This window comes from Vibrio neptunius (genome assembly GCF_000967495.1).
GTDB lineage: Bacteria > Pseudomonadota > Gammaproteobacteria > Enterobacterales > Vibrionaceae > Vibrio > Vibrio neptunius.
On sequence record NZ_JXXU01000018.1, the window covers coordinates 57,672 to 115,342 of the forward strand.

Genomic DNA, 57,671 nt, shown 5'->3' on the forward strand with positions numbered 1-57,671 from the left:
TTGTAATAGCCGCAGTACTACTATGGATTATTTATTATTGCTTTAGAGTCAAAAATAATGAAAAAATCATAGGCTCATATCATGCCTCTTATATTGCCTATTCTCTGTGTATTATTTCGTGGATAGGCTGTAATTTTTACTTTCATACCGGACTTCTTCCTTATCTAGGTCATGATATGGGGGTTTTCATGGCTAAACTGGCGAATCTCGCCTCTTTTTTTGCATTCGCCTTTGCTTACTATCTATCATGCCAACTTGTCGCAGATAAGAAAAAGTCCAAAGTACCACTGTGGCAAAAAACCACTTTCATGATTGCTTCTGCATATGCCATATATATTAATGTTCAATCAGGACTAACCGTAAAAAACATACAAATCGAGGGGCCAAGTCAGTTTGTCTTAATTTTTGGACCTCATACCTTTTACTTTTTTATTATTCTAGTGCTCTTTGTGTTACTTACGCTAGTAAACCTGATGGCAATGAGAAGCAATATAGGCAGAATCGCGCAGGCCAAAAACAACTACATGATTGCTGGTATTTTAATCTTTATGATATCTACCGTAATCATACACCTTGGTGTTACCTATTTCTTTGGCGATTTTTCTCTAACGTGGCTACCTCCAGTTTTGTCTATTAGTGAAACTCTACTCTTTGGCTATGCCTTATTAACAACCCGCTTCTACAGCTTTAAATATCTGGTATACACAACAACAAGTGCGCTTTTAGTCAGCGGAATTTTCGCCGTTTTTTTAAGCTATGTTTTCGCCCCATTAGTGCACAAAGATGCCTTATTTTTGATCCCAGCGATTGCATTTATTGGTACGACTTGGCATTTACTTTACAAGCACATCAGTCGCTATGTCTCTCTGCTTATCTATGGAAACAAGAATACTCTAGTACAGCAAATTCTCGCATTAGAGGAAGACTTCAAGTTATCCATTGACGATGCGATGGAACGTTTGAGTTGTTTACTCAATATTCCTAACGATAAGTTACGATTGGTCACCAGTGATGATGCTGATTCCAGCTACAAAGGTTTTCTATCTTCCAATGACTCAATATTGTTGTTAGATGAACTGTCTGAAATCAATGAAAATAGACGTGATTTAAAGAGCCCGGTAAAAGCACTATGTGATGAGATGACTTCCAATAATATCGCTTTGGTTATGCCCCTTTCCGATCAGTGTCAATCGATAACGCACTTGCTCATTTCATCGCACAAAATCAACAAACAGCTTTTCTCCAGTGAAGAGATTTCAGCCCTAAAAATACTTTTAAGTCGCATACAAAGCTCGATTGAAGCCGATCAAAAAATTAACCAAAACCGGGTACTCGCTCATTCTATCGCTCATGAGATGCGTAATCCTCTCGCACAAGTGCAATTGAAGTTAGAGGCACTAAAACAGCGTATTTATAACAATGGACCAATAGAACAGACCCAGATTGATATAGAGGATAGCTTACAAGCGATACTCCGAGGTCGACAGTTGATCGACCTGATTCTTCGAGAGGTCAACAGCTCTGTCACAGAACATGATTTAACAACATTTACTTCTATTCACACAGCGGTTAAGTATGCCGTAGATCAATACGGCTTTGAAAATAGTGTGCTCATGGAAAGAATCCAACTCCCTGAACACACTGATTTTGTAATTAAAGTGAACGAAACACTCTTCAACTTCGTTATCTTTAATCTAATCCGCAACGCGGTTTACTATTTTGAAGAATACCCAAATAGCTGCATTGAGATGAGCACCCATACAGAGTTGTATGGAAATGTACTTGTTTTTCGGGATACAGGACCAGGAATCGATGAGTCGGTTGCAGATAAGATCTTCGATGATTTCTTCTCTTACCAAAAGAGTGGCGGAAGTGGCCTCGGTCTGGGTTATTGTCAGCGCGTCATGCGCTCATTTGGAGGCAAAATCGAGTGTCGATCAAAGCTAGGAGAATTTACAGAATTTCATTTGTATTTTCCTATCGCACCAAATGCTCCTGCTTTAGACACATTCGATATACCTGACTTGGCAAACAACCCTAAAACTCAACGCAATTCCCAACAGTCACACGAGGCAAACGTTGATGTTCACAACGATGGACCGACCGTACTTATCGTTGATGATCAAAAAGTCCAACGCTCCCTTGCACAAATGTACTTGAATCAGCTTGGAATCAATAGCATACAAGCAAATAACGGTAAAAATGCTATTGACGTATTTAAAACGACCCAAGTCGATCTTGTTTTAATGGACATTCAGATGCCTGTGATGAACGGTTTTGATGCAAGTCGGAAAATCAAACAACTTTCGCCCGAGACTCCAATTATCGCATTGTCTGGCGAAACAGGAGACATAGAACTGGAGAAGATTTACCACCTAATGGATGGTCGCTTGGATAAGCCTACAACGCTACCCGCTCTGAGACATGTTTTGGCGGACCGATTCGAAGCCATAACTTAACCTTACGGACCCCCGTTTAACAACAAGTTATGCTCCACCTGACGATGACTTAACGCACACCACAAGCTAAGGTCAACACTCAGTACCGCAATATTGATTCAGGTATCAGCGCTAGTGGATAACAGTAGAAGCCTTTTTACCAAGTAGCTATTATCATACGAGCAAAGGCGATGATGTTTTCACCGCTCAATCTCACTGTTCATGGGACGATAATCATAGCAAGTCATAATCAATCTATAAGACGAACAATCAATGAACCAGGCGCTCGCACGGATTCGACATTGTGACTAATGACTGTCGCTCTTATTGGAGAGTAATAGATCTGAATTTCATCACCAAAACTGTTGTACTGAGTTGCCAAAATCTGCCCCTGCTCGACTAACTCCATCAACTCAACATGGCACACAACAAACCCTCCCTGCTCCGCCCGAACACTGGTAATTCGCTCTCCCTCAAGACAAGGGAAGTCCGCAATGGCAAGGTCGCCGTCAATCAGCGCGTAATCTTTGAAAATGTTGAGGACACCATTAGTGGCACGCTGAATCATCTCCAAGTCCGTGTATCGACCTATCCCTACTTCAATGGTGATGGATGGAATATCAGCTCGGTTATACACTGTTTCTAAAATGCCAGGATCTCCAGGGTCATTGAGAATCACATCAGAGTTGATAAGCCTTGCCATACGAATCGAATCATCCAAGCGATAATCAGCGAAAACATATAAGGGATAAGCAGAGCCACTAGTCTGAGAATGAAGATCGATAGCCAAATCCGCATTGGGTTTCAGCAAGTTCTCCCAAAGACTATTGGCATAGCGGCTAGCATCATCACCATTTGGGTTACCAGGGAACACACGGTTAAGGTTGGCGGAAGAGCTATCGGGGGCTGCAGAATGAAAGTCTCGACTATGCCTTGCTATGCCAGAAAGATTAACAGTAGGCACTATGGTAATACAGCCGCAAATAGATTTACCTTCCAACTCACGTGCCAATTTTTGTGCTGTTAGAATTCCATTTTGCTCGTCACCATGAACACCTGCGGTAATCATGATACGTTTCCCCGGCTTATCACCTTTAAACACACGTACGGGCAATGTCTGCGGATGGCCAATAGCATCTGTGGCAACCGCAAACCAGAACTTGTGCTCCCCAGGTTCCAATGCATTCACGTCCAACGCTTGTATTGTTGGATACATAGGGACAATGCATTCATTTAGTGGCTTAGTCATTAATTCCTCTCCCTCAAACAGCAACGACCATTTTTTGCAGTAGGCGAATGATTTCACCACGTTCTTCAGGTTCAAGCATGCTAAGCAACTTTTGATTAATCGCAATAGGGATAGGGACCAAGGTATCCTTTAACGCTCTTCCCTCATTGGTCAAATAAATACGAAAAGCGCGACGACTGTTGGGGTCAGGGTGACGCTCAACCAAACCTAAACTTTCCAACTTATCAAGAGTGCGAGTTGTCGTTGAATTTTCCACTTTAGATTTCTGAGCGATATCGCGTTGAGTCACGCCTTCTTCTTCCCACAAACACATAAGAGTCGGCCAAAGGGCAAGTGTTAACCCATGCTTCTTGAGTTCCGTATCCAAGGTTTTCGCAGCATCATTCGCCACTACATTGATCAGCCAACCAAAGCTGCTTTGTCTATCAAACGTCTCACTCATTGATGAGTTCTCTCAACCAGTAAATTTATAAAGAAAAGGCAATAATTGTCATGGTAACTGATGTCGCTATAACTAGCACTAGCAAAGCTTAAAGTTGAGAAACAAACACATGACCGTAAGACGGGAGCACGTCCTTCTGAACACCACAGTATCGTCGATAAGAGGCATAACTGGGTTCAACTGCTGTTGAAAATCAGTCCATAGGATGTGATTAGCTTAAGTCGGTAGTAAAAAGCGGACCCCATAGTCCGCTTTGCTTTAAGATTCCTTTGTCGAGGTAACTACCACACTAAATAGAATCAGAGCCCCGCCTAAGATTTGTATCGTACTGAGCGATTCTTGCAACCAAACCATGGCGAATATGGCGCCGAACAGAGGTTCACTGCCCATCAGCAAGGAAACGCGCGTCGGAGACGTGCGGCGCACTGCGTAGTTCTGAACATAAAATGCAAACAAGGTACAGAACAAGACGAGGTAGGTGACTGTCAGCCAAAACTCAAATGAAGCAGGAATAACAAATTCAGATGCGGGTAAATACGTCATTGCACAGACAATAGCCACCGATGCCACCACCAAAGATTGAAGTGACGTTAACGTTGATGTGGTGATCGCCTTACCTTCCGTAAACCGCTTGGTCATAGTGACCATCAATGCACGCAGGAAAGCCGCCGTGAGAATAAAGTAATCGCCACTGTTTAGAGAAAACTCTACCGTCTCTTTGCTAGTGAGTAACAAAACACCAACCACACTACAAACCGTTAAACCCCATAAGGTGTTGCTGATCTTCTTCTTATTAATAAACAGCTCGGCGAAAGCGGTCAGAATGACAGATAGACTTATCAAAAACGCAGCGTTAGATGCTGAGGTTTGGGAAACCCCAAACACTTCACAGAAAAAAATCGCCGATAGAATCAAACCGGTGGGAATCGCTATCTTCCAGTCTTTATTCAATCCTCGGCGAAAGTCTCGAATCACCACAGGTAGCATACACAAAAAGGTGATCGAAAATCGTATCGAGATAAACAACAAAACACTCGTATGGACCAAAGCACTTTTAGTCAGGCCGTAACTCGTTCCCCAAAATACCGCTACGAGTAAAAGTAGCAACTCTGTGAGGGGAAACCTCACACTTCCTTTTTTTAACGAATCAGCAGCCGTTGTCATCTCAATCCTCCATCCGTGTGAATGCTATTACGAGTACGTCCCTATAGGCGCACTTTTCCAAATCAACGGGTGTAATCGGCGAGACTTCATGCATCGTCTGCTTATCATTCGCCAACACTAAATCAAAAGTTTTATCCAACATCAGCTCTTCGCGCAAACATCGGCTCGCGTCGGTAATTTTGGTCACTCCCCCCATAACGTTTACTCGATTGATCATCAGAGAAGCAATGAAGGTCACACCGTCACGATGAAGCCCTTCAGGTGTCGGCTGCCCTTGTTGCGAACCATTAGTGACAATTCGATACGGGTGTAGACGAATGTTCCAGTTAGCGGATGTATTTAACGCGGCATCATAGATATCACCCAACATCAGCAGCAGTCTCTCCAACAATACGGAAGTCACAAACTTATCGCTGAGCGGTGCAAAATGACGCTCAATATCACCGTTCAATGAATTGATAAAGGCTGGTTGAACATAAGGCTCATGAGGAAGCATGCTAATCTCGCGTTGAGCCGCCAGTTTCGTAAACTGACCATAGCGCCGATAACGATAGGTCCCTCCGTCTGCCATATAGTTGTCGCGTTCCAATGTGCTCCAGCATTGCTTAAAACGCACGACCTCATCAACATTGGTCTCTAGCAACACTGTCATTTGCCGGCCAGTTACAAAAACATAATCATCATTTTTCAATGTATTAGCTATGCCAGAGAGAATCTCTGTTGTCTCACCCTGAGTAAAATTCATCGGTCGCGGTTCCTATGCTAACTGACGACTTGACCTAGATTGATCGGTAAGCTCAATGGCACGTTGAGCTCTCTGGCGAGCTACATCAATCTCCCATTCATCTCTATTACGAAGATACTTTGGCTCATCGGCCACAATGCTAGAGGGCATGAAATGCCCTCTAGACAATTGAAAAGAGACACTGCCAGAAACGAACTCGGCAGTGTGAGCGATGAACGCATAGCTTGCACATTGCAACAGGCTTCCCCATCGGCCCTCTACGGCCTCCTGAGTCCACATATCGTTATGCAATGCCTTCGCTTTGAGAACATCTGTAGGTAAAGTTGCCGTTTCCAGTAACTTATAAGCCTTTATCAGAACTAAGGCAGCGGGCGCTTCTCGCACCTCTAGTACCTTTTCATCCTGATCGAGATGGTCGAACCCTACAAAACGACCAATCTCATACGCGCCAACGTAGTTGTTAATGAAGGCAATTAACTCGAGTAAATTAATCGGTTTATCGTTTAGTGTAACGGGATAGCCCTTTCTGAAACCGATTTTAATTTGATCATTGTCTAATTGTTTCTCTGGTTGCCACTTTGACCAGGTAAACAAAGAATCTGAAACCACAAAACTTTCCGGATCGTCCAAAACGCCAGATTCAAACTCTCGACACCACAAGTTGGAATCACCGCTAATATTTCTGGACTTGAATCCAACTAAACCGGAATGAAACAGGGCCTGCGCTTTATCTTCACGAGACAGTGCCGAGTATTCATATGGCGAACCGTAATAACCGCCAAAACCCGATTTTTCAATCGCACCGTTTAAACGACGCAGGCTATTTTGCGATTGATTTGCAGTGTGGATAATAGCGTCACAATTCAGTAGGTCCGCTAACTCGACTGCTTTTTTCACAATGATAGGTCGCGAAAGAGAAGAGCTGACTGGATAGTCATTCAAATACATAGCTTGAGCCTGAATCGCTGAGACTAAGCTATGTTCAACAAATTCCTGTCTTGCATCGATGATCTTGAGGTCAAAACCATAGTGATCCGTGATTAATTTTAACTTAGAGTGTTCTATCCCATCACCCAAATCAACGGCAACCGCCGTGACCTTCACATCACAATTCTTTAGCAGATCCAGCACATAAGAGCTGTCTAGCCCACCACTAAATAAGGTCAAGATATGATTAGCTACCTTTGCAACGGTCTTAACATCGCCGATGCTTCTTATTTTTTTCACACATCCGTCCTTGAATCATTCTGCGATACTGTCAATTGACTTAATTAGTATCCATAAGTAACTTTGACGAAACAATATAGCCAAAATGCAAAGGATAATTGCACTGTGGACACAAATAAACTAATCCCTCTCTTATCTGAGATGGCAATTTTCGTCAATGTGGTCGAGTCTGGAAGCTTTTCTGGAACTGCTAAGAAGCTAGGGGTGTCACCTTCTTCGGTGAGTCGTTCCATCACCCGCTTGGAAAATGCGTTACAAGAAAAGCTGCTTGAGAGAACCACTAGACAGATGCGCCTAAGTACAACCGGACAAGAGGTCTACAGTTTATGTAGCGACATGATGAACTCGGCGAAAATGGCCATCTCTGCGGCTCAGGTAGATAAAACCGACATTTCAGGTTCTTTGCGTGTGGCCGCACCCAAAGCACTCTCTCGGCAAGTTTTAATGCCGATGCTTCTCGACTTCATTGACCATTTCCCCAATATTTCTTTACAACTCAAAGTGGCTGATCACTATATTGATCCTATTGGTGATGAGGTAGACGTCATAATTCACATAACCGATAACCCTACTGAGGGCTTGATTGCTAGGCAACTCGGTCAGTGTCGTTTAGTTATGTGCGCCAGCCCTGCTTACTTACAAAGCAATGGTACACCAACTCACCCCGAAGACATTGATCAGCACAATTGTTTATGTTTAGGAGAAAATCCGAAGGATAGAGTGTGGGAATTTACCAACAACAAAAAAAAACTATCGATGAGCGTCACTGGATCATTCGCCGTAAATCACAGTGAAATTAGACGCGAAGCCGTTTTGCGTGGTGTCGGGATCTCAGTGTTTCCTGAATTTGCGATTCAATCTTACATAGACTCTGGGCAAGTGATAGAAGTGTTGCCTGATTGGCACGTAGGAGGGAACTATCAAGGTAAGATCATCGCTCAATATGCGCAATCTAAGTATATTCCAAGCCAAATCAAAACTTTTATCGAGTATCTACAAGACCGTTTTAATCAGTAACCCAAGCAAAAGCCCAAGACAAGTTCTGGTTTTGTTCTGTAGCCTACAAGCATGAGCGCTCGTTATTATTCGATGCATAGACCAGAATATCTCCGAGTTGACAGTCAAGTTGAATTTAATGTGGGTGTTAAATGGAACATAGATTAGCTAAGGGATAGCGACAGGTTGGCTCCTCTGTTAGTACAGAAGAGCCGAAGAGTTTGCTTACGTGAATGACACCTTTTACAGATCGGACACCATCGCCTTGGACAAAGCTTCCGCAACCTTAATCCCATCAATACCAGCAGAAAGGATACCCCCTGCGTACCCAGCACCTTCACCCGCGGGGTAGAAACCTTTTAGGTTAATGCTCTGGAAATCTTTGCCGCGCTTGATACACACCGGTGACGAGGTACGAGTTTCGACCCCAGTGAGCAAACCATCCTCAGATGCAAAGCCTTTAATCTTCTTATCAAACGCTGGAATGGCTTCTCGAATCGCCTCGATTGCAAACTCCGGTAGCGCTTTAGAAATATCTGTCAGATGGATACCTGGCGTAAATGATGGTTGAACGTCACCGAGCTCACTTGGATCGCGACCTTTCAGGAAATCACCAATTTTCTGTGCTGGTGCATCATAGTTCTCACCACCTAGAACATAAGCACCTGACTCTAGCTCACGCTGGAAACGGATACCAGCAAGGGGATCACCAGGGTAATCACGCTCAGGATCAATACCTACCACGATGGCACTGTTTGCGTTGCGTTCCGAGCGTGAATACTGGCTCATACCATTAGTCACAACGCGACCCTCTTCTGACGTTGCGGCAACCACTGTGCCACCCGGGCACATACAGAAGCTGTATACAGTGCGGCCATTCTTACAATGGTGAACTAACTTATAGTCCGCAGCACCTAAAATTGGATTACCTGCGTTAGGGCCAAAACGTGCTTCATCAATCGTCGATTGCTTATGCTCAACACGGAAGCCCACAGAAAACGGCTTAGCTTCCATATAAACGCCACGGTCGTGCAGCATTTCAAAGGTGTCACGCGCACTGTGTCCAACCGCTAACACAACATAGCGAGATTGAATCTCTTCACCGTTCGATAACGTTAGACCTGTAATTTGGTCTCCATCCATGTGGATGTCATCAACACGGGTGCTAAAGCGAATTTCACCACCCAACTCGATGATTCTCGCACGCATTTTCTCAATCATGGTCACCAGTTTAAAGGTACCAATATGTGGTTTACTGACGTATAGAATTTCTTCTGGAGCGCCCGCTTCCACGAACTCAGTAATCACCTTTCTTCCGTAGAAGTTGGGATCTTTAACCTGACTGTAGAGTTTGCCGTCGGAAAACGTACCTGCGCCACCCTCACCGAACTGTACATTTGATTCTGTGTTTAGAGTACGTTTGCGCCAAAAACCAAATGTATCCTTGGTACGCTCACGAACTTCTTTACCTCGCTCGACCACAATCGGCTTAAAGCCACTTTGCGCTAAAATCAACGCAGCAAACAAGCCACAAGGGCCGAAGCCGATAACCACCGGACGTTCAGTGATGTTCTCTGGTGCCGTAGCAACAAACTTGTACTCCATGTCTGGTGTCTGTTTAACATGCGGATCATCAACAAATTTCGCTAACAGTTGCTCCTCGTTTTCAACGACAACGTCAAGCGTGTAAATCAACAGAATATTTGTCTTTTTACGAGCATCGTAACCACGTCGGAATAAATTGAAAGAGATCACTTGGTCTTCAGAAATACCGAGTTTTTGGGTAATGGCGGCAATCAGTGCCTCTTCCTCGTGGTCGAGAGGGAGTTTAATTTCAGTTAAACGTATCATGTTGATGTCTCGTAATATCAGGTGTCTTAGCCAGAATCGCTCAGCGACCAGCTCACAATGGCGCGCATTTTACGAGAATTTGAATTGTCTGTCATACTAAATCAGACCGCATCAGTAACAATAACTATGCTGGATATTGAATTTTCGCTTGGGATGAGTATTATCCCCATTCCTCAACTTTTGACTAACTTAAGAGCGGATCATCATGGCGTTCGTCGTAACCGATAACTGCATTCAATGTAAATATACTGACTGTGTCGCAGTATGCCCTGCAGATGCCTTCCACGAAGGGCCAAACTTCATGGTGATCAATCCTATTGAGTGTATTGACTGCGGCTTATGTGTTGATGAATGTGACGCGAATGCTATTTTTCAGGAAGACGAAGTGCCTGAGGACCAAACGCTTTACGTTGAGTTAAATGCCGAACTCGCCGAACTATGGCCCGTGCAAACCGAAGTTAAGCCAGCAATGGATGAAGCTGAGAAGTGGAATGGTGTACCAGACAAGTTAGGTATGTTAGAGAAGTAAAGCTCTCTACCTTCAGATATAAAAAAGCGCAGTAAATCACTGCGCTTTTTTGCATTCAAGACTTTTTATTCATCATGCTGGCGACGTAAGTTATCTAAAATGATCCCCGTCGCCATTGCCACGTTGAGTGACTCTGCACCACCAAAAGCGGGAATGGTTATCTTGTCTGTAACAAACTGAGCCGCTTGCTCACGTATACCATGAGATTCGCTGCCCATCAGAAGAATACCCTCAGAGTTAAACTTCGTTTTGTGGATGCTTTCGCCTTCCAAAAAGGCGCCATATACAGGAATGCTGGCCTGCTCTAAGTAACTTGGCAGATCCAGTTGGCTGACGGTGACACGGCCAAAACTGCCCATAGTGGCACTGATGGTTTTCGGGTTGTACGGGTCGGCGCAATCTTTACTCGCCACAATGTGTTTAATGCCATACCAGTCGGCAACACGAATGATGGTGCCGAGATTACCGGGGTCTGACACGCCATCTAAAGCAATCATCAAACCTTGAGCTTGAGGTACCGTGACCGAAGGAATTTCTACCACCGCAATTGCTGCATTATTACTAATCAGTGTACTGGCTTTAGTGAGATCATCTAATGACGCTTCGATGCATTCAAAATCATCTAATTGATCTTGGTTAGCAGCCAAAAAATCGCCGGTAGCAAAAATCTGTTTCACTTGCAACTCACTGTTCACCAATTCAAGTACGTTCTTTTCGCCTTGGACCAAAAACAGACCGTGCGCTTTGCGCTGTTTCTTTTGGCCTAAAGCACGTAGTAATTTGAGTTGGTTTTTCGAAATCATAATGTATCCAAGGTGAAAACGGGATGTCCCAGATAAAAGCGCGGCAATTATAGAGTAAAGCACCCCAGAGCTAAAGAGTCTCATCCCCATAATCCGGCATCATAAAAAAGTGAAGGCTAAACCTTCGCTTTTCTGTCTAGCTCCAGCGCAGTATTCGTACTTCATTGCCCTCTTCAGGCTTGGCAGGAATATTAAGCGACAAAATGAAGGAAACCACTGCCATTGCCGCACCAATGTAGAATACTGCTGACGGTGACACTAACCAGATAAGGCCAAACGATACCGGGATAAATACCGCTGCAATATGATTAATGGTGAATGACACACCCGCTGTCGAAGCCATGTCAGCAGGATCGGCAATTTTTTGTAGATAGGTTTTAATTGCTAACGCTAAAGCAAAGAATAAATGGTCAATAACGTACAAGGCTGCAGCCCACTCCGCACTTTGCACTAAGCCGTAGCCAATAAAGACAACGATCAAACCTGTGTATTCAAACAACAGTGCTTTACGTTCACCCACTTTACCGATGAACTTGCCAATTCTTTTTGCAAACAAGAAGTTAAACAGGTAGTTGATCAGAAATAGCATGGTGATATCTGCCGCCGAGTAACCAAACTTCTCCACCATCAGGAAGCCTGCGAAAACAGTAAAGATTTGTCGGCGTGCACCACTCATAAACGTCAGCGCGTAGTACAACCAATAACGCTTACGCAGCACCAGCTTCTTATTCTGCTGGACTTGGGTTTGGAACTGAGGAAAGGCAAACGCCATCCAAATCACCAGTAGAAAACCAATGCCGCCAAACGTCAGATAGACCCACTGAAAATCCATGTTAAGCATCTCTAGACAGACCCAAAGCGCACCATAAGTGATTAGCGATGCCAAAGCGCCCACAGAAATAAACTTACCTAACATCTCTGGTGCTTCGTCTTTGGAAAGCCATTGTAGAGACAGCGACTGCTTGAGCGTTTCGAAGTAGTGGAAACCTGTCGACATCAACAAAGTCGTCAATAACAAGCCAAACAGTGAAGGGAAAAAGCCAGTAATAGCGGTACCCAGAGTGAGTGCCCCAAGCGCGAGTAGCATGAACTTCTGTTCGCGAATGAACATCAGAACAAATACGGCGGTGAACGCTAAGAAACCCGGAATTTCACGGACACTTTGAAGAAGACCAATATCAGCACCATCAAAGTTCGCTTTTTCAATAACAAAGTTGTTAAGCAGCGCCATCCAACTAGAAAAAGCGATGGGCACCACAATAGAAATGATGATCAAAAAATTCTGAGGCGTTTTCCAGCCAGCCGACGTGTTCATTTATTATTCCTTTTTATGGGCTCTGAAACACCATAAGTCTTCGACAACAAATAAACAAACTTATTTACAATTTATACGTCTTCGGCACCGCTCACGCTTCAAACGTTTCATATCTAAATTTAGGCCTATTAAAATAAGTTAAAACAATGCTTTATCTTTTTTTATTTGCTCGTTATGGTTGAGTCATGTTTAACCAGTCGAGAAGGTAATAATATGGAAATACTAATTCGCCCTACTCTAGTGAGCGATGCAGCCGCAATGTGTGAAATTTATTCACAACCCAAAGCGCTACGTGAAACTCTACAGCTCCCTCAACCATCAGTAACCATGTGGGCACAACGACTGGAAAACATACCGACAGGGATTTATAGCTTTGTTGCTGAAGTGGATGGAAAGGTGGTCGGAAACATAGGCTTCGAGCACTCCCAGCGCCCGCGAACCGCTCACTGTGGTACTTTTGGACTCGGTGTACATGATGACTATCATGGTATGGGGATCGCTAGTAGGTTGATTGAAACTGTGCTTGATTTAGCAGACAACTGGTTGCAAATAAAGCGCGTTCACCTAGAGGTCAATACGGATAACGAAGCAGCGATCGCGTGCTATAAGAAATTTGGCTTTGAAATCGAAGGTGAGGCAAAGAATGCAACGTTCAGAGAGGGCAAGTACCAAAGTACCTATTACATGGCGAGAATGAAGCATGAGTCATTCAGTTAAATCATGCAAAAGGCTTACCTCACGGGTAAGCCTTTAATAACTCAAGAGCACGATGTGTTAACGCTTCAGTATAAGCGTTTATTTTCCAATGATTCGGGCTCCAGCCTTTTAAGAAACGATGAAAATCCGCCCATGCAATCGCAAAAAGCGGCCGCCAGCTTTGCTCGACATCGTTGGCATCAATGTTAGGGTGTAATTTGTTGAGTGCCAGTTTAAGGTGGGAAAAATAGGTATCCAGAATCCAGCTTTCCATTTCATCGCACTGTTCCGGCTCAACCGCACTACTCATAAAGAGAGCGACGTCTTTCATCGCACAGCCTCGCCCTACATACTGAAAGTCTACTGCAGCAGCTTCACCAGCAGGCGTGAAACAGAAATTCGCCAGCTTGGCATCACCATGGATCAACGTCTGGTACGGAGCTTGGCGAAGGACTTGGTCCATGCGGGCCGCGGCTTGCTTTAATACGTGATCGTCCAACACTTCCAGTTCATCTGGCCTAGTATCCAAGTGCCAATAGCTGCCGACCTCCCACAAACCTGCTCCCCTTTCTCCGATATGCGATGCATGAAACCAAGCAAGCCACTTTAATACCGACTCCATCTGCATCGGCTGTGCACACTGATGCGTTTCGGTAAAACCCAATTGATGTAAATCTTCCATCACTAAAAGGAGTTCTGTGTCTTGCTGCTCAACAAGAATGGGCTTAGGTTGGGGACATTGACAATGGGCTGCTTGCGCAAAGTTCTGATACCAATGCAGCTCAACCTGATAGGATTTCAGTTTACGCTGATGGGAGAGAGCAGTATTCCAACCTCTAGGGTGATGGGAAGGTTGAGGCAACTGAATATGCTTTATCACAATGCTCGTTTGATCAAGATGTACTCTGACCAGCTCTCCATAACCGCCCCACAAAGGTTGTAAAACCTCTACTCGGTGCAATGTACCGAGCCCTAATCTTAGGCATAAACTCTGATAAATAGGGTGTTGTATCATGAGGGGTCAGCAAGCAGGTGAGACCACTCAGGGTGCCGTGACAAATAATGCACAACATAAGAGCACTCTGGCCTAATTGTCACTCCTTGACGCTCAATCTCAGGCAATATGGTTTCCATCATTACCTTGCCATAGCCTTTACCTTTAAGCTCTTCAGGTACCTTTGTAGAAGTGATGACATAGACATCATCTTGCACATTAAACCTCAAAATACCCTCATAATCCGCTTCTAAATGAACGCGAAAAAGAGAGCTAGCGCTATCAAATGTTAACTTATGTGACATATTGACCTCTAAAAGCGATACATGCATCGCAATTATTTGCTATGTTGATATTTAAAACCATAACGATATATAAGAAGTTTAACAGTTTGAGAAACAACACTCACTTCTTGATCTTGAAGAGAAAATAAAACCTGCAGTAAAAATAAGAATAGGCAGGATAAATGGAGGCTAGATGAATACTCAAGCAGTTGCCAACCAAGACAAATCTTCACCCGTTGCAGCAAAAGAAAGGAGTGTGTCAACCCTTACTAGCACTGATGCTCTGGCCATGCTTGAACATGGCGGTGAGCTTACCATGGGAATTACCACACCAGTTGGAACCACATTCCGGTGTAAATCTACCTTTATAGGTACTCACTCTGTAAACCTTGTTCTAGCCGAATTACCTAAAATTTCTGATGACGATTTGGACTTCTTTTTCCAATCGGGTTTTTGGACGGCAGTACGTGCTATCTCCCATCGGGGCGAAGGCGCTATTGTTCACTTTAGGAGCCAGATTGAGCATGTGCTTGCTGAACCTATCCCTATGGTGGCATTAACTATCCCTCATACCATGCAGGTCACCCAGTTACGTAAAGAACCTCGTTATGACGTCAATCTTGACGCTCGTGTTAATGCCTCAACGCATAAGCTCGACTGTCAGATCCGTGACCTATCGAAAAGTGGTTGCCGTTTTATCACAGCACCGCTAAGTCGCGCGTTTCAGGTTGGCGATGAGATTGCTTTAGAAATCAAATCCAGTACGGGCAAATCGAATAAGTTCGAGCCTTTGTTCGGTAAGATATGTAATCTGCAAAGCTCTATGCATTACGCTCGCTACGGTGTCCAATTTGATGAAGCTGGAACGACCAATGCCAAACATTTATTAGCAAACCTAAAATTCGATGGTTCGAAACTGACGCTGCGTTAGATCCTAATCAATACAAAAAAGGCTTGGGGATGAGTTCCATCGACCAAGCCTTTTTTCCTTATAGCAAGCCTTAGGTACGATACTGCTTAAGAATGTCAGCGAGAGATAGCGACGCTTTAGTCAGATTTGCCACCCCTTGAGAAGACTGTTCTGCCACACTGCGTATGGTATTCGATTGAGTGCGGATATCACTCAGTTCAGACGCAATGTCATTGGCCACCGCACTCTGCTCTTCCGCTGAGGTAGAGATCTGAATACTCATGTCCATAATACCGCGCGCCGATTCGGAAATTGATTGAACATCATTGCCAATATCTTCAATCAAGTCACTACTTGTGCGAGCTTGCTCAACAGTCTGTTCGGTAATCGAGGCAATGTTTTGACTTTCAGCCTGCAACTTTTCAATCATTGACTGAATTTCAACGGTCGCCGCTTGAGTACGGCTAGCTAGGGTACGTACCTCATCGGCTACCACTGCAAATCCGCGGCCTTGCTCACCCGCTCGCGCCGCTTCAATCGCGGCATTGAGTGCCAATAGATTCGTTTGCTCTGAAATGGCATTGATCGTCGTGATCACCTCATTTATTTGCGTTGTGTTGTCATTCAAAGTGGCAACGGAACTCGAAGCCTGCTCAATGTAGCTCGACAGTTTGTCTATTTCGCTGATCGCAGACTGAACACGCTTGTGACTGCCATCAATATGCTGCGAGTCCTGCTCAGTTTGCCCCGTTGCTTGCTGTGAAATGTTGGACACCTCTTTCGCGGAAGCGGTCATTTGTTCCATCGCTGTGGCCACAGAATCTAAGGAGCCGTATTGGTTGCTGATCTGAGACTCACTCAACTTCATCTCCTGTTCGAATGAAGCCGAGGTTTCACTTAATGTGTTGGCATTTACCTTAACGTTGTTGACTAAGTCGGTTAACGTATCCATTGCTTTATCAAGGGCACAGCCAATAGTACCAAACTCATCTCGTCCCGGATGAAAACCCAAACGCGAAGTCAGATCACCTTCACCAATCTTTTGAGTCGTGGTGTAAAGCACCCACAACGCGCCGCCAATAAACGTCGCAACCCAGTAGCAAAATACCGCAAAAGGAATCACCCAAACAAAACTAAAGAAGAAACTGGATAGGGCTTGAGATCGTGCTTGCTGATCATGAGACTTATTGTTTAAGGTCAGTTGGTAGACATTGCCATCCTTACCAATTTGCGACACAGTCACAATGCCGTTATTGTAAACAGGCTTACTTACGCTTGACACCTTGCCAATATTGGCTTGGCTAGCTATTGATGCTTCTGTACCCGTACTCAGCATCCCATCAAGTTGATGACTCGCGGCATAAATCGCTGTTTTCTCAATTTGTTCGATTGTAGAGTAATAATTTCCACCAGCGATGCTGCCAACAGCAACAAGGAAAATCGCCAAAATTACCCACATCTTGTCATTGATAGACATTTTAATAAAAAGCTTATCTATCGTTCTGAATTCTACTTCTTTCATGCAACCCCTGCCTCTCCTAACCGAGAACTCCCTATGCGGAATATTAGTTATGTAAAAATATCGGCCTATAAGAGTTATTTATGAGACACGAATCAAGTAACGATGAAATGTGATACTAATGAAATGTCATTTATGGGATCTAAACCTTACTTATATAACACAAGGTTCTGCAATAACTCGTTACATCCGCAACATTTAAGCAACTGATTGATTAGCGATGATTGAGAAATTGCTACGAAAGATTTAGATTATTTCTACACCATCAACAAGGAAAAGTGATGAAGATAAAAGTCAACGAATTAGACCACCCTGATGTTACCCATTTACTCCAAGAACACTTGGCGGATATGAACGCGACCTCTCCACCAGAAAGTGTTCACGCTCTGGATACATCCGCCTTAAAAGCGCCTGACGTCACTTTTTGGACTGGCTGGAAAGCTGGGCAGCTCTTGGGTTGTATCGCCATTAAACAGCTTTCTGAGTCACATGCTGAGTTGAAATCAATGAGGACAACACCTAGCGTTCGAAACCAAGGCGTTGCCTCGGCTTTGCTTCAGTACGCCATTGAGCAAGCAAAACTAAGTGGCTATCAGCGGATTAGTCTAGAGACAGGATCGATGTCTTTCTTTAAACCAGCGAGAGAACTGTACAAGAAATTTGACTTTGAATACTGCTTACCTTTTGCTGACTACCAGCCGGACCCAAACAGTCATTTTATGACTCTCGATCTGAACGAGTATACCCCTAAATCTGCTCAGCAACTCGTGATTTCTTCAGCATCCGAGTAGGAGAGAACCCAGTGACTAACATAGTACCGGACAGCACAAGTATGGTTCCAGCAAAAGTATTAATGCCTATTGGCTCATCAAGGATCAAGGCTCCCCATATAATGCCAAACACTGGGATCAGAAATGTTACCGACAGTGCAGACGCGGCGCCCTCATCAGCAACTAACCGGAAGTAGAGCAAATAAGCCACGCCTGTACAGATGACACCGAGTGCACCCACAGCGAGCATTTCACGGGGGCTTGGTTCACCTTGCATCGGAACAAATGGAAGCAAAGGTAATATCCACAGAACAGCCGCCCACATGTTTCCATGCGCATTTTCAAATGAAGCCACTTTAGGGGCTGTCTTGGTATAGTTGGTCGCGATGCCATAGCTGCAAGCAGCCATAATACTAGCGCCAATGGGCAGTGCTGCACTCACACCGATGTTCACCGCGTCCCAACCAACAAGCACCACTACACCACTGACACCAACCAGCATACCAAAAATCGCTTTGCCACTGAGAGTGGATTTATGCCAGAAAACTCCTATCAACGCCCCCCAAATCGCCGCTGTTGAGTTCAGAACGGACAAGGTCGAAGCATTGAGTGTTTGAGCCGCATAAGCAAACAATAAGAAAGGTAGTGCCGTATTAAACAAGCCGATGATCATAAAATGTGAGAAGTGATTTCGGAACGCTAATTTCTTGCGCAGATAAAGAGAGACTAAAAACAAGCTGATCGCGGCAAAACCCACTCTGAACTCAATCAAATACGCTGGCCCAAACGTATTGGCAGCCATCTTCATAAACAGAAAAGAGCCTCCCCAAATTGCAGCGAGACAGATTAGGCGCAGAAAACTAACGGTAGACATGGTTTATCCCTCTTATTTTTTGCGCCTAATGTGAATCAATAGTTAAGCAGAATCAATCATTAAATGTGTTACATTTCCGAAAATGACCACTTTATCAATTCAAGCATTGCCTATGTGGGTTTCAGGATTGGCAACATGATTTGAAAGCCTGCTTGTGAGGTAAGCCTGAGCGTATTTGATTGGACTCATCACCTTACAACAAAAATAACGGCCTCACTCTCATCATTACAGGTCAGTGGGCAGAGAAGGTGACGCAATAAAAACAAAGCCCCTATTTTAATTGAGGGGCTCATCTTATGCTTTATCGATATTGGATTGAGAAAAGTCAAGTTTCTCTTTGATGTCGGGCTGAACTTCACTGACATCATCTGAGGAAGTAAGCGGCTCTTGTAATAAATCTAATTCGATCTCCTCTGTGACCTGATTGCCAAGTACCTCTTTCTCCTCAAGGGGGATGTTACGCTTATACAACTTGTTTAGAGCTTTGATCACAGAATGTTTACTGACTTTTTTATCCTTGATCTTCTTTAAGATCGGTTTAGATAAGGATTGCAAACCCACAACCGTATCAACACCAATATTCAATGCTACCTGATCACGTAGTACCCTAGCAGGTTCATGTCCGCAATGGCCGGCCAGAAACAGCCAGATATAAGCAATCGCATTGCCGTTGGGCCTGTGGTTCATCCAGGCCTCCCCAGCATTATACATAGCATCGCTATGCCCTTTTTCCGCGGCGCGTTCTAGCCAGTAGCACCCTTTGGCATGATCAGCAGCAACACCAATGCCGTGAATGTAGTTAAGCCCGAGTTTCATGCGCCCTTCATTGCTTCGGAGCGCAGCTGCCTTGTGATAATACTCGGTAGAAAGACGTGGTTTAGGGTCAGGGTTATGTGATGATGCATACCAGTCACCCAAAAATATCAGGGCGTCGATATAATTCTGTTCAGCTGCCTGTTTTAATATCTGTATCGCTTTGCCAATATTTTCGTCCGTGCCGCGACCATAGAAGAACGCCATCGCCATTTCAAATTTATGAGGGACACTGCCTTCCATGGCAGAAATGCATATCTGCCAAAATTTAGCTTCTTCTTTCAGCACTAAGTCCTGGTTCATCTTGTTGCTGATACGTACAACACCGTACATGCCAGTAACACTGTCCAGCCGAGCCGCTTTGTCGTACCAATACAGTGCTTCTTTCAATCTTGAACGTTCAGCTTCTTTTGCCAAAAACAATATGGTCGGGATGTGGCCGCTTTCGGCCTTATGAATCCGATCTTCATGTTCTTGCTTGCGATTTTTTTCCATTGCTTTCCGGTAAGCGATCTCACGCTCTTTGCGCTCTTGCTCCAGCCTTTTCTTTCGCAACTGAAGTGCAAGCATCCAAATGAACATGCCAAGCAATAACAAACCGGTTGCCCCAATGGCGATACCTATAACATTCATCTATATCTTATTTTCACCTTCGACTGGCGTTTTGTCGTATGAAATTCTTGTCGGCCAGCCACAACAAAAGTTGAGAATTTATACCGTCTTTACCTAATTGTACCTCACTCCAATGATTCGTTGATGAATAAAATACAAATCCTGCCACAGGAGTACACATTTACATGCTTAATTTTTAACTTAAATTTATATAACAGCACTTAGAAAATTGTAGGAAAAAATAGGCTCAACATTGACTAAAACGAAAAGAAAAGTGAAAAAAGATCAAAAACAATAGCTGTGCCAACAAACTTATTTTATAATGCAAATAATGTTTAAAGCATCATATTTCCAATACTAGGGGCAACCAATGAGACTAATCCCGTTACACAAAGCCGCACAGGTCGGCAAATGGGCGGCGGCACATATAGCCAAACGCATTAACAATTTTCAGCCAAGCGCTGATCGGCCATTTGTACTCGGTTTACCTACTGGTGGTACGCCGCTCGCGACATATAAAGCGCTTATCGAACTTTACAAAGCTGGGGAAGTCAGTTTTAAACATGTTGTGACGTTTAACATGGATGAATACATTGGTATTCCAGCAGATCACCCTGAGTCGTATCGCTCTTTCATGTACGAAAATTTCTTCAACCATGTTGATTTACAACAAGAAAATATCAACCTGCTTGATGGCAATACAACAGATCATGAAGCCGAATGTCAACGCTACGAAGATAAAATCAAATCTTACGGCCGTATTAACTTATTTATGGGCGGCGTAGGTAACGATGGGCACATTGCATTTAACGAGCCTGCCTCTTCTTTATCTTCTCGCACTCGAATCAAAACGCTAACAGAAGATACGCGCATCGCAAACTCACGCTTTTTTGATGGTGATATCAATCAAGTGCCGAAGTATGCTCTGACTATTGGTGTAGGTACATTACTTGACGCTGAAGAAATCATGATCCTCGTTACAGGGCACAATAAAGCCTTAGCGCTAGAGGCCGCTGTAGAGGGCAGTGTTAATCATCTATGGACGGTTTCAGCCCTTCAACTGCACCCTAAATCTGTGATCGTATGCGACGAGCCTTCGACTCAAGAATTGAAAGTAAAGACAGTCAAATACTTCACTGAGCTTGAAGCAGAAAACATCAAAGGTTTCTGACCCCATTTCCCCGATCTCAAGACATCCATCGAACCGATAATAAATCCGATGCATAATGCGTCGGATTATTCGTTTTCCATGCCTCGCAATTATTTTTAGTTTACTCAATAAAAGGATTAGCCATCTAGACAGTTAGCTTTCCAAGCATCTCGCCAGCAGGTATAATTCGCGCCTTCTGCTCGCAAACGTACAAAACTCAACCACCACAATCGCTTGCGACTGTTGTTTAAAGATTTAGGGCAAAAGGGTTACTTATGAATCTCTCAGCTAAAACTGTCGTAGTGATTGCTATCGGCGCTGCACTATACGGTATTGGAGGCTTACCTATGTTTGGTATCCCAGTATTTGCAAACACCACACTAAAGCCCGCGATGGCAGTCCTGGCTCTATTTTCCGTTCTGTTCGGGCCTCTGGTTGGTTTCTTAGTTGGATTGATTGGCCATTGGGTTACAGACCTATTTGCTGGCTGGGGTGTATGGCTAACTTGGGTATTGGGCTCTGGCATTGTCGGTATGGTGATTGGCTTCTTCCCTCGCCTGACCCAAAATCGAATTTCAAAGGGCGAATTCAGCCTCAAAGATTTCTCTTTGTTCATCATTCTCGCGCTCATCGGTAACATTGCTGGTTACGGATGTTCCGCATTTCTCGATACAGTTCTCTACGCTGAACCTTTCACTAAAGTCTTTACCCAACTGACAATTATTGCTGCGGGTAACACTGTCCTGATTGCTGTGGTAGGCTATTTCATTCTTAAGTCTGTCGCTAAACGAAACAAACAAAGCCGCAATCTGACAGAGGCTTAATAGACAGTGACCATCGAATTTTCTGATTTCTCTTTTAAGTACGAGTCACTGGACAGACCGACGCTAAAACATATTAATCTAAGGATAGAGAAAGGAGAGAAAATCGTCATTATTGGCCCAAGTGGTAGTGGGAAATCTACACTAGGCCAATGTCTCAATGGCCTTATTCCCCATTCCATTTCTGGTGAGATTTCCGGCTCTTTTACCTTGCATGGTCAGGACGCTTCAAAATGGGAACTACACCAGTTTACCGAGCAGATAGGCACTGTTCTACAAGATACTGACAGCCAGTTTGTTGGCCTGAGTGTCGGTGAAGACATCGCCTTTGCTCTCGAGAACCAGTTGATGTCGAATATCGACATGTACCCAGTCGTTAAATCAACGGCTCGAATGGTCGAACTTGAAGATATGCTTACCCGTTCTCCTCATGATTTATCGGGTGGGCAGAAGCAGCGTGTTTCTCTAGCGGGCATTCTCGTCGATGACGTCGACACACTACTGTTCGATGAGCCTCTTGCAGCGTTGGACCCTAAGACAGGCCGTAAAACGATTGAGATCATAGACCTGCTCCATAAAGAGAGCGGCAAAACAACCATAATTATCGAACATAGGCTAGAAGACGTTCTCCATCGCCCTGTCGACCGAATCATCCTGATGGAGGAAGGCCGAATCGTCGCAGATATGACGCCAGATGCTCTACTCGCATCATCACTTCTGGAAAAATACGGAATCCGCGAGCCTTTATATTTGTCTGCACTTAAAGCAGCTAACGTTGTTCTCAGTGATGAGGACAAGCCGTCCACATTAGGTGGAATTAATCTTGAGCAACATGCCAAGCAATTCTCTCATTGGCAATGCAATCCAGCAGTAGCATCAGCACAATCAACAGCACCCTTGCTTTCCATTGATAATTTGACTTATTCCTATGATGGTGAAAAGAACGCGCTTGATGGTGTAAGTTTCGATATTCATCAGGGCGAGTTTATGTCGATTCTTGGTAAAAACGGCTCAGGTAAGTCGACGATCACCAAGCTAATCATGGGTGTCATCGAGCCTGATGCTGGCAGTATAAAAATGCGTGGCCAAGATTTATCAACGCTGTCCATATTTGAGCGAAGCCAGAACATTGGCGTGGTCATGCAGAACCCAAATCACATGATTTCACACCATATGATTTTTGATGAAATCGCATTCGGGCTTCACAACCAAGGTCTGAATGAAAACGAGATTGAGCAAAAAGTACTTCATGTACTTGAACTGTGCGGGCTAAGCAAATATCGCCACTGGCCGATTTCGGCTCTGAGCTATGGGCAGAAAAAGCGAGTCACAATAGCTTCTATCCTAGTTCTTGAGCCGGAGTTGCTCATTCTTGATGAGCCGACGGCTGGCCAAGATTATCGCAACTACACATCAATGCTCGATTTTATCCAAACACTTAACAAGAAACTAGGTATCACCGTTGTGATAATTTCTCACGACATGCACTTAGTCTTAGAGCATACTCAGCGCTCGATTGTAATAGCGGATAACCGTTTGATTGCAGATGCTCCAATGACCGATGTATTTTCTCAACCTGAATTGCTCAACCAAGCTAACCTGACGACAACCAGTTTGTACGATATGGCTGAGAGGCTTGACGTTGCAGACAAGAACCAGTTTATGCAGTACTTCATCAAACTGGAGAAGCAAGTCGCATGAATACCACAAAAATGAAGTTTGGTATCAACTATATCGATACTCAGTCGCCACTACATCGGTTAAACGGTATTACCAAGTTCATCCTGTTCATCGCTTGGATCACAGTGGTGCTAACGACATTTGATCTGCGTCTGATTAGTTCATTGATTTTTGCTGGTTTATGGCTGCTGAAAAGTACCAGAGTCCCTTTTGGTACTTATAAGCCACTGTTAATTGGTACAGGCAGTGTGCTGTTACTCAATGCACTGTTTATGTTCCTGCTTGCCCCTCAACAAGGTAGCCAATTGCTCGGGAGCTATACTGTGCTTCTGACTTTTCCCGGCAACTACGCGCTAACGCAAGAGACTCTATTTTACTTAGTCACCGTCACACTTAAGTATTTCAGCATGTTCCCGATTGCGCTGGCATTTGTCTTCTCGACTCACCCAACGGAATTTGCTGCTAGCCTAAACCGTATCGGTGTACCTTATAAGATAGCGTATGCCGTGAGTCTGACGTTGCGCTACCTCCCCGAAGTCAAGAAAGATTTCATCAATATTATGCACGCCCAACAAGCACGAGGGTTGGATATCTCCAAAACAGCGCCGTTGTTTAGCCGAATGAAAAACGTCGCCAATATCCTTGGGCCACTGATCTTTTCCAGCTTAGAACGAGCAGATGAAATCTCTAACGCTATGACACTGCGCGGATTTGGCCGACACAAACGCCGCAATTGGTATAGCCAGAAACCTCTGTCCCGTGCAGATAGATACTGTCTCATTGGCATCTTCATCATTGTAACTCTAGCCATAGCCAAAAGAGCACTAGAGCCTCAATTGTTCTGGTACCCATTCTAAATTTCCCTCTAAACCGGGCACTAGCCCGGTTTTTATCATCGACTCTCTTTACGTTCTTTTACTCGCTCACTACTCTCCTTTACACATCTGACGATAAAATTCATCATGTAAATCATTGAGCAAGGATACGTCATGAATATAAATCACATGGTCATCACCCTGATGGCCTACAGCATCTCTTGGACTAGTTCAGCCAGCCTGACCTACCCTATTGTTGATACAGGCCAAACAGAATGTTTTGACATCAAACAAGCGTCTTCGACCTGCCCCACCTCTTCTGCCGACACTTTCGGTCAGGACGCACAATACGTTGGTAACTATCCCACATACCAAGCCAACATCGACGGCACCGTCACGGATAAGGTGACTGGGCTAATTTGGTCATCAACCACTGATATCAACAACGATGGTAAGATCGACGCCAACGATAAGCTCAGTTATCAAGAAGCGATTGAGTATGTAGACAAGTTACGTCTTGCTGGTTACGACGATTGGCGTTTACCTAGTATCAAGGAACTATACTCTTTGATTTTATTCGATGGCCAAGATCCCAGCGGTTTCAGACAATCAGGGACTGTTCATCTTATACCCTTCATAGATCACCAATACTTTGCAATGAACTCAGGTGATACTGAGTCAGGTGAGCGCTTAATCGACAGCCAGTTTGTATCTAGTACCAAGTACGTTTCCACCACGATGCGAGGTGATGAGACGGTGTTTGGTGTCAATTTTATTGATGGCCGAATTAAAGGCTATGGGATTGAAAGCCCACGTGGTGGCCAAAAGACCTTCTACGTTTTGGCGGTACGTGGCAATAAAATGTATGGACAAAATCAATTCTCTGCCAATACAAACGGAACGATAGAAGACACAGCAACTGGACTGTTATGGCAACAAAGTGATAGTAGAAAAAATATCAAATTCCCAGAAGCTTTGAGCTACTGTCAAAACTTATCACTCGCAGGTCGAAGTGATTGGCGCTTGCCGAACATCAAAGAGCTGCAGTCCATTGTCGATTATTCTCGTTCTCCCAATACATCCAATTCTGGAGCAATAGACCCGATTTTCGAAGCCACTATGATTAGCAATGAGGCAGGACAAGCAGACTACGCCAACTATTGGAGCAGTACTACTCACCAAAATTTGCGTAATGGTGCCAACGCCGCCTATATCGCATTTGGCCGTTCAATGGGATACATGAATAATCAGTGGATAGATGTTCATGGTGCGGGTTCTCAACGAAGCGATCCTAAGTCTGGCAGCACCAACATGTATCCAACAGGTCATGGCCCTCAGGGTGATGCGGTGCGTGTAGAGAACATGGTTAGGTGTGTATCAGGAGGTAACGTTGAGTTTGTACACAGCCCTACCCAGAGTCAGCGTAGTGCTAAGGCCTTCATTAACAAAGAACAAAGTACAAGCTCAATGAAGGCGAAACACATGAATACAATGCCAACTACCACGGGGCGATTACCCCCTAGGATGGACCGCAATGGTGATGGCAAACTTTCTCGAAATGAGGTTAAGGGTAAACTCGCCCAAGATTTCAGCCGATTAGATAGCAATAATGATGGCTATCTCACTCCAGACGAGATTCCGCCTAAACGATAGTAAAGGTGGGCTTCTGTTGTGCAGAAGCCCATTCAGTCATAATGTAAATTTTTGACTCAGCTGACAGAAGTTTAGCCCCTCAATTAGGCTAGCAACGGGCTCGAGGCTACTTTTCTCAAACTGAACACCAAATTTACAGTAACGGCTAGTTGTTTTTACATTCCTAACTGTTGCTTCAAGCACTTGAGGCTCTACCACTTTATCGCTTTCCGTTTCCTGTATGCTTAACGAGATAAGATCACCAACTTTGTGGTTGGTTAGGTTGCGATCCACTACGATCAAGCAACCATTGCTCGATATATCGCGAATCTGACATTTAAAATGATGGGATTGTGGCGCCAGTATTCCCTCCAACGCCAACTCCAATCGAGCATTCTCTCTCAACCCCGCTGCAACCTGAGTCGCGGCAGGCAAAGTGATAAGAAACAAACTGTTTCCCCCAGCCTCAATCACGTACTCCAGCTTACTCTTGAAGTAAATTCTAGCGCCTTCACCTGCCTCAGCAATGACACACGCTTTAATTGCATAGCCTCGCTGAAAAAAAACAGCCACTTCTTTCGGAGAAACTTTTGGCATCTCTATCAACATAAGATTGTTGGAGTGAAGACCAATATACTTGGTTTTGCCTTTGAGATTTTTGCCTGTAGGAGTCGTGATCAGGAATGCAACTTCACTCAAAGGCTTAACGTCACTGAAGGCGTCTTCACCATATTTGATGTTATCGGAGGGTAACTTGGGGGCTTCTTTCGTCTGGGTAGCATCAGCGGAAGATAGTTCAATCACTTCAGCTTTCTCACTTTGCGTCGCTTGTATCATTATTCTATCACATCCATATAAACCAACTCACATATACAGTTTATAAGCAATCACTCAATATCGGCAACAAAAGTTCGCACAGTCATGACACCCATTTATATTACGCTTAAAAAAGAGTCGATTAGAAGAACAATCACGATTATACTAATCAGTAGTTTACTAAGCTGACCAAAAAATCGAACAGATAACGTTAGGAGGATACGATGATTGTAGCAAGAACCCACCCGGCAGAATTAGTGAAGAATAAATAACCGCAGGTTACACACTTCCCTTCTCTTTGCCCGGTGTAATCATACCGGGGTCTCATGACCCTAGCTGACAATTTTTTGCAGAGACCTTTCTGCGTGTCTGGGGTACAAAATGTATAACAATCCCAAACAGCCGTTGAACTTAGCTCAACTCGGCTGGAATAACTCGTTTCAACAACAACTGACACTTGAAGAACTTGAACACAGTTGCATTGCACGCGTAGTAGAGCACCATAGAAGTGGATACAAGCTGCTCAGCGAAGATAGTGAAATGACTTTAGCCATACATAAATCACTGCCTATGATGACTGTCGGTGACTGGCTTTTGTTAGACAAACAAGGTGGCTTCGAGCGTTTATTGGACCGCCAATCTTTGTTTGCTCGTAAAGCTGCTGGCAGCAAAATCGCCGAGCAGCTTATTGCTGCAAACGTGTCCACTTTGTTTATCGTTTGTGCACTCAACGATGACTTCAATCTAAGCCGTATTGAGCGCTATCTGGCCACTTCAAACGAAGCCGAGGTCGAGCCTGTCATCGTGTTAACAAAAGCTGATCTTGTCACTGATGCAGAAGAGAAGCGCCAACAAGTGCAGCAACTCGATCCTTTGCTTATGGTAGAAATGCTCAATGCTTTAGATGGAGAGCAGTATACATCGCTAAGCAGTTGGTGTAAGTCAGGATCCACTGTCGCTTTCATGGGCTCTTCTGGTGTCGGAAAGTCAACGTTAGTCAATGGCTTACTCGGCGAGCCTGTTCAATTAACAGGAAGCATTCGAGAAAGTGATAGTAAAGGACGACACACCACCACTGGCCGTTCAATGCACTTCCTGCCAAGTGGCGGTGTCTTAATTGATACACCTGGAATGAGAGAGTTGCAATTGTTTGACTGTGCTGACGGTGTCTCTGAAACCTTCGCAGATATCGAAACGTTGGCAGCGCAATGTCGATTTTCTGATTGCTGCCACCATAGCGAACCTGGGTGCGCTGTCACTGGTGCGATTGAAACAGGTCAACTAGACCATCGCCGACTGAAAAACTATCAAAAGTTACTGCGGGAGCAAGAAAGGAATGGAGCAACCATCTCTGAACGCCGAACCTCCCATAAGCAGCAAACCAAAATGTATCGGAACGTTCAAGCGGCCCGACGTAACCGCAAACAGAGTTTGTAAAATTAAAAAGGGGCTCTCAGCCCCTTTTTTAGTACAATTCACACAACATTGATAACATTATATTCACACATTAACATTTTCAATAAATTTTCATGCTGAAAATCAATTAATTCTAGACACAATATTTCAACACGCTAGTATTGTCGACCTCAGTTCCAATAACTGAAATTACTAAAATTTTATAAAATAATTCATTGCAGGGATAACTATGCAACACAACTCTATCTTTGCCCGCTTTGCACGTGGAAATCTGGTATTACAGATCCTAGCCGGTATCGTTCTCGGTGTAGGTTTAGCGACTGTGTCACCAGAACATGCGCAAAGTGTTGGTTTACTTGGAAGCTTATTTGTCGGAGCACTAAAAGCTGTCGCCCCCATTCTTGTTTTTATTCTGGTTGCAGCATCTATTGCCAATCAGAAAAAAAACCAACACACTTACATGCGTCCAATCGTGGTTCTGTATCTTTTCGGTACTTTTACCGCAGCATTGACCGCAGTCGCACTTAGCTTCATGTTCCCAACGACACTTACGCTAGTTTCTGGTGCAGAAGGAGCAACACCACCACAAGGTATCGCAGAAGTCATGAACACATTGCTGTTCAAGATCGTTGATAACCCTGTAAGTGCACTAATGAACGCCAACTATATTGGTATTCTGGCATGGGCCATTGGCCTTGGTCTTGCTCTTCATCATGCTTCCGGTACAACCAAAGCGGTATTTGAAGATCTCAGCCATGGTGTTTCTCAGATCGTTCGTTTCATTATTCGCCTAGCACCATTTGGTATCTTTGGCTTAGTCTCTTCAACATTGGCGACAACGGGTTTCGACGCACTGGCAGGTTATGCTCAACTCCTAGTTGTTCTGCTTAGCTCGATGCTGATCATTGCTCTAGTCGTGAACCCGATCATTGTTCTAGTCAAAACTGGCGAAAACCCTTATCCACTCGTATTTCAATGTATACGTGAAAGTGGTGTAACCGCCTTCTTTACTCGTTCAAGTGCAGCAAACATCCCAGTGAATATGGCACTTTGTGAGAAGCTTAAACTTGATGAAGATACGTACTCAGTATCAATCCCACTGGGGGCAACCATCAATATGGCGGGGGCAGCGATAACTATCACGACACTGACTCTTGCAGCAGTACATACTATGGGTATCGAAATCGACATCATGACAGCCCTACTTCTAAGTATCGTTGCAGCCGTCTCTGCATGCGGCGCTTCTGGTGTTGCTGGTGGCTCATTGCTACTTATCCCATTAGCTTGTGGCCTGTTTGGCATTCCAAATGAAATTGCAATGCAGGTTGTCGCGGTTGGCTTCATTATCGGTGTGGTTCAAGATTCAGCAGAAACGGCTCTCAACAGCTCGACTGATGTGGTGTTTACGGCCGCTGTATGTAAAGCGAAGCAAAAGCAAAAAGCTTAAGCCTCCAGCCTGAACACCCAATAATATCTTCAGCCCGGCGACATGCCGGGCTTTTTGTTTGCGATTAAATCGTCGCTATCTTCCGCTTATTCTGCCTAGCTATACTCAGATTATGTGTCTTACTATCAGAGGCTTAATCCCATTTTATCGACTCATCGAGTAAATTAATTTCCATGGCTAATATCTGAACATATAATTACTAATATAATACTTACTAATTAACTGTTGTATCGAAGGAAGGTCTATGAGAGGTGTTATTGTCGCCTTTGTGCTTCTGTTTAGCACGCCCTTGTTCAGTGCTGAGTTAGTCGTTGGCATCGATAACCATCAACCTAAAACTTTGGTTTATGCTCAATTGGTTTCCCAATATCCCCCAACCTCCTTCACAACCCAACTTCCATGGCAACCAGAAGCCAATGAGTTTACTGGGGTGAGGGTCTCTGACATGCTCGAACAGCTCGGCATTCAAGACACAACCTCAGTTTCATTTATCGCTCTCAATGACTACTCGGCGAGTGTAACGATAGAAAACATTGTGAAGTACGAGCCTATAATCGCGTACAAAATGAATGGCAAGAAAATGAAAGTGCGAAATAAAGGTCCATATTGGTTGGTCTTTAACTTAGACAAGTTCCCTGAGATTGACAACACAACTTTTCATTCTCAAATGGTGTGGCAAATTGGCAAAATAATGATTCACAGAAGTCCTGATGAGAAATCCAACTAGCGTTCGTAGTTTTAACCAGATCCTATCCAGAGCTAAAGTGTTGCTTATCTTTCTCTCTGCGATACTGATCGTCGCGAATTTATACTTTCTATCAGCCACGCGTGACTTGGCTCATTCATACAGTGAACAGCAAAACAATGCGACCTGGTTTCTCTTTCAACTGACAAAAGAGTTTTCTGAACTCAGAACCATCACTGCGCTTGCTGAAAAAGACGACAAACTTTTAGACCGCACAATACTGAAATATGAGTTGACTTGGAGTCGCTTCGAGCTGCTGATAAATAGCCGCGAAGCAGATACCTATATTGCGCTTCCCGGTGCTAAGAGCTTCTTTAGAACCTTGTTTGAGCAATTTAAGAGTTTAGAGGGCAAGGTAGAACAGTTGCCCGACAACAGAAAGCTCGCACTCAGCCTCGCGGAGGACTTCGAATACCAGTACATGTCGATGATCAACTATGTGAATACAAATTTTCGTATTAAGAGCCCGCTATACCAATCTCAAATGAAACAAGCTCAAGCTATTACACATGCGCAATTTGTGCTGATGATGTTACTGTTTGCCTGTGTCGGTGTCGTCAGCTATATCATCCATAAAGAAGCGTTGTTTCATAAACAAGTCTCGCTAACAGACTCTCTAACAGGCATTCCAAACCGTTTAGCCTTTATGCGTCAACTCACCGATTACATTGAACAAACCTCTCACTTCTCATTGATTTTGCTCGACCTAAATAGTTTCAAAAAAATCAATGATTCACATGGCCATCAAGCGGGTGACCTAGCGCTGAGGATAGTATCGGCGCGTTTAGTCGCATTGATGAGTCGTCACAACCTGTCTGTATTTCGGATCGGTGGTGATGAATTCGCCGTTCTTACCAACTCAGATGATGAAGCAATCATTCAACAACTGTCAGATTCGATTAATCGCTGTTTTGATGAAAGTATCACCATACAAGAGCAAACGGTATATCTTTCCGCCAGCTTAGGCAGTGCAGCATACCCTCAAGATTCAACCAGCCTTAACCAATTGATTTCCATCGCTGATCAGAATATGTACCAAAAGAAGTTCTCCACCAAAAGTCGAGATAAAAAGTTTACAGCTTAAGAAAATGCTAGCCATAGCCTCAACATTGAAACATAAAAAAGCCCCTCATTAGGAGGGGCAAAGTACCATCGCTTATTGTTATAGTGATAATGCCAATAAAACAGTAGAGTGATTAACCAAAATCACCATTTACGTATCCCTTGGTACGGTCATCTTTGGGTTCGCTAAAAATAACCTGAGTAGCATCATGTTCAACGAGCTCACCCATTAAGAAGAAAGCCGTGCGGTCAGAGATACGGCGTGCTTGCTGCATAGAGTGAGTCACAATAACGATCGTGTAATTTTTCTTCAGCTCTTCCATCAGCTCTTCAATCTTATGGGTTGCGATTGGGTCAAGGGCAGACGTTGGTTCATCCATCAAGATGACATCTGGTTCCATGGCAATAGTGCGAGCAATACACAAACGCTGCTGCTGACCACCCGAAAGACCAAACGCATGTGACTTCAAGCGATCTTTTACTTCATCCCAAAGTGCTGCGCTGCGCAGTGAGCGCTCAACGACTTCATCAATGTGTTTCTTGTCTTTAATACCCTGAGCTCGCAGGCCATATGCGACATTTTCATAGATGCTCATCGGGAATGGATTAGGCTTTTGGAACACCATGCCCACTTTAATCCGTAGATCAGCGACATCTATATTTCCATAAATGTCCGTGCCGTCCATATCCAACTTACCTGTAATCTTTACCCCTTCAATTAGATCATTCATACGGTTAAGGCAACGCAATAGCGTAGATTTCCCACAGCCTGACGGTCCAATAAGTGCCGTTACCTGACGTACGGGAATCGGCAAATTAATCGCTTTCAGTGCTTGATTTTCGCCATAAAACAGATCTAGGTTTTCAATATCAAATTTGTTCATTGTCTCTATCTCTTCAATCTTAAATTCGTGTCTGTGCTTGTTGCAGTTAAAGTCGCAGATTAATAATTCGCAGTGTTGAAACGGCTTGCGATTAGCTTGGTGATCATGTTGATCAAGAGAACAACGACAATCAGCACGGTAGCTGTACCATAAGCTTGATTCCACTCTTCAATAGTGAAAAGCTCTGTAGTTAGCTTATATAGGTGAACGGTTAGCGTTCGACCTGAATCAAGTAAAGAATCAGGTATACGAGCCACCATACCCGCAGTCAGAAAGACAGGGGCAGATTCACCTATTACACGACCAATACTAAGAATGACCGAGGTTAAGATACCTGGCATTGCACTAGGCAAAATCAAACGCCAGATGGTGTAAATTTTTGAAGCGCCCAAACCATATGAGCCCTCACGATACGTTTGTGGCACTGCCATCAGTGCTTCTTCCGTAGTCCGGATTATCACTGGGAGAATGAGAATACTTAGTGTCAATGCCCCCGAAAGAATCGAGAAACCCAAACCTAAGATTGCCACGAAGAAAGTCATACCAAACAGACCGAAAATAATTGATGGGATACCCGCCAATGACTCAGTACAGAATCGGATAACTTTGACAAGTTTACTGCCCACTTTCGCGTACTCGGTAAGATAAATTGCCGTCATAATACCCAGTGGAGCTGCCACAGCAATTGACGCGATTACCATGTAAATAGTCGCTACAATCATTGGGAAGATGCCATGCTCTTCGCCAGTACGAGTGTAGTTGTCAGTAATAAAGTCCCAGTCAACATGCTGCAAACCATTCGATAGGATGTACCAGATAATCCAGAACAAAAAACCTACCGTCAATGCCGCTGCTGCCCAAATAAAGCCACTAAAGATATTGTCTTTAAACTGGCGTGCTTTCTTTAATTTTGCGCGATCCATAGTCATCACCTTCGAGCCAGTTTACTTCGCTTTTTCACGGTTGAGATAGAGCAGTGCTGCGTTCAGCATCATGATAAACACGAGTAGAACTACACCTGTAGCATAGAGTGCATTAGCGTGCACACCGCTTGCGTAAGACATTTCAATAGCGATATTTGCGGTGAGCGTCCGAGCAGAGTCGAGAATGCCCTGAGGCATGGCTGGCGCATTACCCATCACCATGATAATTGCCATCGTTTCTCCAAGAGCTCGGCCAATACCCAGAATCACCCCTGTCATGATGCCCGAGCGTGCCGCCGGAACAAGCAGTTTAAAGATAGTGAAGATTTTTGATGCGCCCAGAGCTAGTGAGCCCTCTTTGTATGTGCGCGGTACCGCACGAATTGAGGTTTCTGAAACGGTAATAACCGTCGGAAGAATCATCACGCCCAGCACGATGATACCAGCCAAAATGGTGTTACCTGCTGGTACTTCAAACACGTCCTGAATCAACGGAACGATGATGACCAGGCCAAAGAAGCCATAAACCACTGATGGGATACCTGCTAACAACTCTACAGCTGGTCGAATAATGTCAGCCAAACGCTTGGGGGCCACTTCAGCAATGAAGATAGCGGTAAGCACGCCAACTGGAACCCCAACGATGACTGCTCCAAACGTCGAGACGACAGAAGCAACAATCATAGTTGCTACACCGTAAAGTGCAGGTGGCAGCCAGTCTTGGCCTAAGACAATTCCAGAAACCCCTACTTCCTGAAATGCAGGGATAGATTCTTTAACGATAAAATAGGCGATGACCGCCAGAGATACAATGCCAATAACAGCACTGGTAAGGAATAAGCCATGGAAAATTCGTTCTTTCCAGTCAACACGCTTGCTTGCACGTAAACTCGGCTTAGAAACTTGAGTCGCTTCAGTATTCATAAGCTCGTCACTATTTGTTGCGATGGTCATAGAGTTCTTACCTTTCTCACGAACTGCGTTCGCTTGAAGTCAAGAAAAGGCTCAGCCCAAGGTGGGCTGAGCAATTAAAGAGTATTACTAATGATTAGTTAACTGAAATGTAGCCTTTGCTGTCTACAAGAGATTGCGCTTCATTAGACACCATCCAATCTAGGAATTTCTGAGTTTCAGCAGATGGCTTGCCGTCTTTGTAAAGAACAAGGAATGGACGAGCAACTTTATAAGAACCGTTCTTCACATTGTCTACGTTTGCCTTAACACCATCGATAGGAAGTGCATGAACAGAATTGTCTACTGTGCCAAGAGAGATATAACCAATCGCGTATGGGTTAGATGCCACCATAGTTTTCAGTGCACCGTTACCATTGGCAACTTGAGCACGTTGAGAGATAGCGGAGACTTTCTTACCAGAAATTTTCTTCTTCAGTTTCATGATGTCTTCAAATGCACCGCGAGTTCCAGATGCCGTATCACGAGTGATAGCAACGATTGGCTTATCTGCACCGCCGACGTCTTTCCAGTTAGTGATCTCGCCTTTGTAAATCGATGTCACTTGTTCAGCCGTCAGTGCTTGTAGGTCATTTTTAGGGTTAACGACGACTGCAATACCGTCTAATGCAATCGTAAGCTCTTTTAGAGCTGGTTCTTTTTCAGAATCTTTCAGGTTACGAGAAGACATACCTAAGTCAGCTGATCCGTTTTTGGCCGCTTTTACGCCAGCAGAAGAACCAGGCCCTTGAACTTCGATAAATACGCTCGAGTTGTTCTTCATGTATGTTTCAGAGAAAACTTCCATCAGTGGAGTTACGCTGCTAGAGCCCACTGCAGAGATAGTTTCTTTGGCAGAAACTGAAGTTACTGTCATTGCGCCTAGAAGTGCGATTGCACCGATAATTGTCTTTTTCATCACAATTTCCTTAGTGGGCATTATTGCCGTTGTGTTTCACTTGAACGATGCTCACTTTAGGACTCGAATATGACATTTGTGTTTCACTTCGTTGAAGCCTGTATGACAGATAAGATTTAATGAGCATGTTTTATCGGAAGTGATTGATAGGTCGAACAATAATGAAACAAGGCGGCGTAGCTTAACGATCAGACTACAGATTTAGAGTTATAACTCTATGAATTAAAAAGAAAATTGATTCCTAACTTGACTAACGATAATTTCATAAAATAATCAAATTCCAGATTGAATTATATTTGAGAAAAACTAGAATCGTCCCTCCTAATTATAAAAACGACAATATACAACTCACCAACATCAATAAAAGAGGACAATCGATGCGCCAATTGCTCAGCGGGCTTTCTATTAAGCTCCAAGTAGTGGTTCCTGTCATATTCACATTGCTACTACTAGTGGCCGGGATAGGTTACAGCACAACCAACCTAAAAGAAGCCTTTAAGCAAGTCACCGTCTCTACGGAGAATCTCATCAATAATAAGGATGAACTGACACAAATCATCGATAACACTTATGGCATGCGCATCAAAGCTATCTATAGTTTATTTCGTGCAGAAGATGTCAAACAGCTGGCGACACATTTGCAAAGCAAGCAACAAGAAAACCGTCAATTACTGCGCTCTCTGAGTAAAGTAGAAGGTTTGGAGCAAGAAGTTGCAGATATGAACGCCGCAATCGATCATTACGTAAACTACTCTATTAACGTAATGATTCCTTTACTCAATATGCGTCACGGCGACAGCAACCCACCGCTAGGGTTTGAGACCCAATATGAGAGAGCAGCAAGCGACTACCGCACCGCAGGCAACCAGATGGTTAAGGCCATTGATAACCTATCTAAGAAGCTCAACACACTGGCATTGGATGAAGTGAACGCTAACGAGACCATCCACTCTAATGTGATGAATAGTGGCATCGTCGGGCTTTTATTAGTTCTGGCCGCAGCGTTGGCCATTAGCTGGATGCTAGCAGGTATCATAGTGACACCGATTAAAAAGTTGCAGCAAGCTATGAAGGAGCTCGCTCAAGGCAACTTATTGGTTTCCGTCGAAGAAGAAGGCAACAACGAAATCTCGGCCTTATCTCGTGATTTCAATAGCACAATAGGACAATTACAGAATACGGTCGACTCACTGGTCCGAATCAGTGTTGATGTCGCATCCGCTTCCACTGAATTAGCCGCGGTGATGACGCAATCAAGTATCAACTCCGATCAGGAAAAGAATGAGGTAGAACAAGTTGCGTCAGCCATCAATCAGATGGAAAGCACCGCGATGGAAGTCACTCAGAATGCCAACAATGCTGATGCGGCTTCCAATAATGCAGATAAGCTAGCTCGTGACAGTTTGGAGACATTTGAACAAAACACGCGCGCCAGTAAAAAGATGGCTCAACACCTTTCTCAAGCCGCTGAGGTGGTCAACTCCTTAAAAGAGCAGTCAGAGCAAATTGGTAAGGTCATTGAAGTAATAGAAAGCATCTCAGAGCAAACTAACTTACTCGCACTGAATGCGGCTATTGAAGCCGCTCGCGCAGGGGAAAGTGGACGTGGATTTGCAGTTGTTGCTGATGAAGTACGTATGTTGGCAGCTCGAACACAAGAATCGACCAAGGAAATTCAGATCATCATTGAAGATTTGCAGAATCAGTCTAGCGTTGCCAACGATAGCATGAACTCAAGCCTAGATATGATTGCTCAGAATCAGACACAAGCGAACAAAGTGAGCGAGGCGCTCGGGCACATCAGTGCATCCATTTCTGAATTGACGAGTATTAATGCTCAAGTCGCCGTCGCTTCTGAGGAACAAGGCCAAGTCACATCCGACGTCAACAACAATCTAAGCAACATCTATGAACTGGTGAGTCAAAACGTCACTGGGATTACACAAGCCGCTGCCGCCAGTCACGAGCTGTCTACGTTAGCTGAGAAACAAAAACAGCAGCTAGACTTCTTCAAAGTGTAGATAAACAAAACGTCAACCAAAAGGTTGACGTTTTTTTTTCAATCGATAACGCTAGAGCAGAAAAAGGTCAGTATTCGCTGAGCTTATTCCAATAACACAGTGATTAAGGCTGTTGCTTAGTTGGAGCCAATGCAATTTCACGAATACAGACGTTTTGAGGTTGATTGTAAGCAAACTCTACCGCACGAGCGACATCATCAGCAGCCAATACGCCGCCCATATCAACTTTCCAGTCGTCGTAACCATCTTTGATTTCCTGAGAAGTAGTGTGAGAAAGCAATTCTGTCTCTACCGCCCCCGGTGCAATCGTCGTCACACGAACATTTGATGCAGCCACTTCTTCACGTACGTTTTCAGAGATTGCGTGAACGGCAAATTTAGTACCGCAGTAAGCAGCATGATTCGGGAAGGTTTTCTTACCTGCGATCGAGCTGACATTGATAATAGTGCCGCTGTTGCGCTCCATCATAGGTGCCAGTACCGATTGCATACCATTCAGTAGACCAAGTACGTTGACATCAAACATACGTTTCCATTCAACTGTGTCTTGTGTATCAATCTGGCCTAACAACATCACACCAGCGTTGTTTACTAAACCATCTACCGGGCCAAATTGCGCCTCTGCTTTGGCAATCGCTGCTTCAAATGACGCTTTGTCTGTGACATCTACTTTTTCGCATAGCGTGTTTGGCAGATCTAGGGCTTCAAGACGTTCTACGCGACGAGCAAGCAGAAGCAGAGGATGACCTTCATTGCTTAGACGACGAGCAATGGCTTCACCAATACCAGAACTTGCACCTGTTATTACGATTAGTTTTTTCATCTTTATTTCCTCTGTAGTTGTTCAGTAGCAGCTCTTTTTCGCTGCGATGGAGGTATATTACGTCAATCGTTTTTGTTGATATATATCACTCTAGTTGAAACACTGTTGCTGTAGTGCAACAATAATCAAAACTCAACTTGATTGGATATCCATTGTGCTCAACCAGATTAATCTCGCGGACATCCGCTCTTTCGTTCTCATCGCACAATTGGGGAACTTTACCAAAGCTGCAGAAGCGCTGGGTGTGTCGCGCTCGCACGTATCACGTCAGATAAGCAGTCTTGAAAACCAAATAGGCGTAACACTACTGATCCGAACCACACGCACACTCAAACTCACTGAAGCAGGGAAAGCCTTTTACCAGCAATGTGAGAAAGCGTTGCATAATATTGATCAGGCGTTATTGGCTGCCGTGGATGACGTAGAAAAAGTACAAGGCGAAATAAAGATTAATTGCGTGGGCGGCTATCTCGGCGAAGAACTGATCGCTCAAATTGCAACGGAGTTTATGCGTGTCTACTCCGATGTCAGTATCCATCTAGACTTCAGTAGCCATCGAGTAGATTTGATTGAAGATGACTTCGATATTGCCTTTCGTATGGGTAAGCTTGAAGACTCAGGGTTCGTTGCCCGAAAGTTGCTAGATATCCAAATGGGGACTCTGGCCAGCCCTGACTACCTAAAACGATATGGTCAGCCTAATCACCCTAAAGAGCTCACTCAGCATCATTGCTTAACGGGTTCGGTCAAAAGGTGGAACTTTGAAAGTAAAGCGGATGCGCAACACTACGATGTCTTCGTCAATGGGCACATGCAATGCAAAAATGGCCGTGTGTTGGTGAAAGGCGCACTCAACGGCAACGGCATCATACGTGTGCCGATGATTTACTGTGAACAAGAGTTAGCGAGCGGAAAGCTAGTCGAAGTATTTGACCATTGGGGCATTCCAAGCGTCGATTTTTCGGCCATCTATCATAGAGATCGTTTTCAGCCTAAGCGGCTACGCGAATTCATCAGTTTTGTGAAGCACTACTTTGATGCTCGCTTAGCGGATAAAGAGTCGGCTTAACACTTTTTCAGTCAAATTCCTGAATCGCAACACCAAGCGGCTTCTTGGCAGCCAAGCCGGAGAAGCTAACACCGTTTTTGCTTTAGTGAAAGTCTGAAAACCTTCGAAGCCATGATAATGACCAATACCCGACTCCCCTATTCCACCAAAGGGAGCATCTTCAGCCGCCACATGTAACAAAGTATCGTTAATGGCGACCCCACCGCTGTGGGTCTGCTCGATAATTTGTCGCTGAAGCGTGCGATCCGTCGACATCAGATACAATGCCAGTGGTCTAGGTTTGGCATTAATGTAATTGAGTGCTTCATTCAAATGACGATAGCCAATCACGGGAAGCAGCGGCCCGAATATCTCTTCCTGCATCACCTGCATGTTTTCTGTCACACCCGTTATTAAATGAGGCAGCATTTGACGCCCCTCCAAGGTGACATCCTCTATGCTGTATATGCTCGCACCTCTGCCTTGTGCATCCTCTAACATGTTGTAAAGGCGGTCGTACTGCCGTTCATTAATAATGTGAGTGACCGTTGGCGCTTTGTTGCCTTCGATGTACAGTGATTTATAGCGTTTGAGGTACAGATTGATGAATAACAGCTCTTTTCCTTGAGGCAGCAGAACGTAGTCTGGCGCAACACAAATTTGCCCGGCATTGACTGACTTGCCAAGTAACACCGCGTCAACGGCGGCGCGAAGATCAATATCATTGTCTATCAGGACAGGCGACTTACCACCTAGCTCCAACGTTACTGGGGTAAGGTTTTTCGCAGCAGCTTGAGCAACTAGCTTCCCTACTGGCGTCGATCCCGTAAAGATAAGATGATCAAATGGCAGCTGAGAAAAATAGCTGGCGATATCCGCTTCGCCCTCAATGGGGTAAATGTGTCTGTCCAAGCAAGATAAGATCTGGCTCAGTACCTGGTTGGTGTGATGAGTATGTTCGCTCAGCTTGACCATCACTCGGTTTCCCGCTGCAATCGCCGTCACGATAGGCGCAATGCTCAGCACTATTGGAAAATTCCAAGGCACGATCACTCCGACCACGCCAAGTGGTTGATACTCGACCGAGATTGACGAAGGAGAGAGCAACAGCCCCGCTTTACGTCGACTTGGTTTCATCCATTTCTTCAGGTGCTTGATCGTGTAATTGATATGAGAAACCGCAGGTAAGAGGTCGCAAATCATGCTATCAAAACGGCTACGAGAACCATAATCCTTTTGCAGAGCTTCAACCAACTCTTGTTTATGTTCAAGTAAAGCTTGTTTGAGGATCTTGAGCCTTTTCATCCGCACGTTGTAGCCAGAAAATGGCTCACTCATATAAAAAGCTCTGACTTCAGCGTAAAGATGAAGTAACTCTTGCTGAGTCTTGATGTGTTCTTTTTGCCAACGATTAAGATCTACGACGCCTTCCATGTGCCATTATCACCTGACTGGTTACTCTTTGCCCATAAGTATAGTAGCCAGATTCGACACCAATGTCTTGGCTAGCACATCCATAACGCGCATAAGAAAAAGGCGACATTAATGCCGCCTTGTGTTAATTACTGCAATTGGGTCATCACAGATTGAAAATGCTCAAGCCCTGTGGCCCCGACAATTCTCTGCTGAGCAATTTCAGCACCTTTGCTATCAAAGAAAAATATCGCCGGTGGACCAAACACATTGCGCTCTGCCAGCCACGCCATCTGCTCAGGATTACTCGCTGTGACATCAAACTTGATCGTATTCCAGTCAGCAAACTTATTCTGTACAGATTGATCGCCAAACACTTCTTTCTCAATGACCTTACACGAGACACACCAGTCCGCATAAAGGTCGACTAGTACTGGTTTACCCTGCTGCTTCGCCAATGCTAATTGTTGATCCAAGACTTCAACAGAGCTGATTTTCTCAAATGGCAAAACTTCGGCTGGCTTGTCTGAACTAGTCTGTACAACATTAAGTGGCTTAAGAGGATCATTTGACCCTGTCAACATGCCGACAAATAAGATCAATCCGTAGAACAGAGACATAAATGCGGCCAGTTTACGGGTCCTCGCCCAACCGGGTTGCGCTGAATCCAGCGCACCAAAATGAATACCACTTCCAATGGCAAGTACCGCCCACAAGAGCATCATCAACCAACTAGGAATGAAACGGCCTAACAACACAATCGCAACCGCCAGCAATAACACACCAAACAATTGCTTCACGGCAATCATCCAAGGGCCGCTTTTAGGGAGCAGCTTACCACCACTCATGCCAATCAGAATCAGTGGTACACCCATACCCAATGCCATCACAAAAAGAGTAACGCCGCCCAAAACCCAATCTTGCGTGGTGGAAACATAGAGTAATGCCCCCGCCAATGGCGCACTCACGCAGGGTGACACGACGAGGGCCGACACTGCGCCCATCACGAACACACTTGCTACTTTGCCGCCGCCCAATTTGTCTGAGCTTGCATTCAGTTTCTGTTGAATGGATGCGGGTAACTGCAGTTCATAAAAGCCAAACATCGCTAAAGCAAGCAAGACAAACACCAGCGAAAATATCGATAGCAACCAAGGCTGCTGCATCGCCGCTTGCAGGTTAACGCCTTTGGCCAGCGTCGTGACCAATACCCCTGTTAGCGCATAACTGGAAGCCATTCCCAACACATAGGAAGTCGATAGAGTTAGACCTTTTCGACCTGTCATTTTGGCGTCGCCACCAATGATGCTCGACAAAATAGGCACCATAGGCAGCACGCAGGGTGTTAGTGACAACCCTAAGCCAAGTAGGAAAAAGATGAGGAGAGCCTGAGTTTTGGACGCACTCCCTAATAGCTCAGACAAGCCCGCTGTGTCTTCTGCCAAACCCCCCACTTTATCCCAAATTGAGGAGTTGCTGTCATTCAGTGTATTGGCGGGCAAGTCGAGTTTGATCGTCTGAGGTAAGTAGCACAGACCTTTTTCTGAACAACCTTGATAACGAACGTTGAGTTGACCTTCGCCACCATAAGGCACCAGCACGGTTACTGGCTTATCGAAAACGACGACTTCACCAAAGTACTTATCTTGTTTCTGTTTGCCCGGTGAAGAAAATTGAGGCTCAGTTAACTCGATGCCGCTATCTGCTGAAAACTTAAATCGACCTTTATAGAGATAATATTCAGGCTGAGTTGCGAAATGGATCTGCACGCCTTGCTCACTGACCGACCACTGGTAAGGAAATGCTTCTTCCACAGGCAAAAAGTCAGGATCCTGTGCAGACGCAAAGGCAGAGATAAAGAGTAAAAAAGGCCAGATGAAAATTCTGATCACGCTACAAACTCCGTGTCTTGATGAATAGCTAATTGATCGTCGATAAACACGACGCCAACTTGCTCTGGGACGGGTAAAGTCGGTTCTAGAGTCAATGCGGTACTGAGTGCCCCTGCTTCCAGCGTCGTTGGCGCTAAGACGCTGACCGAAAGCACTTGGGGATGTGTGCCACGTTGCGACAATATATGTGAACTTTCCTCATCACCAAATTGGAAGCTTCGCTCGTAATGAGCTGACGTCGTCAATGCGGCATTCGCCAATGGCACTGAGAAAAATGGCTCGTGCTTATTCTTCGGATTAAGTACCGCCACATTAAAAGGGGATCCATCTGGTTTCGCACCGAGAGCTCGAATGTCTCCCCCAAAATTCACCAGCGCTGAGGAAACACCAAATTTCTCTGCGAGCATCACCGCCTGATCGACCGCAAACTCTTTAATCACACCGCCCAAATCAAATTGAGTCTCGGCATGAGGGATAGAGAGTGTTTTGTCAGATAGCGACCAAGCATCAACGCCCATAAACGGCTTAGCACTTTCATAAGCCGTGGTTCTGTCCCATTGAGGCGTGCTTTCCATCATTGACTTTAGCGTACCTACTGTTGGGTCAAAAACACCTTTCGTGCCCTCAACCAAACGCTTCAAAACTTCAAATACAGCGTAGCTTTCATCATCCAAAACCACAGATGATGACTGACGTCGGTTCACTTGCCGATTAAGCCACGAGTGGCCATCATAAAAGTTAAACTTCTTCTCTAATCTCAGAGTGTTAGACTCAATCAAAGCCGCCACATCAGCGGCTTTCTCTGAGTGATACAGCAGAACTTCACAAGGAACCGTCATCGCCTTAAATCGGTGAACAAAAGGCAAATTAAAACTCATAGGTTGCCCCTACTGCCCACCACTGCGCTTCAAAGCCATTGGATTGCTCGTAGTAAGCACCAAGCAGATTGAAACGCAACTTCTTGTGCACTTTAACGCTTGCACCTAATTCATAGGCATTGGCCGTAAAATCACCAAGACGTAAATCAGAGGTTGCATAACCTGACGATGCAAACGTAGGATCGTTGCCATTCGGATCACGGTAGAAGTCAGCTGCACTTTGGGTATACCAAAAATAACCCGGCGCTAAAGTTAACCAGTTATTGACTGTCCAAGAAAGTTTACCTCCAAGCTGATGAGAGGCCACTCCCCAGTCATCCTGAAACCATTTGTAGCGAGGACGAACTACTAGAGTTTCCGACATGGACCAGAACGCCTGAATATTCACGCCACCTGACAAACGAGTATCCGGGCGTGAATCCTGACCAAGAAAGACTTCGTCAGTACCAATCGAACCATCGCCATCAATATCCACCTCACGCAATACCGTCAGATAGTGATTGCTCAGATAGCCAGAGCGATAACCTGCATAGCCGGTGAAGACCATGTAATAATTTGGCGTGAAGGTTTGTGAGAGGCCTGCCTCAACATTCCCCGTAAAGATGTCTTCCCAAGATTGCGGATTGGTCGAGGTTTGATACTTGCCAAACGTCATCGTTTCGTCAAACAGGGTGGAGAAACCTAGGCTGTATGAGCGGTTCTTCTGTGAATCAGCGTAAATCAGCCCCTTACCATTTAAACCAATACTGCGATAATCCTCTTCTTTGGAAAAGTTGGCGCCGAAGGTCCACTCGTTTCGTAGCTCATCTCGATAGGTGGCACTGCCATTGATTGATTTACGAGTATCTTCCAACTCATATTTCTGAATTTTGTAACCACTGCTGTGGGGATCGTAGCCAGCACGAATGACCTGATCCGTCATATTTTGCGCTTGCTGAGTTTTTGTCGCCCGATTGACCGCATCCGCAGTGCTGCCAACGGGGGTGGTTGGCCCCCAGGACGGTGACGCGCCCGACACAGTGTCGTAACCTAATTCAAGATTTATAGTCCAATCAAGACCAAAACTCTTTTCTATGGAAACCACGCTATCGCCAGCTTCCACTTTGTCGTCGTACTCTTCGTAATTTAGATAATGAACAGAGATATGATCTTCTGCCAGCGCACTATTCGCCACTGCCGCTGCACTGAGCAACGTTAAAGGTAGTTTTTTCATTGTAATTAATTTTTAATATTTAGTTGCAACCACAGCCGCCGCCACCGACGCCACTGCCACCCACTGAACCTTGCTTGTATGAGAAGACTTTCTCTGAAAATAAGTCGAACTCAGGCACCGGCCCTCCGGGTTTCATCTCTTTCTTAGCTAAGGTGCCTTTTTCCCACGGTTTAACTGGCTCAATGCCTAGAGCCTCATCGACAAAAGCGAGGGCCGACTTTTCATTTACGACGGCTTTCGGTTTCTCCAACGTTAAATCCTTAACTTGGGGTTTGACTAATTCAACGTTGCGACGAGCACCAATTTCTGAACTGCCACTGGTGTAAACCTGTCCAGAAATCACCTCTTCTTCAATGCTGGAACCACTGACCGAGGTTTCCGGAGCTTGAGAAGGCTTTTTCCCTAGCTGACTTAAATCCACTTTTGGGGCTGCAACGCTCAACGCAGGAAAGCAGAGGGCAACGATGAGAACAACTGGCTTCATAGTTGAACTCCCATATCTGCCAGATCCGCCAGAATAACCGTCCGAATATCATTGATGGCACCAAACCGAACTTTCAGCACTTGCCCCTGATAGATGTAGTAGAGCGCCGGCATACCGATCGGCTTAAACTCGGCGATCAACTGTTGCTTGGGATCGTTAATGACAGGGAAGGTCAAACCCAGCGATTTTTGAAACTCAAGGCCCACTTCGACCTCTTCATCAACATCTACGCCGACAACCGTCACGCCTGTCCCTTCTAGCTCACTGTAGAGCTGATTAACCAAAGGCAACTCATGGCGACATGAAACACACCACTCTGCAAAGAAATCCACTATCGTTAGCTGGCTTTGATCCAGCTTAAGTCCTGTTGATGCTGAATCTGTGATGGTGTCCCCTTCTTTAAACGCAGATGCAGAGAAAGAAGTGCATAAAGCGAATAACACAACCAATTGTTTAATCATTATTTTCTCCCTAATTTTGTGGTTTTATTTCTGTCCGAAGTTAAGCGTGGTGTCATACTGAACTTCCAATATCTTTGAAAAGTACTCATCGAGTTTCTCGGTGTTGGTTGCAGAGAAAACCTGCCCCTTGATACCTTCTGTGTTTGCGGCGTTGATGCAGCTCTGAAACTGAGCTAAGCGGCTTTCTTGTACATTGAAACCAATAAAATTGAGCTCAATAGCAAATTCATTGGCTAAACGGTCACAAAGGCCAGCTTCAATCAGGTCATCCAGTACATAGCCACTGTCGACTCCGTCGGTCATCAGAATCAGCTTTTGCTTAGGTGTGAGCGAATAAGGGTTGTATCCCCATTCTTGGCGCCATCTTGGAATCAGCTGACGAGCCCCCCAAATGACGCCTTGATACGAGCGTGTACCACCTGTCGTAGTCAGAGCATTGATGGCTGTTTTTACTTCGTTCATATCATCGGTAAGCGAGACCAGCGTGGCTGAAGCACTGCAATCCGCGAGAAACTCACCCGGCTTACGATGACTCACCGCTTTCTCGGAATGGATCCTATCTAGGTTTTGAACCGTTTCATTCACCAATACTGAGCCACCCGCTTGTTTGGTTAGCCCATCGATACAGAACACGCCTTTCTCTTCCAGCCAAGCGGTGTTGCGAGCGGAGACACCATCAGAAAAAGGCACAATAGAAATACTGATTGCTCGCCTTCCATCGATTTGCACATTGTCTCGCTCAATACGCTCAATTGCTCGGATGAGAATACGCTTCAACGTTTCGATTGAGCCCGTCATGGAACTGGAAATATCCAACACTAGGGTCATTTCGGTGGGAGTCACACTGGATGACTGATTAACATTCGCCTGCGCAACGGAATTTGACTGCGCAGAATACGAAGCCTGAGCAAACTTCAATGATGAGAAAAGCCCCGTTAACGAATACCCCATATTGATCTCACAATCAGAAGTACTGAATATTTCGCTTTTCACCAGTTTTATATTGGGCTGGTAATAGTCTAAATACGCCTGATTAACGCCCGGATCTGAGTAATCAGAAAAGGCGCACGCCAAAGAGGCCGCGTCCACGGCTTGCATTGCACGACTGCTTAGCTGGACCTGAAAACCAATCATGATGGTCGCGGCAGACAACACCACCAAAGGAATCAGCAGGGCGAGAAAGGCTAAGGAGACGGAACCTGTTTGTGGCTTAAGCACTGTAGCGCCTCCCAATAATGACAGCTTGACTGCGCATCGACTTTGGAAGCGGTAACGGCAGCCAGTGGAAAATGGCACTATCCGACTCCAACGGCTTAGAGACACACAGTGTGACTTGATACAAGTTCGCCGTTTTGCCATGTAACGAGGCGACCGAGCTTCGGCTAACCGGAGCGAATAAAGACAGAGAATCTATCGTTTGTTCCACTTCGCAATCACTGCCTACTTTTTGGGTGATAAGCTCTGTTCGCCCAGCCGTCACGGTTCGAATTTCAAGCACAAGCCCGATACGTTCTGCTTCAAAGCCTGAGGGTAAAGCGCGTTGTGCGACACTCAACAACTGATTAGCACTCGCATCGTCATAGGATTTGGCGCTACCTTGCGGCACTAAGGCTCTTGCAGCAGCGCTCGCCATCGAATATGTGGTGTTGTCAATACGACTCTGGAGGTAGAGCAGTTTGTACACCGCAAACAACCCCAAAACGATGGTCAATATACCAAGCACAACAAACGGAAATTCAATCACGGCTGCGCCATTCTGCTTTGAAACACTACGCATCGTGACTCACCAATACGGTTCGACTTAAAGACGCCACCGAAGGAAACGTTTCAGACAGGGCTGGCACCAATAAAAAGGTAAATCGGTAATGGATTTGATACTCAGTCATCACTGCACTTAAAGGCGTGACCTTTCTCCCCACAGCTAAAGACTGGACGCTATCGCTATAACGCGGCGGATCAATGTCAATCTTCTCCAGATCGAGCAATGGAAACGACGCGATGCGATCGCGGATTTGATTATCTAACATCGTCGAAGGTGGCAGCGTTCTGGTCTCCCTCACCGCAGCATTGACGGCAGATTCAAAGATCATGGTGACCCACATCAAACGAACGAATTCAAATGTCGCCAACAGCACAATCATCAGTGGAACAATGACCATGGCAAACTCTATCGTCTGGCTCCCAGAATGACGTTTCATCGCCATGTGCCAGCTCCCTGCTCAGCAAGGTGCTGGTAATACGCTAGGTTGTTCTCTAACTCCGCTTTGGTCAGATCGCCCATTGCGATCATTCGCGCCGCATCGACCTCACCTTGCAATGCATAAGATAATGCCAAATTAAGCCGTAATTTAGTGGTCGCTTCTCCACGTTGGTAAATAGGGTAAAGAATCCGAATACTTTGCTCTGGTTGACCATCGAGCATCCAGCTTAGTGCGAGGTTGTTTCGGTACTCTAGACTGTCCGGTCTGATGTTAATCGCCTGCTGAAATGCCTCACGAGCTTCTCGAAAGTTTTTTTGCAATGAGTAGCTCACACCGAGACTGTTCAGCGCCACTTCGTCTTGGTCATTTTCTTCCACTGCTCTGCGCAATGAATCTGTCGCTAAACGAACATTGCCTAAGGCTAAATGCGCACGACCCAATTCACGTTCAAACTCAGGGGAAGGATTCAGTGACCTGCCCTTAGTCAGGTAATGCAGAGCCTCATCGTAACGCGCGGCCTGATTGCTGGCGCTGCCCGCCAGAAATAAAAGCTGAGGATCGTCTGGATTATTCTCCAGTTTCTTCTTGTAAATACTGAGCGCATTATCAGCATGACCGTTTGTCAGGGCGGTTTGCGCCAATTGAAAGTCAGATTTCTCAACCTGATTGTCGGTAGACTGACAACCAAGAACCGAAAGACAGAAGCAGGCAATAATGATTGGTTTAATCATAATGTGTCCAGAGTATTAAACAGGCTAAGAACAACAGGGGCGACAATCATGACCACGACCGGAAGCATAATGAACACCACAAGTGGGAAAGACATTTTGGCCGGGATTTTTCCTACCCACTCTTCAAGATCAAGCAACTGGTATTGACGGCTATCGGACGCAATCAGACTCAATGCCTGCGAGAGAGGCGTACCAAACTGAAGCGCCTGAGACATGGTCACAACCATGTTGTTGATATCTGGCAATTCCAATCTCTGATCCAGATTGATCAAAGCTTGCTGCGGAGAATCCAATACTGACATTTCCGTCGCAGTCAGTGTCCATTCTCGGGCAAGGGCAGGAGAAACTGACGTCATTTCTTCACCGACAACACGAAAAGTGTTCTCCAGTGTCAACCCAGAAGCCACACAAACCACCATAAGATCGAGGGCATCGGGAGCCAATTTGGAAATTTCCTGACGAATTTGGTTAACACGCCATTCAAGCAGTCGATCAACCGCAATACCACAAGCGATAGCCACTGCTATGTCCTGAGCAATATCCGCAGCTGACCAACCTAAAGCGCGAGCAAAATGCCACACACCTGCGCCACAAAGCATCAAGGTAAAACGAATCAACACAAACTGGGTCTCTGCATGACTTTGACCAAAGCCAATGAGTGCCAATTGCTTTTGACGGGCAGGGTTAGACTTCCATCGCCACTTTTCACCAAGTGAGCGAGTGTGCAGTGTCGAAACACTGACCTGCTTCAAACGGCGATGAATAATGTCTTGCTGACGTGCAAGCTGAAAGCAAATGACGGAGCTAATGACGCCCACCACAATAAACAAGGTCGCTGCCATAGCCATCATGAGAACTTCCTATTTTTGGTCAGTGAGTGAAGCGTAAAGCCACCAAATGCAATACTGGCTGTACAGTAAATCAGAATCGATTGACCACTTTCGGTATAAACCAATAGCTCAAACAGCGATACATCGATCCATGCCACTACAGCCACCAGCATCAAGGGTAGTAAGGAAAGAAACTTTGCCGTCATTCTTGGCTCCGCAGTCATGCTTTTTACCTTCTTGAGCATGGCTTTATTGTCATGCATGGTACGACTCAGATTGTGGAGGATCTCCCTCAGCTGACCACCGTTACTTTGATTCAATACAAGAGCGACGGAAAAGTAACGAAACGTACGGTAAGGAAGGCGAGTACAGGCTTCATCAAGGGTTTGACGCAGTGAAATCCCTAGCGCCAAGTTGTCTGTGATAAGCGCAAATTCCCGCCCCAATAACCCGGTTTGCGAATTCGATACTTGTTCGATAGCTTGAGGAACAGAAAGTCCGGCAGACACCGCACGACTGACAAGTCCCAACACCTTGACGATATTGGTATCAAACTCTTCAATTTGCTTTTTGCGACGTATAACAAAAAGCGAACAAAATAAGAGACCAAAGCACACCAAAGCTACAGCGGTTTGCCAATACCATGCCAGTGCTTGCAACCAGAATATCGTGCCAAACGGTAAAGCGAATGCTGAAAAAGCAAGTAGGACCTTGTCCTGGCTTGGCAACAAAGCATCTGTACGAGACCAGAACTCGCGGACTGTCCCACCAGACCGACGCGATTTAACAATCGAGCCTAAATGGCTAGCGCCCGTGTGCGGGACATATTTCGACAGACGTCGCTTCACATTGCGACGCTGGCCAACGTAATGAAGAGAAACCGCTATAGTCAGGCACCATATCGCGACCAGAGCAAGGATCATAGGTCGAGCTCCATAGCCGACCGTAATTGGCTATCAAGTTGATAGTATTGCGCCTTGGATGCAAAAGCAGGCAAACTTTTGGCGCTCATAAATTGCCCTAGTAGCTGGCCCTGATGATCTTCGCCCTGAACCTCAAAGCGGTAGAGATCATGGGTGACATACTGCTCACCTTCCAAGCCAATAACCTCTGTAATGGCAACAACCCGACGCTTGCCATCACGCATTCTCTCAACCTGCACCACTACATCAATCGTATCAGCAACCTGTCGACGTAAGGCAAACAATGGCAAGGTAGATTGCGCCATCATCAACATGTTTTCAATTCGAACCAAGGCATCTAAAGACGAGTTAGCATGTAAGGTCGACAAAGAACCTTCATGGCCAGTGTTCATGGCCTGCATCATTTCAAAGGCTTCATCACCACGTACTTCGCCGAGTATGATCCGATCTGGACGCATCCTTAACGCATTCTTAACCAGCTCTCGCTGACTGACAGCCGTCAGCCCTTCTGCGTTTGCGGGTCTGGTTTCAGCTCGAACGACATGCGGCTGTTGAAGTTGAAGCTCCGCAGCGTCCTCAATGGTGATGATTCGCTCATGAGGTGAAATACTGAATGACATCGCATTGAGCAGCGTCGTTTTACCTGCGCCAGTACCGCCCGCAATCAAAACGTTCAACCGACAACGAACAATGATATCCAGTAGGCGCACCATGCTGTCTGACATGGCGCCATTTTGCGCCATCTGATTGAGAGACAGTTTTTCCTGATTGAATTTACGAATGGAAATACACGTGCCATCCAATGCAAGCGGAGGGATCATGACATTGACCCTGCTGCCGTCTTCTAATCGCGCATCAACCAGTGGTGAACTTTCATCGATTCGACGGCCAACTTTGCTTACGATTCGACGAGCTAAATTAAGCAGTTGCTCTTCACTGCGAAACTCGACCGGCGTCTTTTGTAACTTACCCAATTTCTCGATGTAAACCTCATTGGGTCCATTGACCATGATGTCGCTCACCATAGGGTCGTCGATCAATGGTTGTAGAGGCCCTAAACCCAGTAGCTCATCCACCAGCTGCTTAACCACTAGCGCGACTTCACGATTGCCCAGCGGCAGCTGATGAGTCGCTACCACGTCCGTTACCAGCAGTAAAATTCTCGCTTCCAATTCCTGAGGACTGAGCTTGATAACCACACTCGCTTCAATCGCGTTCACCACCTGAGAGTGGATCAGGTGATAATGTTCACGAATAGGATCCGATGATGGCGCTCCGGCACTGCGTGCGTGAGTGACCGTTAATGGCTCTTTAGTTCTTGTCGACTTGAACATCAGGCCCCTCGCTTCCAGAATCTAAGTGAGCGTGATGGCTGGGTGCCTTCAACTTTATCTGCTAAGTCAGAAAACGCCTGGCTGACCTTACGATTTCCTTTGATGGCCGACTGCCCCAAAGAGCCTTTCGCTAAGAAGTGATTCGGTGCAAAAGGGACTGCAACATCAATATCAACGCCGAGCGCTCGATGAACATCATTCAAGGCAATTAAGGACGCTTTGTTCGATTTAGTGTGGTTAACCACTAACAGGTTTTCCTTAGCGTGGCCTGTTGGATCGCCAGTAGAAAGCAAGCTAAAGATTTGCCCAGCGTTACGTATTGACGGCAAAGTGGGTTCTACCACAATCACTCGAACATCTGCACTTTTGAGTACGCTCATGCCCACCTGATCTCTCAGTGAGAAAGAGGGAATGTCGAAGATGAGGTTATCGGCGTGATCCAGACAGTATTTACTGAAATGCTCTAACGCGTTTTTGTCTGGCCAAAACGGGTCCGTATCCAAAGACAAATAGCCAGTAAACAAGGTTAAATCTGGCTGAACCGTAATACCACTTCGCTCAAAGACCACAGGTTCAAGACGTTCTGGATATTGCAACATTTCAACCAGAGCCGTATTACCTTGGACATCGAAATGTAAGTCCAGATCACCTGAGGCAAAATCCAGGTCTGCTACCGCTGTCGACTGGCCCCGACTGTTCATCATGCGAGCCAGATTGGCAACGATGGTCGAAGTACCAACGCCACCTTTTGTCCCCACCACAGAGATGCGTTTGCCCCTTTGATTACCATTGTGTTCTTGACCAAAATCGAGAGAAACCAATGCATCCGGTGCAATCGGATTCACCAAATATTCAAGGGCTCCCACCGATAGCAAACTGCGATAGTAGGCAATCTTTTCATCATCACCAATAGCGACTACCTTGCAACCTGTACGATGAACTAGGTTACTCACTAAACTCTGAGCTTCTTCGATTGGCAAACCAATCACATCCAGCGCAATCACACTGTGATTATTGATCAATGCCTGCTTAATGATTTGCTCACGATCTAAAGAAATCTGGGTAAGCTGGGTGATCCCTTGTTCTGCGAATGCAAGGCTTAAATGATAGCTGTCCAGTGCCGGAGAGCTTGCCACCAATACCGAAAGGTTCTGATTTTTCATCATTAATTACCCCCCGTATTAATCGAAATCACAGAACTGTTCTCTTGACTACTTTCATTGCTGCTTGCTGGAGTGACATAGGCATCAATCGCTGCAACGGCTTTTGCACCATTGGTTGGACCGAGCTTTTCACCCACAACCAAATCTTTCGGATTAGCGACCATTTGCGCTAAAGCCGCAGCATTGCTGCACCCGTATGCCGGATGCGTCTTATATTGGTTGAAGATAACTGGCTGTGCTTTATCAGTGCCGCACCCAGGGACTTTGGCACGGAACGACTCCACAATGATCTGTACATCACCAGATTGCGTGCCGGTCGCGCGTTCCGTGATGATCTGGTGCTTAGCAAGTCCCTGTCCGAGCAACAGGTCTGAAATAGACTTAATCTGAGACCGCCCTTTAGGCGAATAGCTCACCAATTTCACTCTGAGACTATAAGGGTTTCCACGCTGAACGATGAAGGTTCGAATATCCTGTTGCTGCTGCGGAGTGAGCGACGGCTTTTCGACCGCAAGGGTAAGCTTATTGGTTACCGAAACCACATCAATGGCAGGTTGACGCGCTATTTGATCCGAAGCACAGCCACTCAGGACGAGCAAAACAGGCAAAAGTAAAGATTGTAATTTCATGCGCACCTCAATAATAAAATCCGTTGTCGCCCAGTAAACGCGGCTTGCGGTTGTCGGTGTAAGTTGCTTTGCCACTGGTTCCGACGAAATCCTCATCAGGCAGGGCCAGCAGCCTTTCAAGATCACTTTGTGGAATCAGCGCATCGGTAGGGATCGGCAGGTTGTCGCTGCGTGTTGGTTCGACCAGATAAGCGGTGGCAATAATGATCAGTTCAGTTTCACGACGCTGATATTCATTGGAACGAAACAGCCCACCTAGGATGGGAATATCTCCCATGCCCGGCAGTTTTTGCAGTTGCTCAATTTCGCTGCTTTGCAGTAAACCGCCAAGAGCAAAGCTCTGCCCGCTAGCCAGTTCAATTGTTGTTGATGCTCTGCGTGACGTAAATGAAGGCAGCACATTACCGTTAAGAACCGTTTGATTATCAACAGAAACACTGCTGACTTCAGGTTCAACTTTTAAGCTGATTCTATCTGGGCCAAGCACCACAGGCTTAAAGTTCAAGTTGACACCAAATGGTTTGTACTCAACCGTTGCAGTATCACCTTGAATCAAAGGAATCGGGACTTCGCCACCGACTAGGAAGTTGGCTTCTTCACCAGACATGGCGGTCAGGTTTGGCTCCGCCAGAATCGACATATCACCAGTAGAGGCTAGCGCATCAACCAGCGCACTTAAGTTGGGTTTACCCCAACTGCTTACATCCCAAGGTTTATTGTAAAGAAAGCTGCCAACGGTGTTTTCCACCGTGTTGCCATTGGTGACCAGCGAGCCCCACTTAATGCCGAGTTTATTCGAAACATTGCGCGAGACTTCTGCAATACGAATCCGGATGTTGACTTGCGTTGGCATCGTCACCACCAACTGGTTAATCAACTCATCACCATTGCCGTTTTGTTGATTCTCAGAATTGCTCTTTGATGAGTTGCTGCTGTTTGCAGAGTCATTGTTATTGCTCTCTTGCGGAGCAACGACTGGTGACAAATACCCTTTCGCCACATTAACGATACTATGCGCCATTGACGGAGTCGGCACCGACCCTTTAAGCCACAGCTTGCCACCCAATGACTCAGAATTCACCGAAGCATCTGGGAACTGAGCTTTGATAAGTTCATCCAGTTCTTGCGTGTCGTGGACCACGCGGACTTTGTTGCTGTAGATCACTCGCTCCTGTTCATTGAGAACCGTGATCGTGGCAGTCCCCGCCTGCATACCAAACACCATGATTTTGGTATTAGTCATAGGTTGATAGTCGGCAATGTGTGTATTAGAAATGAAAATCGACTTTGCCTTTTCTGACAGACGGATCATTTTCGCTTCATTGATGTTCACTTCGAGGGCATTTGCCGATGCTGGAAGCGCAAAAAGCCAACCGGGAAGCAACAACAAGCTCCACCAGCGCAGTATTGTGTTCATTATTTCGTCCTGAAGTTGTTAGTTTTTGTCGCTGTTTGGTCGTAACTGAATCAGGTCTACGTCCGGCGCAACGGATTTACTTTGCGGATTGAGCTGAGTCGTTGTAATGGTGTGGCTTGGCGGGATTGAAACATCAGTTTCACCCGAACCACGTAATGAAAGGGTCAAGCGACCTAACTGGTTGGCAAGCACAATTTGTGTGGCTTGCTCGGGTGTCACTTCCAGTGACACAGAGCTGTTATCCGGTATTTTCGCCCCGTAGTCATGTCGCTGTTCCTGAAAACCTTCCGATGATGAAAGATTATTGAAAGCAAGAATACGGACATTGGTTGCGATTGTGCTGACGTAGAGGCCTTCAACCACATTGTCGTACTTTTTCAACTCACTGACTTTAGAGCCCAACAATAGAATATCGACTTTGTCGCCCGGTTGAACAAAGCCAGAATTGGCAGTCACCTGATCAACCGGCACCGATACCGCTCTGTACCCAGATCTGACTTTCAAAGCTAATGAAGCCCCACCCTGTGGTGGTATCAAATCAGCCGCCGCAATAACTTGCCCCTGTTTGATTGCAATATGTGCAATACCACTGGTCAAGTTAATCGAGGTGATTTCATCTTCCGTCACGTAATCGATGTATTCAAAAAGCTGCTCTTCGCTTAGAGATTGCCAACGAAACATATTGGGCGTGTAGATATCACCGATACTGATATCCTGACCAGAAACCAGCACTCGCTGAAACACTTGCTCAGGTTTCTCTTTCGCCTGATGCTCTGAGTTGTCTTGCCCAAGCAGCAATAATCCTATGCCTACACTGGACAATAAGATAGACAACAACATCAATCGCTTAGCCGTCATGATTACTCCTTCAGCCTTATCGGGTTAATTACCAGAATCCTGCGTTTGTTCCAGTGATTCGATCACTGTTTCATAGGCACCGACAATGGCTTTGGTCAACTTGCCATCACTACCCCCAACAAATGAGAGCAGAACGACAGACATTGCAGCGGCCAGAATGGCATACTCAATAGCAGCAGCGCCGCCTTGTTTGTTTTTACTTAACATGAATAAACTCCTGAAAAAGCGAAGGTTCAGCCCCACTATAAGGGCTGAAAGTTATTATTATTTTGAGATAAATCGGTATAGGTAAAGGCTTTGGTCTATGACGCTTGATCTGCTGACAGCGCCATGTTCACCCGTTCCAGTATCAATAAAGTCATACTGCTTATCCGTTATCCTGTTGGTCAGATATCTTCTGATTGTGCCAAATTTATTCACCGCATTGTATTTGAACAACTGTGCATCGACTGGTAGTAAACCCAGTAACTCCTCTTGCGATGGAAGCCTCCAGTTGTTCAACCCGCACACACGAGACGAGCGTTGTGCAGCAAGTGCTTCATTTACCTCTCGATAGTTAACAGTGCGCGAACTAGCGTTGTCGTCTTGAAATATTTGCCAAACGGCTCCGGTAGATTCATTTCTTGCACATGATGCTTGTTCTCTACTTTGAACCACATCACCATTGTGCGCGAGATAGGTCCAGTTAACCTGTTGAATCGTTTCACGAACTAAACGCGCTAACGTAACATCTTGGTCTGAGTAATGGCTGTGTGCGAAGCTCTCCGTCTTACCTATGCTCGCTTGACTGGAATAGTGATAAGCCATCTGCTTGTCAGCACTGTATTCAGCACCTGACCAGTAGTAAAATGCGGCCGTTTTCTGGTCTTGATTCGTAGGATGATGGGGAAAAGCAACCAGATCTAAAGTCGCCTCTTTACCATCTAGCATGGTAGCTGTCGCTAATCCTTTTAACTGAGGTAAACTCGGTACTTGCCAGTCACTGAATCCGCAAAAAGAACGGTCGTTTCTCGCTTCTAAGTAACCACCAGCACCTAGCAAGGTTTTTATGTCAGCGCCTGCTGCATTGAAAGAGACGTGGTCGACACCACCCATTTGGCCATCTTGGAGTAGAGTCCATGTTCTCTTCTTATCACCAGAACTCACATCCAATACACAACGCCAGCCCTGAGCGTATGTCGCACTTGCCGGCAAGAAACGACCAAGTGAGTCCAACTTGGCAAACCGGCCCAATACGGTCGCTTCACCTTGGCTAACAACATATCCAGCATCATGTGCCCGATTTAATCCGTCAACAATAATCACTTTCAAAGCCGACACATCTTGAAGTGAAGTTGCGAGAGCAATTTCCTCTGTCAGTGGTGTCATTAACAAACCCAGTGTTTTGAAGCGCTCAGGGAGCGTCGCTAAACTCGTGTCCAATAGTTGCTTCAAAACCTCAAGTGAATTGATTTCACTTTCCATTTGAGAGACTAAATCACTCAATGCCAATGACGAAGAATGAATATCACTGCCTAGACTTGCTGCCAATAAACGATCTTTTTCAGAAACCAGCTTACTGTTCAGAGTATGCAGTGTCGCTATCTGTGTTGCAGCCTGCAGAAGCTGTTTTGTCGCGACTAAAGCACTTATATTTTGGCGAACAGTAGAAAGTTTAGTCTCAAGGCTTTTTACGTTGACAAGAAAACTAATGCTCGCCGTATCCGTGTTGTACCTAAGCAGATTGGACTGTAGTTTAAAACCTTTCAACACAGATTCCATTTGTGCGAGCTGAGCACTGGATGGCATGACAGCCTTGTTCACCGTCTCCAACTGATCTGACACATCTGTGAGTAGTGTTTGAGACGTTTTGGTTTGATT

The 57,671-nt window shown here is 45.3% G+C and carries 55 protein-coding genes (2 of these 55 cut by a window edge); 17 read left to right on the forward strand and 38 right to left on the reverse strand.

What is annotated here, in order from left to right:
- Positions 1-2,459, forward strand: partial view of a hybrid sensor histidine kinase/response regulator gene (locus TW84_RS06780; protein WP_045974897.1) — the 3' portion only. Its footprint begins 55 nt before the window's first position; 2,459 of the gene's 2,514 nt are visible here — the last part of the coding sequence; its start codon lies beyond the left edge, outside the window; the stop codon is at positions 2,457-2,459.
- Positions 2,460-2,688: 229 nt separating this feature from the next.
- Here TW84_RS06780 and TW84_RS06785 read toward each other — a convergent pair whose 3' ends face one another.
- The 5 genes from TW84_RS06785 to TW84_RS06805 form a co-directional block, all read right to left on the reverse strand.
- On the reverse strand, positions 2,689-3,687 hold the full coding sequence (locus tag TW84_RS06785; RefSeq protein ID WP_045974898.1) for a succinylglutamate desuccinylase/aspartoacylase family protein: 999 nt from the start codon (positions 3,685-3,687) through the stop codon (positions 2,689-2,691).
- 13 nt (positions 3,688-3,700) lie between these two features.
- Positions 3,701-4,129 (reverse strand): MarR family winged helix-turn-helix transcriptional regulator, encoded by a 429-nt coding sequence (locus TW84_RS06790; protein WP_045974899.1) that lies wholly within the window; start codon positions 4,127-4,129, stop codon positions 3,701-3,703.
- A gap of 258 nt (positions 4,130-4,387) precedes the next feature.
- Positions 4,388-5,293 carry a DMT family transporter gene (locus tag TW84_RS06795; protein ID WP_045974900.1) on the reverse strand — a complete coding sequence of 302 codons (906 nt, stop codon included), beginning with the start codon at positions 5,291-5,293 and terminating at the stop codon, positions 4,388-4,390.
- Position 5,294: 1 nt separating this feature from the next.
- Positions 5,295-6,038: a 2OG-Fe dioxygenase family protein gene (locus tag TW84_RS06800; protein ID WP_045974901.1), complete on the reverse strand. Its 744-nt coding sequence runs from the start codon at positions 6,036-6,038 to the stop codon at positions 5,295-5,297.
- Positions 6,039-6,050: 12 nt separating this feature from the next.
- Complete coding sequence (locus tag TW84_RS06805) at positions 6,051-7,265, reverse strand: argininosuccinate synthase-related protein (RefSeq protein ID WP_045974902.1); 1,215 nt, start codon at positions 7,263-7,265, stop codon at positions 6,051-6,053.
- A 105-nt stretch (positions 7,266-7,370) separates the two neighbouring features.
- On the opposite strand from TW84_RS06805, the gene TW84_RS06810 reads away from it, so the two are divergent.
- On the forward strand, positions 7,371-8,282 hold the full coding sequence (locus TW84_RS06810) for a LysR family transcriptional regulator (protein ID WP_045974903.1): 912 nt from the start codon (positions 7,371-7,373) through the stop codon (positions 8,280-8,282).
- Positions 8,283-8,504: 222 nt separating this feature from the next.
- Here the strand turns inward: TW84_RS06810 and TW84_RS06815 are convergent, their stop codons facing one another.
- The gene (locus TW84_RS06815; RefSeq protein ID WP_045974904.1) at positions 8,505-10,112 is read right to left on the reverse strand and encodes an NAD(P)/FAD-dependent oxidoreductase; all 1,608 of its coding nucleotides are present in this window, start codon (positions 10,110-10,112) and stop codon (positions 8,505-8,507) included.
- A gap of 205 nt (positions 10,113-10,317) precedes the next feature.
- Here TW84_RS06815 and fdxA point away from each other — a divergent pair, with 205 nt between their 5' ends.
- Positions 10,318-10,641 carry a ferredoxin FdxA gene (gene fdxA / locus TW84_RS06820; protein ID WP_045974905.1) on the forward strand — a complete coding sequence of 108 codons (324 nt, stop codon included), beginning with the start codon at positions 10,318-10,320 and terminating at the stop codon, positions 10,639-10,641.
- 65 nt (positions 10,642-10,706) lie between these two features.
- Here the strand turns inward: fdxA and TW84_RS06825 are convergent, their stop codons facing one another.
- Together TW84_RS06825 and TW84_RS06830 are read right to left on the reverse strand one after the other, a co-directional pair.
- Positions 10,707-11,444 carry an RNA methyltransferase gene (locus tag TW84_RS06825; protein ID WP_045974906.1) on the reverse strand — a complete coding sequence of 246 codons (738 nt, stop codon included), beginning with the start codon at positions 11,442-11,444 and terminating at the stop codon, positions 10,707-10,709.
- A 136-nt stretch (positions 11,445-11,580) separates the two neighbouring features.
- Positions 11,581-12,759 (reverse strand): MFS transporter, encoded by a 1,179-nt coding sequence (locus TW84_RS06830; RefSeq protein WP_045974907.1) that lies wholly within the window; start codon positions 12,757-12,759, stop codon positions 11,581-11,583.
- A 213-nt stretch (positions 12,760-12,972) separates the two neighbouring features.
- On the opposite strand from TW84_RS06830, the gene TW84_RS06835 reads away from it, so the two are divergent.
- Entirely contained in the window at positions 12,973-13,476 is a 504-nt protein-coding gene (locus TW84_RS06835; protein ID WP_045974908.1) for a GNAT family N-acetyltransferase, read from the forward strand.
- A 19-nt stretch (positions 13,477-13,495) separates the two neighbouring features.
- Here TW84_RS06835 and TW84_RS06840 read toward each other — a convergent pair whose 3' ends face one another.
- Both TW84_RS06840 and TW84_RS06845 read right to left on the reverse strand, forming a co-directional pair.
- A complete protein-coding gene (locus TW84_RS06840) occupies positions 13,496-14,470 on the reverse strand; it encodes a phosphotransferase (RefSeq protein WP_045974909.1) in 975 nt (324 codons plus the stop codon).
- Positions 14,467-14,754 (reverse strand): GNAT family N-acetyltransferase, encoded by a 288-nt coding sequence (locus TW84_RS06845; protein WP_045974910.1) that lies wholly within the window; start codon positions 14,752-14,754, stop codon positions 14,467-14,469. Before TW84_RS06845 ends, TW84_RS06840 begins: the two co-directional genes overlap by 4 nt.
- Before the next feature lie 172 nt (positions 14,755-14,926).
- Between TW84_RS06845 and TW84_RS06850 the strand changes: the two genes are divergently transcribed.
- Positions 14,927-15,664: a PilZ domain-containing protein gene (locus tag TW84_RS06850; RefSeq protein ID WP_045974911.1), complete on the forward strand. Its 738-nt coding sequence runs from the start codon at positions 14,927-14,929 to the stop codon at positions 15,662-15,664.
- A gap of 70 nt (positions 15,665-15,734) precedes the next feature.
- Here TW84_RS06850 and TW84_RS06855 read toward each other — a convergent pair whose 3' ends face one another.
- The gene (locus TW84_RS06855; protein WP_045974912.1) at positions 15,735-17,165 is read right to left on the reverse strand and encodes a methyl-accepting chemotaxis protein; all 1,431 of its coding nucleotides are present in this window, start codon (positions 17,163-17,165) and stop codon (positions 15,735-15,737) included.
- Positions 17,166-17,443: 278 nt separating this feature from the next.
- Here TW84_RS06855 and TW84_RS06860 point away from each other — a divergent pair, with 278 nt between their 5' ends.
- Entirely contained in the window at positions 17,444-17,953 is a 510-nt protein-coding gene (locus tag TW84_RS06860; RefSeq protein ID WP_045974913.1) for a GNAT family N-acetyltransferase, read from the forward strand.
- Here TW84_RS06860 and TW84_RS06865 read toward each other — a convergent pair.
- Both TW84_RS06865 and TW84_RS06870 read right to left on the reverse strand, forming a co-directional pair.
- Positions 17,910-18,806, reverse strand: a complete 897-nt coding sequence (locus tag TW84_RS06865) for a DMT family transporter (RefSeq protein WP_045974914.1) — start codon at positions 18,804-18,806, stop codon at positions 17,910-17,912. The genes TW84_RS06860 and TW84_RS06865 overlap by 44 nt on opposite strands.
- A 294-nt stretch (positions 18,807-19,100) precedes the next feature.
- Positions 19,101-20,252, reverse strand: coding sequence for a tetratricopeptide repeat protein (locus tag TW84_RS06870; RefSeq protein ID WP_045974915.1), 1,152 nt, complete (start codon positions 20,250-20,252; stop codon positions 19,101-19,103).
- A gap of 349 nt (positions 20,253-20,601) precedes the next feature.
- Between TW84_RS06870 and nagB the strand changes: the two genes are divergently transcribed.
- From nagB to TW84_RS06895, 5 genes are all read left to right on the forward strand, one after another.
- Positions 20,602-21,402 carry a glucosamine-6-phosphate deaminase gene (gene nagB, locus TW84_RS06875; RefSeq protein WP_045974916.1) on the forward strand — a complete coding sequence of 267 codons (801 nt, stop codon included), beginning with the start codon at positions 20,602-20,604 and terminating at the stop codon, positions 21,400-21,402.
- Positions 21,403-21,656: 254 nt separating this feature from the next.
- Entirely contained in the window at positions 21,657-22,205 is a 549-nt protein-coding gene (locus TW84_RS06880; RefSeq protein ID WP_045974917.1) for an ECF-type riboflavin transporter substrate-binding protein, read from the forward strand.
- Between the two features lie 6 nt (positions 22,206-22,211).
- The gene (locus TW84_RS06885) at positions 22,212-23,903 is read left to right on the forward strand and encodes an ABC transporter ATP-binding protein (protein WP_045974918.1); all 1,692 of its coding nucleotides are present in this window, start codon (positions 22,212-22,214) and stop codon (positions 23,901-23,903) included.
- Positions 23,900-24,739 carry an energy-coupling factor transporter transmembrane component T family protein gene (locus TW84_RS06890; protein WP_045974919.1) on the forward strand — a complete coding sequence of 280 codons (840 nt, stop codon included), beginning with the start codon at positions 23,900-23,902 and terminating at the stop codon, positions 24,737-24,739. The genes TW84_RS06885 and TW84_RS06890 overlap by 4 nt, the downstream gene beginning before the upstream one ends.
- Positions 24,740-24,871: 132 nt before the next feature.
- The gene (locus TW84_RS06895; protein WP_045974920.1) at positions 24,872-26,350 is read left to right on the forward strand and encodes an Lcl domain-containing protein; all 1,479 of its coding nucleotides are present in this window, start codon (positions 24,872-24,874) and stop codon (positions 26,348-26,350) included.
- Positions 26,351-26,386: 36 nt separating this feature from the next.
- Here the strand turns inward: TW84_RS06895 and TW84_RS06900 are convergent, their stop codons facing one another.
- Positions 26,387-27,166: a PilZ domain-containing protein gene (locus TW84_RS06900; protein ID WP_045974921.1), complete on the reverse strand. Its 780-nt coding sequence runs from the start codon at positions 27,164-27,166 to the stop codon at positions 26,387-26,389.
- A gap of 360 nt (positions 27,167-27,526) precedes the next feature.
- Between TW84_RS06900 and rsgA the strand changes: the two genes are divergently transcribed.
- The 4 genes from rsgA (at position 27,527) to TW84_RS06920 (ending at position 31,837) form a co-directional block, all read left to right on the forward strand.
- Entirely contained in the window at positions 27,527-28,582 is a 1,056-nt protein-coding gene (gene rsgA / locus TW84_RS06905) for a ribosome small subunit-dependent GTPase A (RefSeq protein WP_045974922.1), read from the forward strand.
- Positions 28,583-28,790: 208 nt separating this feature from the next.
- Positions 28,791-30,008 carry a serine/threonine transporter SstT gene (sstT, locus tag TW84_RS06910; RefSeq protein WP_045974923.1) on the forward strand — a complete coding sequence of 406 codons (1,218 nt, stop codon included), beginning with the start codon at positions 28,791-28,793 and terminating at the stop codon, positions 30,006-30,008.
- 244 nt (positions 30,009-30,252) lie between these two features.
- On the forward strand, positions 30,253-30,735 hold the full coding sequence (locus tag TW84_RS06915; RefSeq protein WP_045974924.1) for a putative pterin-binding protein: 483 nt from the start codon (positions 30,253-30,255) through the stop codon (positions 30,733-30,735).
- Positions 30,719-31,837 (forward strand): GGDEF domain-containing protein, encoded by a 1,119-nt coding sequence (locus TW84_RS06920; protein WP_045974925.1) that lies wholly within the window; start codon positions 30,719-30,721, stop codon positions 31,835-31,837. The genes TW84_RS06915 and TW84_RS06920 overlap by 17 nt, the downstream gene beginning before the upstream one ends.
- 112 nt (positions 31,838-31,949) lie before the next feature.
- Here TW84_RS06920 and pstB read toward each other — a convergent pair whose 3' ends face one another.
- The 4 genes from pstB to TW84_RS06940 form a co-directional block, all read right to left on the reverse strand.
- Positions 31,950-32,699: a phosphate ABC transporter ATP-binding protein PstB gene (gene pstB / locus TW84_RS06925; RefSeq protein ID WP_045974926.1), complete on the reverse strand. Its 750-nt coding sequence runs from the start codon at positions 32,697-32,699 to the stop codon at positions 31,950-31,952.
- Between the two features lie 59 nt (positions 32,700-32,758).
- Positions 32,759-33,622: a phosphate ABC transporter permease PstA gene (pstA, locus tag TW84_RS06930; protein ID WP_045974927.1), complete on the reverse strand. Its 864-nt coding sequence runs from the start codon at positions 33,620-33,622 to the stop codon at positions 32,759-32,761.
- A 21-nt stretch (positions 33,623-33,643) separates the two neighbouring features.
- A complete protein-coding gene (gene pstC / locus TW84_RS06935) occupies positions 33,644-34,576 on the reverse strand; it encodes a phosphate ABC transporter permease subunit PstC (RefSeq protein ID WP_045974928.1) in 933 nt (310 codons plus the stop codon).
- Between the two features lie 94 nt (positions 34,577-34,670).
- Positions 34,671-35,492, reverse strand: coding sequence for a phosphate ABC transporter substrate-binding protein (locus TW84_RS06940; protein WP_045974929.1), 822 nt, complete (start codon positions 35,490-35,492; stop codon positions 34,671-34,673).
- A gap of 377 nt (positions 35,493-35,869) precedes the next feature.
- On the opposite strand from TW84_RS06940, the gene TW84_RS06945 reads away from it, so the two are divergent.
- On the forward strand, positions 35,870-37,513 hold the full coding sequence (locus TW84_RS06945) for a methyl-accepting chemotaxis protein (protein ID WP_045974930.1): 1,644 nt from the start codon (positions 35,870-35,872) through the stop codon (positions 37,511-37,513).
- Positions 37,514-37,616: 103 nt separating this feature from the next.
- On the opposite strand, the gene TW84_RS06950 is transcribed toward TW84_RS06945, so the two are convergent.
- Positions 37,617-38,336 (reverse strand): SDR family oxidoreductase, encoded by a 720-nt coding sequence (locus TW84_RS06950; protein WP_045974931.1) that lies wholly within the window; start codon positions 38,334-38,336, stop codon positions 37,617-37,619.
- Positions 38,337-38,490: 154 nt separating this feature from the next.
- Here TW84_RS06950 and TW84_RS06955 point away from each other — a divergent pair, with 154 nt between their 5' ends.
- Positions 38,491-39,405 carry a LysR family transcriptional regulator gene (locus TW84_RS06955; RefSeq protein WP_045974932.1) on the forward strand — a complete coding sequence of 305 codons (915 nt, stop codon included), beginning with the start codon at positions 38,491-38,493 and terminating at the stop codon, positions 39,403-39,405.
- Here TW84_RS06955 and TW84_RS06960 read toward each other — a convergent pair.
- The 19 genes from TW84_RS06960 to TW84_RS07050 all read right to left on the reverse strand — a co-directional run.
- The gene (locus TW84_RS06960) at positions 39,382-40,818 is read right to left on the reverse strand and encodes a coniferyl aldehyde dehydrogenase (protein WP_045974933.1); all 1,437 of its coding nucleotides are present in this window, start codon (positions 40,816-40,818) and stop codon (positions 39,382-39,384) included. The genes TW84_RS06955 and TW84_RS06960 overlap by 24 nt on opposite strands.
- A 128-nt stretch (positions 40,819-40,946) precedes the next feature.
- A complete protein-coding gene (dsbD, locus tag TW84_RS06965; protein ID WP_045974972.1) occupies positions 40,947-42,686 on the reverse strand; it encodes a protein-disulfide reductase DsbD in 1,740 nt (579 codons plus the stop codon).
- Complete coding sequence (locus tag TW84_RS06970) at positions 42,686-43,567, reverse strand: FAD:protein FMN transferase (protein WP_045974934.1); 882 nt, start codon at positions 43,565-43,567, stop codon at positions 42,686-42,688. The genes dsbD and TW84_RS06970 overlap by 1 nt, the downstream gene beginning before the upstream one ends.
- Entirely contained in the window at positions 43,557-44,780 is a 1,224-nt protein-coding gene (locus TW84_RS06975; protein ID WP_045974935.1) for a DUF3570 domain-containing protein, read from the reverse strand. The genes TW84_RS06970 and TW84_RS06975 overlap by 11 nt, the downstream gene beginning before the upstream one ends.
- Before the next feature lie 19 nt (positions 44,781-44,799).
- Complete coding sequence (locus TW84_RS06980) at positions 44,800-45,264, reverse strand: DUF4266 domain-containing protein (RefSeq protein WP_045974936.1); 465 nt, start codon at positions 45,262-45,264, stop codon at positions 44,800-44,802.
- The gene (locus TW84_RS06985) at positions 45,261-45,725 is read right to left on the reverse strand and encodes a TlpA family protein disulfide reductase (RefSeq protein ID WP_045974937.1); all 465 of its coding nucleotides are present in this window, start codon (positions 45,723-45,725) and stop codon (positions 45,261-45,263) included. The genes TW84_RS06980 and TW84_RS06985 overlap by 4 nt, the downstream gene beginning before the upstream one ends.
- 24 nt (positions 45,726-45,749) lie before the next feature.
- Positions 45,750-46,943, reverse strand: coding sequence for a Tad domain-containing protein (locus TW84_RS06990; protein WP_045974938.1), 1,194 nt, complete (start codon positions 46,941-46,943; stop codon positions 45,750-45,752).
- Positions 46,936-47,502, reverse strand: a complete 567-nt coding sequence (tadF, locus tag TW84_RS06995) for a tight adherence pilus pseudopilin TadF (protein ID WP_045974939.1) — start codon at positions 47,500-47,502, stop codon at positions 46,936-46,938. Before tadF ends, TW84_RS06990 begins: the two co-directional genes overlap by 8 nt.
- Complete coding sequence (locus tag TW84_RS07000) at positions 47,495-47,929, reverse strand: TadE family protein (protein WP_052707893.1); 435 nt, start codon at positions 47,927-47,929, stop codon at positions 47,495-47,497. The genes tadF and TW84_RS07000 overlap by 8 nt, the downstream gene beginning before the upstream one ends.
- The gene (locus tag TW84_RS07005) at positions 47,920-48,657 is read right to left on the reverse strand and encodes a tetratricopeptide repeat protein (RefSeq protein WP_045974940.1); all 738 of its coding nucleotides are present in this window, start codon (positions 48,655-48,657) and stop codon (positions 47,920-47,922) included. Before TW84_RS07005 ends, TW84_RS07000 begins: the two co-directional genes overlap by 10 nt.
- Positions 48,654-49,508: a type II secretion system F family protein gene (locus TW84_RS07010; protein ID WP_045974941.1), complete on the reverse strand. Its 855-nt coding sequence runs from the start codon at positions 49,506-49,508 to the stop codon at positions 48,654-48,656. The genes TW84_RS07005 and TW84_RS07010 overlap by 4 nt, the downstream gene beginning before the upstream one ends.
- On the reverse strand, positions 49,505-50,410 hold the full coding sequence (locus TW84_RS07015) for a type II secretion system F family protein (RefSeq protein WP_045974942.1): 906 nt from the start codon (positions 50,408-50,410) through the stop codon (positions 49,505-49,507). Before TW84_RS07015 ends, TW84_RS07010 begins: the two co-directional genes overlap by 4 nt.
- Positions 50,407-51,744: a TadA family conjugal transfer-associated ATPase gene (locus tag TW84_RS07020; protein WP_045974943.1), complete on the reverse strand. Its 1,338-nt coding sequence runs from the start codon at positions 51,742-51,744 to the stop codon at positions 50,407-50,409. The genes TW84_RS07015 and TW84_RS07020 overlap by 4 nt, the downstream gene beginning before the upstream one ends.
- Positions 51,744-52,910 carry a CpaE/TadZ family protein gene (locus tag TW84_RS07025; RefSeq protein ID WP_205622471.1) on the reverse strand — a complete coding sequence of 389 codons (1,167 nt, stop codon included), beginning with the start codon at positions 52,908-52,910 and terminating at the stop codon, positions 51,744-51,746. The genes TW84_RS07020 and TW84_RS07025 overlap by 1 nt, the downstream gene beginning before the upstream one ends.
- The gene (locus TW84_RS07030; RefSeq protein ID WP_045974945.1) at positions 52,910-53,536 is read right to left on the reverse strand and encodes a CpaD family pilus assembly lipoprotein; all 627 of its coding nucleotides are present in this window, start codon (positions 53,534-53,536) and stop codon (positions 52,910-52,912) included. Before TW84_RS07030 ends, TW84_RS07025 begins: the two co-directional genes overlap by 1 nt.
- Positions 53,537-53,543: 7 nt before the next feature.
- Positions 53,544-54,953, reverse strand: coding sequence for a type II and III secretion system protein family protein (locus TW84_RS07035; RefSeq protein ID WP_045974946.1), 1,410 nt, complete (start codon positions 54,951-54,953; stop codon positions 53,544-53,546).
- A gap of 18 nt (positions 54,954-54,971) precedes the next feature.
- Positions 54,972-55,811, reverse strand: coding sequence for a Flp pilus assembly protein CpaB (cpaB, locus tag TW84_RS07040; RefSeq protein WP_045974947.1), 840 nt, complete (start codon positions 55,809-55,811; stop codon positions 54,972-54,974).
- 24 nt (positions 55,812-55,835) lie between these two features.
- Positions 55,836-56,018, reverse strand: a complete 183-nt coding sequence (locus TW84_RS07045) for a Flp family type IVb pilin (RefSeq protein WP_045974948.1) — start codon at positions 56,016-56,018, stop codon at positions 55,836-55,838.
- 57 nt (positions 56,019-56,075) lie between these two features.
- Positions 56,076-57,671: the 3' portion of a hypothetical protein gene (locus TW84_RS07050; RefSeq protein WP_052707894.1), read on the reverse strand. 3,270 nt of this gene lie beyond the right edge of the window; the window shows 1,596 of its 4,866 coding nt (coding positions 3,271-4,866); its start codon lies beyond the right edge, outside the window — the gene reads right to left on this strand; its stop codon occupies positions 56,076-56,078.

What these genes read in the sequence shown, in the direction of transcription:
- TW84_RS06915 (WP_045974924.1), top strand. Translation starts at nt 30,253, where the DNA reads ATGAGAGGTGTTATTGTCGCCTTTGTGCTTCTGTTTAGCACGCCCTTG.
- TW84_RS06870 (WP_045974915.1), bottom strand. Translation starts at nt 20,252, where the DNA reads ATGAATGTTATAGGTATCGCCATTGGGGCAACCGGTTTGTTATTGCTT.
- rsgA (WP_045974922.1), top strand. Translation starts at nt 27,527, where the DNA reads ATGTATAACAATCCCAAACAGCCGTTGAACTTAGCTCAACTCGGCTGG.
- TW84_RS06890 (WP_045974919.1), top strand. Translation starts at nt 23,900, where the DNA reads ATGAATACCACAAAAATGAAGTTTGGTATCAACTATATCGATACTCAG.
- TW84_RS06855 (WP_045974912.1), bottom strand. Translation starts at nt 17,165, where the DNA reads ATGAAAGAAGTAGAATTCAGAACGATAGATAAGCTTTTTATTAAAATG.
- TW84_RS06785 (WP_045974898.1), bottom strand. Translation starts at nt 3,687, where the DNA reads ATGACTAAGCCACTAAATGAATGCATTGTCCCTATGTATCCAACAATA.
- TW84_RS06865 (WP_045974914.1), bottom strand. Translation starts at nt 18,806, where the DNA reads ATGTCTACCGTTAGTTTTCTGCGCCTAATCTGTCTCGCTGCAATTTGG.
- TW84_RS06795 (WP_045974900.1), bottom strand. Translation starts at nt 5,293, where the DNA reads ATGACAACGGCTGCTGATTCGTTAAAAAAAGGAAGTGTGAGGTTTCCC.
- pstC (WP_045974928.1), bottom strand. Translation starts at nt 34,576, where the DNA reads ATGACCATCGCAACAAATAGTGACGAGCTTATGAATACTGAAGCGACT.
- TW84_RS07025 (WP_205622471.1), bottom strand. Translation starts at nt 52,910, where the DNA reads ATGATGAAAAATCAGAACCTTTCGGTATTGGTGGCAAGCTCTCCGGCA.
- tadF (WP_045974939.1), bottom strand. Translation starts at nt 47,502, where the DNA reads ATGCGTAGTGTTTCAAAGCAGAATGGCGCAGCCGTGATTGAATTTCCG.
- TW84_RS06840 (WP_045974909.1), bottom strand. Translation starts at nt 14,470, where the DNA reads ATGATACAACACCCTATTTATCAGAGTTTATGCCTAAGATTAGGGCTC.
- TW84_RS06815 (WP_045974904.1), bottom strand. Translation starts at nt 10,112, where the DNA reads ATGATACGTTTAACTGAAATTAAACTCCCTCTCGACCACGAGGAAGAG.
- TW84_RS06860 (WP_045974913.1), top strand. Translation starts at nt 17,444, where the DNA reads ATGAAGATAAAAGTCAACGAATTAGACCACCCTGATGTTACCCATTTA.
- TW84_RS06845 (WP_045974910.1), bottom strand. Translation starts at nt 14,754, where the DNA reads ATGTCACATAAGTTAACATTTGATAGCGCTAGCTCTCTTTTTCGCGTT.
- TW84_RS06960 (WP_045974933.1), bottom strand. Translation starts at nt 40,818, where the DNA reads ATGGAAGGCGTCGTAGATCTTAATCGTTGGCAAAAAGAACACATCAAG.
- TW84_RS06920 (WP_045974925.1), top strand. Translation starts at nt 30,719, where the DNA reads ATGAGAAATCCAACTAGCGTTCGTAGTTTTAACCAGATCCTATCCAGA.
- pstA (WP_045974927.1), bottom strand. Translation starts at nt 33,622, where the DNA reads ATGGATCGCGCAAAATTAAAGAAAGCACGCCAGTTTAAAGACAATATC.
- TW84_RS06850 (WP_045974911.1), top strand. Translation starts at nt 14,927, where the DNA reads ATGAATACTCAAGCAGTTGCCAACCAAGACAAATCTTCACCCGTTGCA.
- TW84_RS07010 (WP_045974941.1), bottom strand. Translation starts at nt 49,508, where the DNA reads ATGATGGCTATGGCAGCGACCTTGTTTATTGTGGTGGGCGTCATTAGC.
- TW84_RS07045 (WP_045974948.1), bottom strand. Translation starts at nt 56,018, where the DNA reads ATGTTAAGTAAAAACAAACAAGGCGGCGCTGCTGCTATTGAGTATGCC.
- TW84_RS07005 (WP_045974940.1), bottom strand. Translation starts at nt 48,657, where the DNA reads ATGATTAAACCAATCATTATTGCCTGCTTCTGTCTTTCGGTTCTTGGT.
- TW84_RS07035 (WP_045974946.1), bottom strand. Translation starts at nt 54,953, where the DNA reads ATGAACACAATACTGCGCTGGTGGAGCTTGTTGTTGCTTCCCGGTTGG.
- TW84_RS07030 (WP_045974945.1), bottom strand. Translation starts at nt 53,536, where the DNA reads ATGAAATTACAATCTTTACTTTTGCCTGTTTTGCTCGTCCTGAGTGGC.
- TW84_RS06970 (WP_045974934.1), bottom strand. Translation starts at nt 43,567, where the DNA reads ATGAGTTTTAATTTGCCTTTTGTTCACCGATTTAAGGCGATGACGGTT.
- cpaB (WP_045974947.1), bottom strand. Translation starts at nt 55,811, where the DNA reads ATGACGGCTAAGCGATTGATGTTGTTGTCTATCTTATTGTCCAGTGTA.
- TW84_RS06900 (WP_045974921.1), bottom strand. Translation starts at nt 27,166, where the DNA reads ATGATACAAGCGACGCAAAGTGAGAAAGCTGAAGTGATTGAACTATCT.
- TW84_RS06880 (WP_045974917.1), top strand. Translation starts at nt 21,657, where the DNA reads ATGAATCTCTCAGCTAAAACTGTCGTAGTGATTGCTATCGGCGCTGCA.
- TW84_RS06945 (WP_045974930.1), top strand. Translation starts at nt 35,870, where the DNA reads ATGCGCCAATTGCTCAGCGGGCTTTCTATTAAGCTCCAAGTAGTGGTT.
- TW84_RS07020 (WP_045974943.1), bottom strand. Translation starts at nt 51,744, where the DNA reads ATGTTCAAGTCGACAAGAACTAAAGAGCCATTAACGGTCACTCACGCA.
- TW84_RS06985 (WP_045974937.1), bottom strand. Translation starts at nt 45,725, where the DNA reads ATGATTAAACAATTGGTTGTGTTATTCGCTTTATGCACTTCTTTCTCT.
- TW84_RS06800 (WP_045974901.1), bottom strand. Translation starts at nt 6,038, where the DNA reads ATGAATTTTACTCAGGGTGAGACAACAGAGATTCTCTCTGGCATAGCT.
- fdxA (WP_045974905.1), top strand. Translation starts at nt 10,318, where the DNA reads ATGGCGTTCGTCGTAACCGATAACTGCATTCAATGTAAATATACTGAC.
- nagB (WP_045974916.1), top strand. Translation starts at nt 20,602, where the DNA reads ATGAGACTAATCCCGTTACACAAAGCCGCACAGGTCGGCAAATGGGCG.
- TW84_RS06950 (WP_045974931.1), bottom strand. Translation starts at nt 38,336, where the DNA reads ATGAAAAAACTAATCGTAATAACAGGTGCAAGTTCTGGTATTGGTGAA.
- TW84_RS06895 (WP_045974920.1), top strand. Translation starts at nt 24,872, where the DNA reads ATGAATATAAATCACATGGTCATCACCCTGATGGCCTACAGCATCTCT.
- pstB (WP_045974926.1), bottom strand. Translation starts at nt 32,699, where the DNA reads ATGAACAAATTTGATATTGAAAACCTAGATCTGTTTTATGGCGAAAAT.
- TW84_RS06835 (WP_045974908.1), top strand. Translation starts at nt 12,973, where the DNA reads ATGGAAATACTAATTCGCCCTACTCTAGTGAGCGATGCAGCCGCAATG.
- TW84_RS06790 (WP_045974899.1), bottom strand. Translation starts at nt 4,129, where the DNA reads ATGAGTGAGACGTTTGATAGACAAAGCAGCTTTGGTTGGCTGATCAAT.
- TW84_RS06980 (WP_045974936.1), bottom strand. Translation starts at nt 45,264, where the DNA reads ATGAAGCCAGTTGTTCTCATCGTTGCCCTCTGCTTTCCTGCGTTGAGC.
- TW84_RS06825 (WP_045974906.1), bottom strand. Translation starts at nt 11,444, where the DNA reads ATGATTTCGAAAAACCAACTCAAATTACTACGTGCTTTAGGCCAAAAG.
- TW84_RS06940 (WP_045974929.1), bottom strand. Translation starts at nt 35,492, where the DNA reads ATGAAAAAGACAATTATCGGTGCAATCGCACTTCTAGGCGCAATGACA.
- sstT (WP_045974923.1), top strand. Translation starts at nt 28,791, where the DNA reads ATGCAACACAACTCTATCTTTGCCCGCTTTGCACGTGGAAATCTGGTA.
- TW84_RS06830 (WP_045974907.1), bottom strand. Translation starts at nt 12,759, where the DNA reads ATGAACACGTCGGCTGGCTGGAAAACGCCTCAGAATTTTTTGATCATC.
- TW84_RS07000 (WP_052707893.1), bottom strand. Translation starts at nt 47,929, where the DNA reads ATGGCGATGAAACGTCATTCTGGGAGCCAGACGATAGAGTTTGCCATG.
- TW84_RS07015 (WP_045974942.1), bottom strand. Translation starts at nt 50,410, where the DNA reads ATGATCCTTGCTCTGGTCGCGATATGGTGCCTGACTATAGCGGTTTCT.
- TW84_RS06975 (WP_045974935.1), bottom strand. Translation starts at nt 44,780, where the DNA reads ATGAAAAAACTACCTTTAACGTTGCTCAGTGCAGCGGCAGTGGCGAAT.